The 55,995-nt window shown below is 67.0% G+C and carries 52 protein-coding genes, 2 tRNA genes and 1 pseudogene; 42 read left to right on the forward strand and 13 right to left on the reverse strand.

Annotation, left to right across the window (positions count from 1 at the left end; translation table 11 throughout):
* A pseudogene (locus tag AC3A6G_RS09410) lies at window positions 1–125 on the forward strand (PLP-dependent aminotransferase family protein); the annotation flags it as partial.
* 15 nt (window positions 126–140) lie between these two features.
* On the opposite strand, the gene AC3A6G_RS09415 reads toward AC3A6G_RS09410, so the two are convergent.
* Complete coding sequence (locus tag AC3A6G_RS09415) at window positions 141–368, reverse strand: hypothetical protein (RefSeq protein WP_487862620.1); 228 nt, start codon at window positions 366–368, stop codon at window positions 141–143.
* Between the two features lie 56 nt (window positions 369–424).
* On the opposite strand from AC3A6G_RS09415, the gene AC3A6G_RS09420 reads away from it, so the two are divergent.
* Complete coding sequence (locus tag AC3A6G_RS09420; protein ID WP_487862621.1) at window positions 425–751, forward strand: DUF6172 family protein; 327 nt, start codon at window positions 425–427, stop codon at window positions 749–751.
* A 7-nt stretch (window positions 752–758) separates the two neighbouring features.
* Here the strand turns inward: AC3A6G_RS09420 and AC3A6G_RS09425 are convergent, their stop codons facing one another.
* From AC3A6G_RS09425 to mfd, 3 genes are read right to left on the reverse strand one after another with little or no spacing between them, the layout of a single operon-like run.
* Complete coding sequence (locus tag AC3A6G_RS09425; protein WP_487862622.1) at window positions 759–1,853, reverse strand: Ldh family oxidoreductase; 1,095 nt, start codon at window positions 1,851–1,853, stop codon at window positions 759–761.
* A complete protein-coding gene (gene serB / locus AC3A6G_RS09430) occupies window positions 1,850–2,560 on the reverse strand; it encodes a phosphoserine phosphatase SerB (protein WP_487862623.1) in 711 nt (236 codons plus the stop codon). The genes AC3A6G_RS09425 and serB overlap by 4 nt, the downstream gene beginning before the upstream one ends.
* Window positions 2,557–6,039, reverse strand: coding sequence for a transcription-repair coupling factor (gene mfd, locus AC3A6G_RS09435; protein WP_487862624.1), 3,483 nt, complete (start codon window positions 6,037–6,039; stop codon window positions 2,557–2,559). Before mfd ends, serB begins: the two co-directional genes overlap by 4 nt.
* A 70-nt stretch (window positions 6,040–6,109) precedes the next feature.
* Between mfd and ispD the strand changes: the two genes are divergently transcribed.
* A complete protein-coding gene (ispD, locus tag AC3A6G_RS09440; protein ID WP_487864407.1) occupies window positions 6,110–6,874 on the forward strand; it encodes a 2-C-methyl-D-erythritol 4-phosphate cytidylyltransferase in 765 nt (254 codons plus the stop codon).
* Complete coding sequence (ispF, locus tag AC3A6G_RS09445; RefSeq protein ID WP_487862626.1) at window positions 6,871–7,365, forward strand: 2-C-methyl-D-erythritol 2,4-cyclodiphosphate synthase; 495 nt, start codon at window positions 6,871–6,873, stop codon at window positions 7,363–7,365. Before ispD ends, ispF begins: the two co-directional genes overlap by 4 nt.
* A 19-nt stretch (window positions 7,366–7,384) precedes the next feature.
* Here ispF and AC3A6G_RS09450 read toward each other — a convergent pair whose 3' ends face one another.
* Together AC3A6G_RS09450 and ompR are read right to left on the reverse strand one after the other, a co-directional pair.
* The gene (locus AC3A6G_RS09450; RefSeq protein ID WP_487862662.1) at window positions 7,385–8,764 is read right to left on the reverse strand and encodes a sensor histidine kinase; all 1,380 of its coding nucleotides are present in this window, start codon (window positions 8,762–8,764) and stop codon (window positions 7,385–7,387) included.
* A 76-nt stretch (window positions 8,765–8,840) separates the two neighbouring features.
* Window positions 8,841–9,572, reverse strand: a complete 732-nt coding sequence (gene ompR / locus AC3A6G_RS09455) for an osmolarity response regulator transcription factor OmpR (RefSeq protein WP_487862627.1) — start codon at window positions 9,570–9,572, stop codon at window positions 8,841–8,843.
* A 262-nt stretch (window positions 9,573–9,834) separates the two neighbouring features.
* On the opposite strand from ompR, the gene AC3A6G_RS09460 reads away from it, so the two are divergent.
* The gene (locus AC3A6G_RS09460) at window positions 9,835–10,110 is read left to right on the forward strand and encodes a hypothetical protein (protein ID WP_487864408.1); all 276 of its coding nucleotides are present in this window, start codon (window positions 9,835–9,837) and stop codon (window positions 10,108–10,110) included.
* A 57-nt stretch (window positions 10,111–10,167) separates the two neighbouring features.
* On the forward strand, window positions 10,168–10,872 hold the full coding sequence (locus AC3A6G_RS09465) for an SIMPL domain-containing protein (RefSeq protein ID WP_487862629.1): 705 nt from the start codon (window positions 10,168–10,170) through the stop codon (window positions 10,870–10,872).
* 29 nt (window positions 10,873–10,901) lie between these two features.
* Here AC3A6G_RS09465 and AC3A6G_RS09470 read toward each other — a convergent pair whose 3' ends face one another.
* Entirely contained in the window at window positions 10,902–11,672 is a 771-nt protein-coding gene (locus tag AC3A6G_RS09470) for a 3-hydroxybutyrate dehydrogenase (protein WP_487862630.1), read from the reverse strand.
* Window positions 11,673–11,740: 68 nt separating this feature from the next.
* Between AC3A6G_RS09470 and AC3A6G_RS09475 the strand changes: the two genes are divergently transcribed.
* From AC3A6G_RS09475 to rimO, 6 genes are all read left to right on the forward strand, one after another.
* A complete protein-coding gene (locus AC3A6G_RS09475) occupies window positions 11,741–12,697 on the forward strand; it encodes an alpha/beta fold hydrolase (protein ID WP_487864409.1) in 957 nt (318 codons plus the stop codon).
* A gap of 106 nt (window positions 12,698–12,803) precedes the next feature.
* A complete protein-coding gene (locus AC3A6G_RS09480) occupies window positions 12,804–14,948 on the forward strand; it encodes a RelA/SpoT family protein (RefSeq protein WP_487862663.1) in 2,145 nt (714 codons plus the stop codon).
* Between the two features lie 49 nt (window positions 14,949–14,997).
* Window positions 14,998–15,074: transfer RNA gene (locus AC3A6G_RS09485), tRNA-Val, on the forward strand.
* A gap of 173 nt (window positions 15,075–15,247) precedes the next feature.
* A complete protein-coding gene (locus tag AC3A6G_RS09490) occupies window positions 15,248–15,610 on the forward strand; it encodes a hypothetical protein (protein WP_487859327.1) in 363 nt (120 codons plus the stop codon).
* 73 nt (window positions 15,611–15,683) lie between these two features.
* Window positions 15,684–16,244 carry a polyhydroxyalkanoate synthesis repressor PhaR gene (gene phaR, locus AC3A6G_RS09495; RefSeq protein ID WP_487859326.1) on the forward strand — a complete coding sequence of 187 codons (561 nt, stop codon included), beginning with the start codon at window positions 15,684–15,686 and terminating at the stop codon, window positions 16,242–16,244.
* A gap of 39 nt (window positions 16,245–16,283) precedes the next feature.
* The gene (rimO, locus tag AC3A6G_RS09500; RefSeq protein ID WP_487859325.1) at window positions 16,284–17,690 is read left to right on the forward strand and encodes a 30S ribosomal protein S12 methylthiotransferase RimO; all 1,407 of its coding nucleotides are present in this window, start codon (window positions 16,284–16,286) and stop codon (window positions 17,688–17,690) included.
* Window positions 17,691–18,551: 861 nt separating this feature from the next.
* On the opposite strand, the gene AC3A6G_RS09505 is transcribed toward rimO, so the two are convergent.
* Window positions 18,552–18,636: transfer RNA gene (locus tag AC3A6G_RS09505), tRNA-Leu, on the reverse strand.
* 80 nt (window positions 18,637–18,716) lie between these two features.
* On the opposite strand from AC3A6G_RS09505, the gene rnr reads away from it, so the two are divergent.
* Window positions 18,717–20,990, forward strand: a complete 2,274-nt coding sequence (rnr, locus tag AC3A6G_RS09510; protein WP_487859359.1) for a ribonuclease R — start codon at window positions 18,717–18,719, stop codon at window positions 20,988–20,990.
* 50 nt (window positions 20,991–21,040) lie between these two features.
* The gene (locus AC3A6G_RS09515; protein WP_487859324.1) at window positions 21,041–21,805 is read left to right on the forward strand and encodes an SDR family oxidoreductase; all 765 of its coding nucleotides are present in this window, start codon (window positions 21,041–21,043) and stop codon (window positions 21,803–21,805) included.
* Here AC3A6G_RS09515 and AC3A6G_RS09520 read toward each other — a convergent pair.
* The 3 genes from AC3A6G_RS09520 to AC3A6G_RS09530 are packed head-to-tail and all read right to left on the reverse strand — an operon-like array spanning window position 21,802 to window position 25,942.
* Window positions 21,802–23,265, reverse strand: coding sequence for an NAD(P)H-hydrate dehydratase (locus AC3A6G_RS09520; protein WP_487859323.1), 1,464 nt, complete (start codon window positions 23,263–23,265; stop codon window positions 21,802–21,804). The two genes, AC3A6G_RS09515 and AC3A6G_RS09520, sit on opposite strands and share 4 nt — an antisense overlap.
* Before the next feature lie 36 nt (window positions 23,266–23,301).
* Window positions 23,302–24,561 carry a D-amino acid dehydrogenase gene (locus tag AC3A6G_RS09525; protein ID WP_487859322.1) on the reverse strand — a complete coding sequence of 420 codons (1,260 nt, stop codon included), beginning with the start codon at window positions 24,559–24,561 and terminating at the stop codon, window positions 23,302–23,304.
* Window positions 24,562–24,616: 55 nt separating this feature from the next.
* Window positions 24,617–25,942, reverse strand: coding sequence for an amidase (locus AC3A6G_RS09530; RefSeq protein WP_487859321.1), 1,326 nt, complete (start codon window positions 25,940–25,942; stop codon window positions 24,617–24,619).
* A gap of 212 nt (window positions 25,943–26,154) precedes the next feature.
* On the opposite strand from AC3A6G_RS09530, the gene rpsB reads away from it, so the two are divergent.
* From rpsB to AC3A6G_RS09640, 22 genes are all read left to right on the forward strand, one after another.
* A complete protein-coding gene (gene rpsB, locus AC3A6G_RS09535; protein ID WP_487859320.1) occupies window positions 26,155–26,907 on the forward strand; it encodes a 30S ribosomal protein S2 in 753 nt (250 codons plus the stop codon).
* 80 nt (window positions 26,908–26,987) lie between these two features.
* Complete coding sequence (gene tsf, locus AC3A6G_RS09540; protein WP_487859319.1) at window positions 26,988–27,911, forward strand: translation elongation factor Ts; 924 nt, start codon at window positions 26,988–26,990, stop codon at window positions 27,909–27,911.
* A 101-nt stretch (window positions 27,912–28,012) separates the two neighbouring features.
* Window positions 28,013–28,735 (forward strand): UMP kinase, encoded by a 723-nt coding sequence (gene pyrH / locus AC3A6G_RS09545; RefSeq protein WP_487859318.1) that lies wholly within the window; start codon window positions 28,013–28,015, stop codon window positions 28,733–28,735.
* A gap of 13 nt (window positions 28,736–28,748) precedes the next feature.
* Window positions 28,749–29,318, forward strand: coding sequence for a ribosome recycling factor (gene frr, locus AC3A6G_RS09550; RefSeq protein ID WP_487859317.1), 570 nt, complete (start codon window positions 28,749–28,751; stop codon window positions 29,316–29,318).
* 8 nt (window positions 29,319–29,326) lie between these two features.
* A complete protein-coding gene (gene uppS / locus AC3A6G_RS09555) occupies window positions 29,327–30,070 on the forward strand; it encodes a polyprenyl diphosphate synthase (protein WP_487859316.1) in 744 nt (247 codons plus the stop codon).
* Between the two features lie 30 nt (window positions 30,071–30,100).
* Window positions 30,101–30,946, forward strand: a complete 846-nt coding sequence (locus AC3A6G_RS09560; RefSeq protein ID WP_487859315.1) for a phosphatidate cytidylyltransferase — start codon at window positions 30,101–30,103, stop codon at window positions 30,944–30,946.
* Window positions 30,947–30,948: 2 nt separating this feature from the next.
* Window positions 30,949–32,130, forward strand: a complete 1,182-nt coding sequence (gene ispC / locus AC3A6G_RS09565; RefSeq protein ID WP_487859314.1) for a 1-deoxy-D-xylulose-5-phosphate reductoisomerase — start codon at window positions 30,949–30,951, stop codon at window positions 32,128–32,130.
* 30 nt (window positions 32,131–32,160) lie between these two features.
* Window positions 32,161–33,531: an RIP metalloprotease RseP gene (gene rseP, locus AC3A6G_RS09570; protein WP_487859313.1), complete on the forward strand. Its 1,371-nt coding sequence runs from the start codon at window positions 32,161–32,163 to the stop codon at window positions 33,529–33,531.
* 38 nt (window positions 33,532–33,569) lie between these two features.
* The gene (gene bamA / locus AC3A6G_RS09575) at window positions 33,570–36,005 is read left to right on the forward strand and encodes an outer membrane protein assembly factor BamA (RefSeq protein WP_487859312.1); all 2,436 of its coding nucleotides are present in this window, start codon (window positions 33,570–33,572) and stop codon (window positions 36,003–36,005) included.
* On the forward strand, window positions 36,006–36,551 hold the full coding sequence (locus AC3A6G_RS09580) for an OmpH/Skp family outer membrane protein (protein ID WP_487859311.1): 546 nt from the start codon (window positions 36,006–36,008) through the stop codon (window positions 36,549–36,551).
* A gap of 13 nt (window positions 36,552–36,564) precedes the next feature.
* A complete protein-coding gene (gene lpxD, locus AC3A6G_RS09585; protein ID WP_487859310.1) occupies window positions 36,565–37,542 on the forward strand; it encodes a UDP-3-O-(3-hydroxymyristoyl)glucosamine N-acyltransferase in 978 nt (325 codons plus the stop codon).
* Between the two features lie 22 nt (window positions 37,543–37,564).
* Complete coding sequence (fabZ, locus tag AC3A6G_RS09590; RefSeq protein ID WP_280816786.1) at window positions 37,565–38,014, forward strand: 3-hydroxyacyl-ACP dehydratase FabZ; 450 nt, start codon at window positions 37,565–37,567, stop codon at window positions 38,012–38,014.
* A gap of 22 nt (window positions 38,015–38,036) precedes the next feature.
* Window positions 38,037–38,825 (forward strand): acyl-ACP--UDP-N-acetylglucosamine O-acyltransferase, encoded by a 789-nt coding sequence (lpxA, locus tag AC3A6G_RS09595; RefSeq protein WP_487859309.1) that lies wholly within the window; start codon window positions 38,037–38,039, stop codon window positions 38,823–38,825.
* Window positions 38,826–38,839: 14 nt separating this feature from the next.
* Window positions 38,840–39,988, forward strand: coding sequence for a lipid-A-disaccharide synthase (gene lpxB / locus AC3A6G_RS09600; RefSeq protein ID WP_487859308.1), 1,149 nt, complete (start codon window positions 38,840–38,842; stop codon window positions 39,986–39,988).
* Window positions 39,960–40,688: a ribonuclease HII gene (gene rnhB, locus AC3A6G_RS09605; protein WP_487859307.1), complete on the forward strand. Its 729-nt coding sequence runs from the start codon at window positions 39,960–39,962 to the stop codon at window positions 40,686–40,688. Before lpxB ends, rnhB begins: the two co-directional genes overlap by 29 nt.
* Before the next feature lie 7 nt (window positions 40,689–40,695).
* Window positions 40,696–41,478, forward strand: a complete 783-nt coding sequence (locus AC3A6G_RS09610; RefSeq protein ID WP_487859306.1) for a TrmH family RNA methyltransferase — start codon at window positions 40,696–40,698, stop codon at window positions 41,476–41,478.
* Window positions 41,479–41,620: 142 nt separating this feature from the next.
* A complete protein-coding gene (carA, locus tag AC3A6G_RS09615) occupies window positions 41,621–42,808 on the forward strand; it encodes a glutamine-hydrolyzing carbamoyl-phosphate synthase small subunit (protein WP_487859305.1) in 1,188 nt (395 codons plus the stop codon).
* Entirely contained in the window at window positions 42,801–43,361 is a 561-nt protein-coding gene (locus AC3A6G_RS09620) for an ORF6N domain-containing protein (protein ID WP_487873603.1), read from the forward strand. The genes carA and AC3A6G_RS09620 overlap by 8 nt, the downstream gene beginning before the upstream one ends.
* A gap of 2 nt (window positions 43,362–43,363) precedes the next feature.
* Entirely contained in the window at window positions 43,364–46,615 is a 3,252-nt protein-coding gene (gene carB / locus AC3A6G_RS09625) for a carbamoyl-phosphate synthase large subunit (RefSeq protein WP_487859303.1), read from the forward strand.
* Between the two features lie 8 nt (window positions 46,616–46,623).
* A complete protein-coding gene (gene kdoO, locus AC3A6G_RS09630; RefSeq protein WP_487859302.1) occupies window positions 46,624–47,493 on the forward strand; it encodes a Kdo hydroxylase KdoO in 870 nt (289 codons plus the stop codon).
* Window positions 47,494–47,556: 63 nt separating this feature from the next.
* Entirely contained in the window at window positions 47,557–48,033 is a 477-nt protein-coding gene (gene greA / locus AC3A6G_RS09635; RefSeq protein WP_487859301.1) for a transcription elongation factor GreA, read from the forward strand.
* An 8-nt stretch (window positions 48,034–48,041) separates the two neighbouring features.
* The gene (locus AC3A6G_RS09640; RefSeq protein WP_487859300.1) at window positions 48,042–48,461 is read left to right on the forward strand and encodes a DUF4149 domain-containing protein; all 420 of its coding nucleotides are present in this window, start codon (window positions 48,042–48,044) and stop codon (window positions 48,459–48,461) included.
* A gap of 19 nt (window positions 48,462–48,480) precedes the next feature.
* Here the strand turns inward: AC3A6G_RS09640 and AC3A6G_RS09645 are convergent, their stop codons facing one another.
* On the reverse strand, window positions 48,481–49,239 hold the full coding sequence (locus tag AC3A6G_RS09645) for a glycosyltransferase (RefSeq protein WP_487859299.1): 759 nt from the start codon (window positions 49,237–49,239) through the stop codon (window positions 48,481–48,483).
* Window positions 49,240–49,241: 2 nt separating this feature from the next.
* On the reverse strand, window positions 49,242–49,721 hold the full coding sequence (locus AC3A6G_RS09650; RefSeq protein ID WP_487859298.1) for a YhbY family RNA-binding protein: 480 nt from the start codon (window positions 49,719–49,721) through the stop codon (window positions 49,242–49,244).
* An 87-nt stretch (window positions 49,722–49,808) separates the two neighbouring features.
* Here AC3A6G_RS09650 and AC3A6G_RS09655 point away from each other — a divergent pair, with 87 nt between their 5' ends.
* From AC3A6G_RS09655 to AC3A6G_RS09680, 6 genes are all read left to right on the forward strand, one after another.
* Window positions 49,809–50,477, forward strand: coding sequence for an RlmE family RNA methyltransferase (locus AC3A6G_RS09655; RefSeq protein WP_487859297.1), 669 nt, complete (start codon window positions 49,809–49,811; stop codon window positions 50,475–50,477).
* Between the two features lie 189 nt (window positions 50,478–50,666).
* Entirely contained in the window at window positions 50,667–52,583 is a 1,917-nt protein-coding gene (gene ftsH, locus AC3A6G_RS09660; protein ID WP_487873604.1) for an ATP-dependent zinc metalloprotease FtsH, read from the forward strand.
* 72 nt (window positions 52,584–52,655) lie between these two features.
* The gene (gene folP, locus AC3A6G_RS09665; protein WP_487859295.1) at window positions 52,656–53,528 is read left to right on the forward strand and encodes a dihydropteroate synthase; all 873 of its coding nucleotides are present in this window, start codon (window positions 52,656–52,658) and stop codon (window positions 53,526–53,528) included.
* Between the two features lie 36 nt (window positions 53,529–53,564).
* Window positions 53,565–54,902 (forward strand): phosphoglucosamine mutase, encoded by a 1,338-nt coding sequence (glmM, locus tag AC3A6G_RS09670; protein WP_487859294.1) that lies wholly within the window; start codon window positions 53,565–53,567, stop codon window positions 54,900–54,902.
* Window positions 54,899–55,453 (forward strand): MOSC domain-containing protein, encoded by a 555-nt coding sequence (locus AC3A6G_RS09675; RefSeq protein ID WP_487859293.1) that lies wholly within the window; start codon window positions 54,899–54,901, stop codon window positions 55,451–55,453. Before glmM ends, AC3A6G_RS09675 begins: the two co-directional genes overlap by 4 nt.
* A complete protein-coding gene (locus tag AC3A6G_RS09680; protein WP_487859292.1) occupies window positions 55,450–55,929 on the forward strand; it encodes a GNAT family N-acetyltransferase in 480 nt (159 codons plus the stop codon). The genes AC3A6G_RS09675 and AC3A6G_RS09680 overlap by 4 nt, the downstream gene beginning before the upstream one ends.
* Window positions 55,930–55,995: the final 66 nt, after the last annotated feature.

The following is a 55,995-nucleotide window of genomic DNA, read 5'->3' on the forward strand; positions in this document are numbered from 1 at the left end:
CCTTCGTGCCCGGCGCGCCGTTCTTTGCCGAGAAGCCCGACGTGGCGACGCTGCGGCTGAGCTTCGCGACGGCCGACTTGGCGAAGATCGAAGAGGGCGTGAAGCGCCTGGGCCAGGCCCTGTAGGAAGGCCCTCGTCCGTCAGGGCGAGCGGTGGAGGCGGGGCGCGGCCAGCAGCGCGAGGTTGTCGGCAATGGCCGCATCCACGTTCGGATAGCGGCCTTTCATTTTCGATAGCGTCATGATGGTCTGCAGCGCCTTCAGGTCCTTGACCGAGGGCGCGACCTTGATCTGCGCGATGGCCGCAGGTGCGTTGCCGCCGTTCACCAATGCCATCACCTTGCTTGCCCAGTCGTTCGCGCGCGCCATGTCTTCACCTGCTTTCCGTTGAATCGCCGACTGTACACAGCGGGTTAGGATCGACCATGAGAAAAACCTTTCAGCTTCAGGTCGAGGGCAAGCACCCCGACCGGCTCCTCGAAGCCATCAAACACGAGATCCGCAAGTACATCAAGCGCGAGCGCCGGCGCGACTTGCCCGAAGGCTCGGACTTCTGGGACTTCGACTGCCGGTTCGGCGCGGCGCAGGAATCCGCGGAACCCGTCCATCTGTCGGCCATCACGGGGCTCATCGACGGCATCGTGAAGGAGGGCGGCACGCAGTTCTACGTCGAGATCCTGGCCAAGGCGGGGAAGCGGCAGCCGCGCGCGGCGGGGGACGATGCGGCCGAGCCGCCGGCCGAAGAGGACTGATACCCGCTCAGAGCAGCGCCTGTGCCAGCTGCAGCCCGTGCCGCTGCTCGGCCTCCTGCAGCGAACGCGCGATCGACGGATGCAGCCGCACACCGTTTTCGGCTTGCGCCTCGCGCCGCTTCAGCCCGCCTTCACCCGGCAGCCGCACGGGCTTCGCGGGATCAATCGGCACATTGCCGCGGCACTGCGCCGCCACGTGGTCCATCTGGCGCAGGAACGCTTCCTTGCCGCCGAAGGCCTGCAGATCGTGCAGCGTGATGTGGACTGTCGCACCCCAGCCCTCGGGCGGATCGGCGCGACCATGGCCTGCGAGACCGGCCGTCAGCGTCTCGACCAGCAGTGCCATGCCGTAGCCCTTGTGGCCGTGGCTCAGGCCGCCGACCGGCAGCAGCGTGCCGGGTGGCTGGTCGAACAGCACCTGCGGATCGTTCGTCGGCCGGCCCGTGGCGTCGATCAGCCAGTCTTCCGCGAAGGTCTCGCCGGCCGCGCGCTTGCGGTTGCTCATGCCGTTGGTGGTGATCGAAGCCGAGATGTCGACCATCACGCCACCTTGCGAGAGCGGGAATCCCATCGCCAGCGGATTCGGCGTGAACACCGCCTGCGTGCCGCCGAAGGGCGCGACGCTGGCGGTGTTGGGGTCGGAGCAGGCGAGCAGCATCAGCATGTCTTCCTGCAGCGCGCGCAGCATGTACACCGCGAGGCAGGCGATGTGATGGCTGCGGCGGATCACGAGCGAGGCGGTGCCGAGCTCGCGCGCGCGCGGAATCAACAGGTCCATGCCCTGGTCCATGAGCCAGGGGCCGGGCAGGCGCTTGCCGTCCCAGAGCACAGCGGCGGGTCGATCGGACAACACCTCGGGGGCGCCGTCGGGCGTCATGCCGCCCGATTCGACCTCCTTCACATAGCCCGCCAGCAGCGCGAGGCCGTGTGTGTCGTGGCCCAGCAGGTCGCCTTCGACCAGCGTGCGCGCGATGCTGTCGGCCATCGACGCGGCGAGGCCGGCCTTTTGCAGCAGGGCGCTGGCGTAGTCGCGCAGCGCATCGGCGCGGTAGAGCGGGGCGGGCGGGGTGGGCGGGGTGGTTGGGTTGGCGGTGCCGCTCATTGCAGGATCTCCAGCAGGCGGTCGAGGCCGCCCTCGTTGATGGCCACCATGGCCTGTTCGCGGACCTTGGGCTTTGCGCGGTACGCCACCGACAGCCCGGCTTCGCCCATCATCGGCAGGTCGTTCGCGCCGTCGCCGACGGCAATGGTCTCTTGCGGCGAAATGCCCAGGAGCGATGCCACTTCGAGCAGCGTGCGGCGCTTCTCGGCGCCGTCGCAGATGTCGCCCCAGCTCTGCTGCACCACGCGGCCGGTGAGCTTGCCATCGGCTTCGTCGAGCAGGTTCGAGCGCGCGAAGTCGATGCCGAGACGGTCTTTCACGCGGTTGGCAAAAAAGGTGAAACCGCCCGACACCAGCAGCACCTTGAGCCCGGCCTTCTTGCAGGCCGCGACCAGCTCGGCCGCGCCGGGGTTGAGTTGGAGCCGCTCGTCGTAGACCTGCTGCAGCGCCGCGACCGGCACGCCCTCGAGCAGTGCCACGCGCCGGCGCAAGCTCTCCTTGAAGTCCTTGATCTCGCCGCGCATGGTGGCCTCGGTGATGGCCGCGACCTCGGCCTTCTTGCCCACGGCGTCGGCGATCTCGTCGATGCACTCGATGTTGATCAGCGTCGAATCCATGTCGAAGGCGATCAGCTTGAAATCGGCGAGAGCCAGCGGCGGCTTCACGCGCTGGAGGACGAGGCCGGGCGAAATTTCTGTAGCGCTCATGCGGGGGCGGTTTCCTTGACGAGGGGTTGTCCGAGGCTGCGCAGCACATCGCGCACCATCTGCGCACGGTCCTTCGGCTCTTTCAGTTCGCGCTCGATGCGCAGCTTCTCGTTGCCGGCGAGCTTGATGTGCTTGTTCTTCTGGATCAGCTGGATGATCGCCATCGAGTCGACCGGCGGATCCTTCTTGAACGTGATGTGGATGATGCCCGGCGCCGCATCGACCTTGACCACGCCATAGGGTCGGGCCAGCACGCGCAGCCGGTGCGTGTCGATCAGCGTCTGCGCCTGCGGCGGCAGCTTGCCGAAGCGGTCGACGATCTCCTCGAGCAGCGTGTCGATCTGGTCGGGCGTCTTGGCGGTGGCGAGCTTCTTGTAGAACGACAGCCGCAGGTGCACGTCGCCGCAGTAGTCGTCGGGCAGCAGGGCGGGGGCGTGCAGGTTGATCTCGGTCGTGACCGACAGCGGCGAGAGCAGGTCGGGCTCCTGGCCGGCCTTGAGCGAGCGAACCGCTTCGCTGAGCATCTCGTTGTAGAGCTGGAAGCCGATCTCCATCATGTTGCCGCTCTGGTTCTCGCCCAGCACCTCGCCGGTGCCGCGGATCTCGAGGTCGTGCATCGCGAGGTAGAAGCCCGAGCCCAGCTCCTCCATCTGCTGGATCGCATCGAGCCGCTGCGCCGCCTGCTTGGTAAGGCCCTCGGTGTCGGGCACCATCAGGTAGGCATAGGCCTGATGGTGCGAACGCCCGACGCGGCCGCGCAGCTGGTGCAGCTGCGCCAGGCCGAACTTGTCGGCGCGGCTCATCACGATGGTGTTGGCCGTGGGCACGTCGATGCCGGTTTCGATAATGGTCGAGCACAGCAGCAGGTTGTAGCGCTGCGCCACGAAGTCGCGCATCACGCGCTCGAGCTCGCGTTCGGGCATCTGGCCATGGGCCACGGCGATGCGCGCTTCGGGAAGAATCTCTTCGAGCTTCTGGCGCCGGTTCTGAATGGTCTCGACCTCGTTGTGCAGGAAATAGACCTGTCCGCCGCGCTTGAGTTCGCGCAGCACCGCCTCGCGGATCACGCCCGTGCCCTCGTTGCGCACGAAGGTCTTGATGGCCAGCCGGCGCTGCGGCGCGGTGGCGATCACGCTGAGGTCGCGCAGGCCTTCGAGCGCCATGCCCAGGGTGCGCGGGATCGGCGTGGCCGTGAGCGTGAGCACGTCGACCTCGGCGCGCATCGCCTTCATGGCCTCCTTGTGGCGCACGCCGAAGCGGTGTTCCTCGTCGATGATGAGCAGCCCCAGGTTCTTGAACTTGACCGACTGCGAGAGCAGCTTGTGCGTGCCGACCACGATGTCGACCGTGCCTTCGGCCAGGCCCTTGGCGGCAGTGGTGATCTCCTTGGCCGAGCGGAAGCGGCTCATCTCGGCCACCTTGACCGGCCACTTGGCGAAGCGGTCGACCAGGGTCTGGTAGTGCTGCTCGGCCAGCAGCGTGGTGGGCGCCAGGAATGCAACCTGCTTGCCGCCGGTGACCGCGATGAAGGCGGCACGCAGTGCCACCTCGGTCTTGCCGAAGCCGACGTCGCCGCAGACCAGCCGGTCCATCGGCTGGGGCGAAATCATGTCCTGCACCACGGCGTGGATGGCGGCCTTCTGGTCGGCGGTTTCCTGGAAGCCGAAGTCGTTGGAGAACACCTCGTAGTCGGCGGCCGAAAAGCGGAACGCATGGCCCTCGCGCGCCGCACGGCGTGCGTAGATGTTGAGCAGCTCGGCGGCGGAGTCGCGCACCTGCTCGGCGGCCTTGCGCTTGGCCTTGTCCCACTGGCCGGAACCCAGCTTGTGCAGCGGCGCCTCGTCGGCGCTGACGCCGGTATAGCGGCTCACCAGGTGCAGCTGTGACACGGGCACGTAGAGCGTGGCCTTGTCGGCATATTCGAGGTGCAGCATTTCCTGCAGCAGCGGCTTGCCCTGGGCATCGACGCCCTGGCCGAGGTCCATGTGGATCAGCCCGCGGTAGCGGCCGATGCCGTGCGCCGAGTGGACCACCGGGTCGCCGACGTTGAGTTCGGACAGGTCCTTGATCAGCGCCTCGACGTCGCTGACCTGCTCCTGCTTCTTGTTGCGCCGGCGCGTGGTCGGCGCGGTGGCGAAGAGCTCGGTCTCGGTGACGAAGTCGATGCCCTGTTCGCGCCAGGCAAAGCCGGCGGCCACCGCGGCGGTCGCGATGCCGATCTTCTCGTCGCCCGAGGCCTCGAACTCGGCCAGCGTGTCGAAGGCCGGTGGGCTCACGCCGCTCGCGCGCAGGAAGTCGAGCAGGCTCTCGCGCCGCCCGTCGCTCTCGGCGATCACCAGCACGCGGTGCGCCGTGGCCGCGATGTGGGCCTTCAGCCCGACCAGCGGATCCTCGGCGCCGCGGACCACCGCGAAAGGCGGGAGCCGGTCGAACTCGGCATAGGGCGTCTCGGTGGGCACGTCGCCGCGGATGGCGAGTTGCGCATGCGGCTTGGCGCGCTGGTAGAACTGCTCGGCGCTCAGGAACAGCGCCTCGGGCGGCAGGGCCGGGCGTTCGGGGTCGCCCTGCACGAGCCGGTAGCGCTCGTTCGTGTCCTGCCAGAAATGCTGGAACGCGGGTTCGAGCTCGCCATGCAGCACCACGGTGGCGTCGGGCCCGAGGTAGTCGAACACCGTGGCCGTCTCGTCGAAAAAGAGCGGCAGGTAGTACTCGATGCCCGCGGTCGCCACGCCGTTGCCCATGTCCTTGTAGATGCGGCTCTTGGTCGGGTCGCCTTCGAGCAGCTCGCGCCAGCGGCTGCGAAAGCGCGCGCGGGCATCGTCGTCCATCGGGAACTCGCGGCCCGGCAGCAGGCGCACCTCGGGCACGGGGTAGAGGCTGCGCTGGGTGTCGGGGTCGAAGGTGCGGATCGAGTCGATCTCGTCGTCGAACAGGTCGACGCGGAACGGCACCAGCGAGCCCATCGGGAACAGGTCGATCAGGCCGCCGCGCACCGCGTACTCGCCCGGGCTCACCACCTGTGTCACATGGCTGTAGCCGGCCAGCGTGAGCTGGGCCTTGAGCTTCGATTCCTCGAGCTTCTGCCGCGCCTTGAAATGGAAGGTGTAGCCGGCCAGAAAGGCGGGCGGCGCCAGCCGGTATAGGGCGGTGGTGGCGGGCACCAGCACCACGTCGGCTTCCTTCTGGCTGATGCGCCAGAGCGTGGCGAGCCGCTCGCTGATCAGGTCCTGGTGCGGCGAGAAGCTGTCGTACGGCAGCGTTTCCCAGTCGGGAAAGAGCGCGCAGCGCAGATCGGGCGCGAAGAAGGCGATCTCGTCGATGAGCCGCTGCGCGTCGTTGGCGTCGGCGGTGAACATCGCGGTGGCGCGACCGGCGGCCTTCTCGCGCATGCCGAGCTGCGCGAGCAGCAGCGCATCGGCCGACATCGGGGGACGCGGCAGCGTGAAACGCTTGCCCGCCGTGAGGTGGGGGAGGTCCATGGATGGCTTACTGGAATGCACAACACCCCGCGCCGGGTGGCGAGGGGTGTGTGAAGCCGCCAATTCTAGAATGGCGGCCCCTTGTCCGCTTGCCGGCACCCGCTGGCGTTCCGCCCCCATGTCTTCGTCGTCCCGATTTTTCGTGTTGATTCCCTGCGCCGGCACCGGCCACCGCGCGGGCGGCGCCGAGCCCAAGCAATACCAGCGGATTGCGGGGGCATCGATGGTGGCCCATACCGTGGCGGCCTTTCGCGCGCTCGCGGGCCGCTTCGCGGGACTGGCGGTGGTCGTGTCGCCGGACGACCGCGACCTGCAGGCAGCGCTGCCGCGCTTTCCGGCCGAAGGCGAATACCTGTTGCAGGTCGGGGGCGTGACGCGCGCGGCCACGGTGCGCAACGGCCTGGTGGCGTTGCGGCAGAAGGGCGCCGGCGCGCACGACTGGGTGCTGGTGCATGACGCGGCGCGCTGCCTCGTCACGTCGAGCCAGGTCGAGGCGCTGATCGCCGCCTGCGAGCACGACGCGGTGGGCGGGCTGCTGGCGCAGCGGCTGGCCGACACGCTGAAGGTGTCGTCGCCCGACAGCCGGGTGTCGCAGACCCTGCCGCGGGCCGACAAATGGCTGGCCCAGACGCCGCAGATGTTTCGCATCGGCATGCTGCTCGATGCGCTCGAGCGTGCCGGCGACGCGGTGACCGACGAAGCCGGCGCGATCGAGGCGCTCGGGCTCGCGCCGCTGCTGGTGCCGGGCAGCGCGCAGAACTTCAAGGTCACCTTTCCGGAAGACTTCGCGCTCGCCGAAGCGGTGCTGCTCGGGCGCAAGAAGGGCGTGGCATGACGGCACCGTTCGACATCCGCGTGGGCGAGGGCTGGGACGTGCACCAGCTCGTGTCCGGGCGCAAGCTGATCCTGGGCGGCATCGAGGTGCCGCACACCACCGGGCTCCTGGGCCATTCGGACGCCGACGTGCTGCTGCACGCGATCACCGATGCGCTGCTCGGCGCGGCGGGCCTGGGCGACATCGGGCGGCATTTTCCCGACACCGACGCGCAGTTCCGCGGCGCGGATTCGGCCGTGCTGCTCGCCGAGGCGGCGCGCCGGGTGCGGGCCGAGGGCTGGGAGATCGGCAACGTCGACAGTACCGTGATCGCGCAGGCCCCCAAGCTCGCGCCGCATATCGGCGCCATGTGCCAGCGCATTGCCCAGGTGCTGGGGCTCGTGCCCGGCCAGGTCAACGTGAAGGCCAAGACGGCCGAGAAGCTGGGGCCCGTCGGCGAGGGCCGCGCGATGGAGGCGCGCGCGGTGGTGCTGTTGCACCGCGCCCGCTGAGCATCGGGGCCGCCGACGCCTACGCGTCCGGCATCGCGCGCGGCATGCGGATGTGCGCCGCCAGGCCGCGGCCCGGCGTGCTAGTGAGCGCGAAGGTGCCGCCCATGCGCTCGATGTTCTTTGCCACGATGGACAGCCCGAGACCGGCGCCCGCGGCCGATGTGCGTGCCACATCGCCACGGAAGAAGGGCTTGGTCAGTTGGGTCAGCAGCACCGGATCGACGCCGGCCCCATGGTCGCGCACCTTGATCAGCACCGCATCGTTGTTGGCCTGCGCCTGGATGACCACGTCGGCCACGCCGGTGGAGGGCGTCTTGCCGTAGCGCCGCGCGTTCTCCACCAGGTTGGAGATCACCCGCGTGAGCTCGACCTCGTCGCCGAGCACGCGCAGATCGGGCGCCACGTCGACGCGGATGTTCATCTCCTCGTAGTCCTGCACGGCGTAGGTGCAGGCGTCGACCACGTCGCGCAGCAGCACCGGTCGCGGCACCACGTGGTCGGGGCGCGCGTAGTCGAGGAACTTGTCGATGATCGCGTCGAGCTGCGCGATGTCGGCGGCCATGTGGTCGCGCGCGTCCTCGTCCTGCACGCTCATCTCGGTCTCGAGACGCAGCCGCGCGAGCGGCGTGCGCAGGTCGTGCGAGATGCCGGCCAGCATGATGGCGCGGTCCTGCTCGATCTTGGCGAGCTGGTCGGCCATGCGGTTGAAGCCGATGTTGACCGCGCGGATCTCGTTGGTGCGCGCGCTCTCGTCGAGGCGATGGGCTTCGTATTCGCCCTCGCGCACCTGCAGGGTGGCGCGCGACAGCTGCTTGAGCGGCAGGTTGATCAGGCGCGTGATCAGCGCCGCGCCGGCCAGCGACAGCGCCATGGCCGTGCTGAGCCACACCAGCCAGGTGCGGCCGCCCACGCGGCTGAAGCGCGTCGGGTCGAGCAGCAGCCAATAGGCATCGCTCTCGATCGTGAAGCCGATCCACAGGCCGGCCTCGTCGTTGACGCGGCTCGCCACGGTGGTGCCGTCGCCGAGCCGCTCCATGAGCTCTTCGGTCACGCGCTGGTCGAGCGCGCCGCTGGTGTAGGGCTGGAAGCGGTCGTTGGGTTCGCGCGGCAGGATGCGCACGCCTTCCTGGTCGGCCAGCGTCTTGATCAGCGACACGCGCGTGATCGCGTCCGAGTACACCAGCGCCGCGCGCGTGAGGTTCACGAGCGAAGCGATCTGGTGCGCGGTCTGGATGGCGCGCGGTTCGTATTCGAGGGAACGGAAAGTCTGCAGCCAGGCCACGGTGCAGCCGATCAGCAGCAGCGCGAGCAGGAAGAAGGTGCGCCAGAAAAGGCTGAAGCCGAGCTTCAGCCCCCGGCGGCGCCCACGCTGCCCGCTGCCCTCGAGCGGGCTCGGCATCGTGACCTGGGCGCCGTCTTCCTGGGCTGGGTCGTGTCTTTCCGATTGCAGGCCGATGGCCACCACCTCGTTTTGGTCAGGCGGTGCCGTCCGGCACGAACACGTAGCCCACGCCCCACACGGTCTGGATGTAGCGCGGTGCCGCGGCATCGGCCTCGACCAGCTTGCGCAGGCGCGAGATCTGCACGTCGAGGCTGCGGTCGAAGGGCTCGAACTCGCGGCCGCGCGCGAGCTGGGCCAGCTTCTCGCGCGACAGCGGCTGGCGCGGATGGCGCACCAGTGCCTTCAGCATCGCAAACTCGCCGGTGGTCAGCGAGAGTTCCTCGCCGTCCTTCTTGAGCGTGCGCGAGCCGAGGTCGAAGGTGAAGGGCCCGAAGGTCACGGTCTCGTTCTCGGTCGACGGGGCTCCGGGCGCCTCGAGCGGCGGACGGCGGCGCAGCACCGCATGCACGCGCGCCAGCAGCTCGCGCGGGTTGAACGGCTTGCCCAGGTAGTCGTCGGCGCCGACCTCGAGGCCGACGATGCGGTCGACGTCTTCGCCCTTGGCGGTGAGCATGATGATCGGCGTGCGATCGTTGGCGGCGCGCAGGCGGCGGCAGACGGACAGGCCGTCCTCGCCGGGCATCATCAGGTCAAGCACGATCAGGTCGACCGTGTCGCGCAACAGGATGCGGTTGAGCGCCTTGCCGTCCTCGGCCACGATCACTTCGAAGCCTTCCTGGGTCAGGTAGCGGCGGAGCAGATCACGGATGCGGGCGTCGTCGTCGACGATCACGATCTTGTCGGTGCGAGCGGGAACTTGAGTCATTTCTACAACGATGAATTTGTAACAGCGCCGATTCTGAAGGCGTTGGGGACCGGTTGAGCCGGTTTTACTTATGGTTTGACACTAAGTTACAAAACTTGCGGACGCTCGCTGTCTAGTCATCCGACGTTAGCTCAGCAGTGGCAAAGTCGGTCTGTCTGCTGATCTTTGCTCAATGAGAACCTTTATTCCCGCGCTGCCGATCGTCGTTGCATGTACTTGCTGTCCTGCCTGGGCCGTTGCCGGCGGGGGTGAGTTTCTCCGGGTGGGCGATTCGCGTCGCAGCGAGGTGCGCGAGGCAGTGGCCGCCCACCGCGCCGCGCAGCGCGACGAGATCCGGCGTGAGGAAGCCGCGGCCGGCAGGCGGCTGACGGCGGCCGAGCTCCAGGAGTTGCGCCAGCAGGTGCGGGCACAATGGATCCCGCCGGGCACCCCGGCGCCCATGCATTCGGCCGAATCGCAGGCGGCCGAGCGGCTCGCACCGGAACCGCCGATGTCCGCCGCCCGCGCCTTGACCTTGCCCCGCAGCCAGCGCCGCTGAAGCGGCGCGGCCGCCGGTGATCTTCATCCAACAACCTATCGCAGGGAGCATCTTGCCTTGAACAAACTCACATCCGTCGTGGCCGTCATTGCACTGGTCGCAGCCGCCGGAAGCGCCACGGCACAGAACCTGGCCGCGCCGCCGCAGAACGTGCTGCAGCTCACGGCCACGGGTACCGTCGAAGTGCAGCAGGATCTGCTGAGCATGACGCTCACCACCACGCGAGACGCCGCCGATGCCGCAACGGTCCAGTCGCAGCTCAAGACGGCCGTCGATGCCGCGCTGGCGGAAGCGAAGAAGAACGTCCAGCCCGGCCAGCTCGACGTGCGCACCGGCAACTTCAGCCTCTCGCCGCGCTACACGCGCGAGGGCAAGATCAATGGCTGGCAGGGCACGGCCGAAATGGTGCTCGAGGGCCGCGATTTCCCGCGCATCACGCAGACGGCGGGCCGAATCACGACGCTCAACGTCGGCAATGTGGGCTTCGCGCTGAGCCGGGAGCAGCGCGCCAAGAGCGAGACCGAGGCCCAGACGATCGCGATCGACAACTTCAAGCAGAAGGCGACCGAGCTCGCCAAGGGTTTTGGCTTCAGTGGCTATACGCTGCGCGAGGTATCGGTGAACGCGAACGACAGCGGCCCGATTCGCCCGCGCATGATGGCCGCCGCCGCTGCCAAGTCCTACGCCGATGCGCCGGTGCCGGTCGAAGCGGGCAAGACCAGCGTGATCGTGAACGTCTCGGGCTCGGTGCAACTCAAGTAGCCTGCGACCGGTCGCCCGTTGGTCGCCCGCTATTGGGCGGTCCAGCCGCCGTCCATCTGCCAGGCGACGCCGCGCACCTGGTCGGCCGCCGGCGAGCACAGGAACGCCGCGAGGCCGCCGAGCTGCTCGACGGTGGTGAACTGCAGCGAAGGTTGCTTCTCGCCGAGCAGTTCGTTCTTGGCCTGTTCCACCGTCATGCCTTCGCGTTCCGCGCGATCGTCGATCTGCTTTTGCACCAACGCGGTCAGCACCCAGCCGGGACAGATGGCATTGCAGGTGATGCCGGTGGTGGCGGTCTCGAGCGCCACCGACTTGGTGAGCCCCACGATGCCGTGCTTGGCCGCGACGTAGGCCGACTTCTGGGCCGAGGCGACGAGCCCATGGGCCGACGCGACATTGATGATGCGTCCCCAATTGGCTTCACGCATCGCAGGCACCGCGAGCCGCGTCGTGTGGAACGCGCTGGTGAGATTGATCGCGATGATCGCGTCCCAGCGCTCGGGCGGGAAGTCTTCCACTTTCGCGACATGCTGGATGCCGGCGTTGTTGACGAGGATGTCGATACGCCCGAATGCCGAGGCGGCGAACTTCATCATGTCCTCGATCTCGGCGGGCTTGCTCATGTCGGCGCCGTGGTATTCGGCGCGCACGCCGAGCGCTTCGACCTGGGCCTTCGGCGCCAGGAAATCGCCGAAGCCGTTGAGCACGATCTGGGCGCCTTGCTGGGCCAGCGTCTTCGCGATGGCGAGGCCGATCCCGCTGGTGGACCCCGTGACAAGCGCGGTTTTGCCTTTAAGCATAAAGATGGATCTCCGGATGAATTAGGATGCGACGAGACCATTATCCGCACCAGAACGATTTCGTTTTCATGACCGACCCGACGCTTCGTGACGTGGCGTGCGATGACGCCCAGGGCGGCCATCGCATGGCTTATTGGCAGTGGGGCGACGCGCGCAGTCCGCGCGTGGTGGTCTGCGTGCATGGCCTGACGCGGCAGGGGCGCGACTTCGACGTGCTGGCCCGGGCCATCGTGGCGCAGGCCGGCGGCGATGTGCGCGTGGTCTGCCCCGACGTTGCTGGCCGCGGCCGCAGCGACTGGCTGCGCGATCCCGCGCTCTACCAGGTGCCGGTGTATGCGGCCGACATGCTCGCGCTGGTCGCGCAGCTGCACCGCGAACAGCCGGTCGAGACGCTCGACTACGTCGGCACCAGCATGGGTGGGCTGATCGGCTTCGTGCTCGCAGGCCATCGCGAGCTGCCGCTCGTGCGGCCGATACGCCGCTTCGTGGTGAACGACGTCGGCCCGACGATCGAAGCCGCCGCACTCCAGCGCATCGCGGCCTACGTGGGGCAGGGCGGCCGTTATGACAGCCTCGAGGCCGCCGCCGATGCGATGTGGGCAATCTCTACCAGCTTCGGTCCGCACACGCGTGAAGAGTGGCTGGCGCTCTCGCGGCACATGGTGGTGCCGGCGTCCCGGCGTACGGCCGATGGCAAGGCGAAGCTCGATGGTGCGGGCGACGACGGCGAGGCCGGCCCCCGCGTGCTTCACTACGACCCGGCCATCGCCATCGCACTGCGTGCCATCACGCCGGAGGCTGCGGCGCATGGTGGCGCCGTGATGTGGAGCCTCTACGACGCCATCGAGGCACGCACGCTCGTGACGCGCGGCGCCGACTCCGATCTGCTGTCGCGCGCCACGGCGCAGGCCATGACGCAGCGCGGACCGCGCGCGGCGCTGGTCGAGTTCGAGGGCGTGGGCCATGCGCCCACCTTTGTCGATGCCGCGCAGGTGTCCGCCGTTATTTCCTTTCTGTTCGAGTGAGTCCCAGGTGAAGCGAGAGTCCTCGAGCCTCCAAACGGCCACCACGCCCGAGCTGGCCGTGGTCGACTATCCGTTGTCCGCCGCCACGGCCGACCGCACGCCGGTGATGGCGAACATGCTGGCGCGCGCGCGCGCATTTGCCGAGCCGCTGATCGCCGACGAAACCCTCGACACCGGCGAGAACACGCTCTCCCATGCCGACGCGGTGGCGGCGATCGTCGCGAAGATGGGCGGCTCCGAGGCCATGCAGGCAGCGAGCTACCTGGTGTATGCCTGCCCGCACCTCAACCGCCCGCAGGAAGTGATCGCCAAGGTGTTCGGCGAAAACTTCGCGGCGCTGGCCGTCGAGACCACCAAGCTGGTGCGGGTGCAGGAGCAGGCGCGCTCGGCTTCGCAGGGGCAGCACCTGGGCGAAGGCGCCGGTGCCGCGCAGACCGAGAACGTGCGCAAGATGCTGCTGGCGTTCTCGCGCGACCTGCGGGTGGTGATGCTGCGCCTGGCGTCGCGGCTGCAGACGCTGCGGCATGCGGCGGCCAGCAAGCGGCCGGCGCCCGAGAGCGTGGCGCGCGAGTCGCTGCAGGTGTTCGCGCCGCTCGCCAACCGCCTCGGCATCTGGCAGGTCAAGTGGGAGCTCGAAGACCTCTCGTTCCGCTTTCTCGAGCCCGAGACCTACAAGCTGATCGCGCGCCTGCTCGACGAGAAGCGCGTCGAGCGCGAGGGCCACGTCGAGCAGCTGCGCTCGCAGCTCGAAAACGAACTGCAGGCCGAAGGTGTGCGCGCCGCCGTGCAGGGCCGGCCGAAGAACATCTACAGCATCGTCAAGAAGATGCGCGGCAAGTCGCTCGACTTTGGGCAGGTGTTCGACATCCTCGCGCTGCGCGTGGTGGTGCCCGACGTCAAGGACTGCTACGCCGCGCTGGCCTGGGTGCATTCGCATTTCGAGCCGATCGACGAGGAGTTCGACGACTACATCGCGCGGCCCAAGCCCAACGGCTACCAGTCGCTGCACACCGTGGTGCGCGAACTCGTCGACGGCAAGCCCGGCAAGCCGATCGAGATCCAGATCCGCACCGAGGAAATGCACGACCATGCCGAGCACGGCGTCGCCGCGCACTGGGCCTACAAGGAAGCGGGCCACAAGGGCTATGCGGGCGTGTGGGCCAGCGGCGAGTACGACGCGAAGATCGCCGTGCTGCGGCAGTTGCTGGCCTGGGAGCGCGATCTCTCGGGCGGGCTGCAGGGGCAGGGGCTTTTCGACGACCGGATCTACGTGCTCACGCCCGATGCGGCCATCGTCGAGTTGCCGCAGGGCGCTACGGCGGTCGACTTTGCCTACACCGTGCACACCTCGCTCGGGCACCGGTGCCGCGGTGCGCGCGTGGACGGCGCGATGGTGCCGCTCAACACGCCGCTGTCGAACGGCCAGACGGTCGAGATCATCGCGGCCAAGGAAGGCGGCCCTTCGCGCGACTGGCTGAATGCCGAATTGGGCTATCTCGCCAGCCACCGAGCGCGCGCCAAGGTGCGCGCCTGGTTCAATGCGCAGATCACGCACGAGACCGTGGCGCGCGGACGCGAGGCGGTCGAGAAGCTGCTGCAGCGCGAAGGCAAGACCGCGACGCGGCTCGAAGACCTCGCGTCGCAGCTCGGATTCAAGTCGGCGGACCAGCTGTTCGAAGTGGTGGGCAAGGACGAGTTCTCGCTGCGCAACATCGAGATGCTGCTGCGTCCGCCCGAGCCTGCGCCCAACCCCGACGACGGCGTGCACTTCAAGAAGCCGCGCGCCAGCGAAAAGTCGGGCAAGGGCGGTGTGCTGGTGGTCGGTGTTTCGTCGCTGATGACGCAGCTTGCAAAGTGCTGCAAGCCGGCACCCCCCGATGCCATCAGCGGCTTCGTGACGCGTGGCCACGGCGTGAGCGTGCACCGCAGCGACTGCAGCAACTTTCGCATGATGGCCTCGCGCGACATCGGGCGCGTGATCGACGTCGAGTGGGGCGCCACGAAGGGCGGCGAGTCCCCGATGTATGCCGTCGACGTGGCGGTGGAAGCGTCGGACCGGCAGGGCCTGCTGCGCGACATCTCCGATGTGTTCGCGCGCGAGAAGATGAATGTGATCGGCGTGCAGACGCAATCGGTCAAGGGCACGGCATGGATGACGTTCACCGTCGAGATCACCGACGCGGCCCGGCTTGCACAGGTGCTCGGGGCAGTGACGGCAGTGGCCGGCGTGCGATCTGCACGCCGCCGCTGAAAAACAGTGTTTTCTCCTGCTACAATAGCGGCTTCTCGGACACATCCTTAGGCGCGTAGCTCAGCTGGTTAGAGCACCACCTTGACATGGTGGGGGTCGTTGGTTCGAGTCCAATCGCGCCTACCAAGTTTCCCCTCTGAAGAAGACCAGTCTTCAGGCTCTCGGGGAAATTCAGGGAAGAATTCCTTCCCTCCAGCATTCCACCCGCTGAAGCAGACAAAGACCATGGCCATGTTGTTGTGCTACCTTGGCCGTTCTGCCATTTCTTTTCGATTTTCTTGACAAGCGATCTGATGAAAATGCGATCGACATACGTCGATCGGGCCGCTGACGAGCGACGTCTGGCCGCATTGCTCAAACAGGCCCCGGTGGAATTTGCGCGTGCGGTCTACGGTATCAACGACCATGCGAGCGGCCGCACCGAGACCATGGCCGCACGCGAGATCGCAAGGGCACTTCGCCAGGGCGTGCCGGTGACGCAGGAGCGTGCCGAACAGCGCGCTCGCGCCTACCTGCCGACGGCCGGCCACGAGCACTGCCCGCGTTGCTGGGTGGTCTACGGCCACAAGAATCCACTGCGGTTCCGGCAAGCCAGCGATGAACGTCCCGAGACCGCCGCCTGCAACGCATGCGGCGCCGAGTACGCGACCACCGTCGATTGAGCCACTCCGCGCGCGGTCAGGGTAAACCTTGTCGCGATGCAGCAAAACCGCTACCTAGAATCGTTCGCATGACATGGACTTCCATGTAGAGGAGTGCGCAGTGCAGAGCAAGAAGTCCGGGGTCAAGCCGGTGCAACGTGTCATCAAGAAGTACCCCAACCGAAGGCTCTACGACACCGAGACGTCCACCTACATCACGCTCACCGAGGTGAAACAGTTGGTGGTACAGAATGCACAGTTCGTGGTGCGCGACGCCAAGTCCGGCGACGACCTCACGCGCAGCATCCTGCTGCAGATCATTCTCGAAGAGGAAGCGGGGGGCGCGCCGATGTTCACCGAGCAGGTGCTGGCCAACATCATCCGGTTCTATGGGCAGGCGATGCAGGGCTACATGGGCCCTTATCTCGAGAAGAACATCCAGGCCATGACCGAAGTCCAGGCGCAACTCGCCGAGAAGGCCGAAGGCCTGACGCCGGAGATGTGGTCGCGCTTCATGAGCATGCAGTCGCCAATGCTGCAGGGGCTCATGGGCAACTACGTCGAGCAGTCCAAGAACGTCTTCCTGCAGATGCAGGAGCAGATGCAGAAGAACACCGAGCAGGTGCTGGGCGCCTTCGGCATCAAACGCCCCTGAATCCCCGCCCCGGCCGATAGCTGGGACAATACGGGCAATATGAGCGAAGTTGCCTCCCACGAACGAACTGCCACGAAAGCCGCCCCCAAGGTCGGCTTCGTGAGCCTTGGCTGCCCCAAAGCCCTTACCGACTCCGAACTGATCCTGACCCGGCTGAGCGCCGAGGGCTACCAGACCGCCAAGAGCTTCGAGGGCGCCGATCTGGTGATCGTCAACACCTGCGGCTTCATCGACGACGCGGTCCGGGAGAGCCTCGACACGATCGGCGAGGCCCTGGCCGAGAACGGCCGCGTGATCGTCACCGGCTGCCTCGGCGCCAAGACGGGCGACCAAGGCGGCAACCTGGTGCGGCAGATGCATCCCAGCGTGCTCGCCGTGACCGGCCCGCATGCCACGCAGGAAGTGATGGACGCCGTCCACGCCAACCTGCCGAAGCCCCACGATCCGTTCATCGACCTGGTGCCCAACAGCTTCGGCGTGGCGGGCCTCAAGCTCACGCCGCGGCACTACGCCTACCTGAAGATCAGCGAGGGCTGCAATCACCGCTGCACCTTCTGCATCATTCCTTCGATGCGCGGCGACCTGGTGTCGCGGCCCGTCGGCGACGTGCTCAGCGAAGCGAAGGCGCTGTTCGAGGGCGGCGTGAAGGAGCTGCTGGTGATCAGTCAGGACACCTCGGCCTACGGTGTCGACGTCAAGTACCGCACCGGCTTCTGGGACGGCAAACCGGTCAAGACACGCATGCTCGAACTGGTGCGCACGCTCGGCGAAATTGCCGAGCCGTACGGCGCCTGGGTGCGGCTGCACTACGTCTATCCGTACCCGAGCGTCGACGAGATCATTCCGCTGATGGCCAGCGGACAGGTGTTGCCGTACCTCGACGTGCCGCTGCAGCACAGCCATCCCGATGTGCTCAGGCGCATGAAGCGGCCGGCAAGCGGCGAAAAGAACCTCGAGCGCATCGCGCGCTGGCGGGAGGTCTGCCCCCAGCTGGTGATCCGCAGTACCTTCATCGCGGGATTTCCCGGCGAAACCGAACAGGAGTTCGAACACCTGCTCGATTTCATTCGCGAGGCACAGATCGACCGGGCGGGCTGCTTTGCCTACAGCCCGGTCCAGGGTGCCACCGCCAACGACATTCCGGGCATGTTGCCGACCGAGGAGCGCGAGGCGCGCCGCGCGCGCTTCATGGAAGTGGCCGAGGCAGTCTCGATCGCCAAGCTGCGCCAGCGCGTGGGCGCCACCATGCAGGTGCTCGTGGACTCGGCACCGGCCATGGGCCGCAAGGGCGGGGTTGGCCGCAGCTACGCCGACGCGCCGGAGATCGACGGCACGGTGCGGCTGCTGCCGCCGGAGAAGATCAGCAAGACGCTCAAGGTCGGTGAATTCACCCGGGCACGCATCGTCGGTGTCGAAGGGCACGACCTGGTCGCGCTGCCGATCTGACGCGTGCGGGGCCCTCAAAGAGAAAAGCCCGCGCGAGCGGGCTTTTCAATTGGCGGGGTGCAGGCTGCCAGGGCCGGGCAAGTGCTCAGTCATCCGAGCGCGAGATGACCAGAAGGCTCATGAACAACGCGCCGAGGAACATGCCGATCAACAAGGTGAATGCTGCGATCACGATAGTTTCCGTTTGGTTTGATGGCTAGATTTTCGAACCAAACGTAACCTTATGTGTAGTTTTGACGTTACTTTTTGACGCATTTTTAGCCGAAAGTGTGACTTTCGCCACACCTTGGGCCATGCGCCGTCACCGCACGGCAGCGAATCAGAGCCGCAACCCGGCGCAAAGGGCGGCCCAGGCCGCCACCAACAGCACCGCGCCGACGACGCTTCGCGGTCTCGCACCGCGTTCTTTCATCCACCACGACGAAAGCGGCAATCAGCTTTGCGAACCAGGGGGTGCCAGGGTGGCGGCAAGCGAACCAGAGCGTGACGGCGTCGCGCTTGATCGTCACGCCCATTGGCGGATGCTTTGGACGATGGACATAGTTGACAGTCGTCTACGCGTGGTAAGGTGCGTCTCGGCTTCAAGGCCAACACGCAGATCCGTCCGTGATCCCTGCCGCGGGTTGAACGCCGCACTCTTACCAGCCCATTTGTTCGAATCCGTGTCGTCGACAAGCGTTTCGCAGGATGGCCCTTTCGAAGGGCGCGATGGGCTGCGCGAGTGCACAAGCCTGACGTCGTTCGGCCCGGCATCGGCGCTGATCGGCATTCGTGAGGGAAACCATCCCTCGATCATGTTCCCAGGGCAAAGAAAAAACCCCTGCGAATCTACGATTCACAGGGGTTTCAGCTTGGTAGGGGTGGTGCCCAGAAGAGGACTCGAACCTCCACGATGTTACTCGCTAGTACCTGAAACTAGTGCGTCTACCAATTCCGCCATCTGGGCCCACATAACTGCCGAAGCAGTTATGTTTTGAATTTCAGGAAAGAGAGAATCATATCAAAAATAATGGCCACTCCAGCGGTCTGCTGGACGAATTTGAAGGAACCGTTCAAGGGCATCGCGACGGTCACGGTTTCGTGCAGCGCGACGACGGCGAAGCCGATATCTATCTACCCCCCAACGAGATGCGCGCGGTGCTGCACAAGGACCGCGTCAAGGCGCGCGTGGTGCGCCAGGACCGCCGCGGCCGCCCCGAGGGGCGCGTGGTTGAGATCGTCGAGCGTCCCGAGCAGCCGATCATCGGCCGCCTGCTGCATGAAGGCGGCGTCTGGCTCGTCGCGCCCGAAGACAAGCGCTATGGCCAGGACGTCCTGATCCCCAAGGGAGCGACCGGGCCTGCCAAGGTCGGGCAGGTGGTGGTGGTGCAGCTCACCGAGCCGCCCGCCCTGTTCGGGCAGCCCGTGGGCCGCGTGAAGGAGGTGCTCGGCGAGATCGACGATCCCGGCATGGAGATCGAGATCGCGGTGCGCAAGTACGGCGTGCCGCACGAGTTCTCCGAAGCCTGTCTGGCCGACGCCAAGGCGCTGCCCGAGAAAGTGCGGCCTGCGGACAAGAAGGGCCGCGTCGACCTGACCGACGTGCCGCTCGTCACCATCGACGGCGAAGACGCACGCGACTTCGACGATGCGGTGTACTGCGAGCCCGCCAAGGTCGGTCGCGGCAAGGGCTGGCGGCTGCTGGTCGCCATCGCCGATGTCAGTGCGTATGTGCAAACCGGCTCGGCGATCGACATCGACGCCTACGACCGCGCGACCAGCGTGTACTTTCCGCGCCGCGTCATTCCGATGCTGCCCGAGAAGCTCTCGAACGGCCTCTGCTCGCTGAACCCCGAAGTCGAGCGCCTGTGCATGGTGTGCGACATGCTCGTGGCGGCGGATGGCGAGATCTACGCCTACCAGTTCTATCCGGCGGTGATGTTCAGCCACGCGCGCTTCACATACACGGAGGTGGCGGCGATCCTCGGCAATACGCGCGGCCCCGAGGCGGCCAAGCGCAAGGACCGCGTGAAGGACCTGCTGAACCTGGCCGACGTCTACAAGGCCCTGCTGAAGCAGCGCAGCAAGCGCGGTGCGGTCGACTTCGAGACCACCGAGACGCAGATCATCTGCGACGACGCAGGCCGCATCGAGAAGATCGTGCCACGCACACGCAACGAGGCACACCGCCTGATCGAAGAGGCCATGCTCGCTGCCAATGTGTGCAGCGCCGACTTCATCGCCCAGGGCAAGCACCCGGGCCTGTACCGCGTGCACGAAGGGCCGACGACCGAGAAGAAGGAGATCCTGCGCGGCTACCTGAAGGCCATGGGCGTCGGCCTCAGCATCACCGACGACCCGAGACCGGGCGAATTCCAGGCGATCGCCCAGGCCACGAAGGACCGGCCCGACGCGCAGCAGATCCACACCATGCTGCTGCGCTCGATGCAGCAGGCCATCTACACACCGTTCAACAGCGGCCACTTCGGGTTGGCCTACGAGGCCTACACGCACTTCACCAGCCCGATCCGGCGCTATCCCGACCTGCTCGTGCACCGCGTGATCAAGGCCATCCTCGGCAACGCGCGCTACCAGTTGCCGATGCTGCCGACACCCGGCGAAGCGCACGCCAAGCTGGCCAAGCGCCTCGCGTCACGCGTCAAGGCGCCCACGACCAAGCCGCAGAAGGCCACGATCGCACCGACCAAGGAAGTGCTCGCGTGGGAAGCCGCGGGCCTGCATTGCAGCGCCAACGAGCGCCGCGCCGACGAAGCGAGCCGCGACGTCGAAGCCTGGCTCAAGTGCAAGTACATGCGCGAGCACCTGGGCGAGGAGTACGGCGGCGTGGTCACGTCGGCCACGACCTTCGGCATCTTCGTGACGCTCGATGCGATGTATGTCGAGGGGCTGGTGCACATCACCGAGCTCGGCGGCGAGTACTTCAAGTTCGACGAGATGCGCCAGGAACTGCGCGGCGAGCGCACCGGCATCCGCTACGCCATCGGCACCCGCGTGCGCGTGCAGGTGAGCCGTGTCGATCTCGATGGACGCAAGATCGACTTCCGCCTCGTGCGCGAGGGCGAGGACCTCACGGCGCGCGCGATGAAGGACAAGGGTGTGGGTTCAGCGGGCGTGCCGGTCAAGGCATCGTCCAAGCGCAGTTCGCGCCACAAGGCCGAAGCCGCCGCGGTCGAGCCGCGCGCCGAGCGGGTCGCCGTCTCTGCGGCGGCGGTGGAGCCGCAGTCGGCCATGCAGGCGTTCAAGTCCGCGGTCAAGAAGGCCGCGAACAAGATGAAAGGGCGCAAGCCGCGCCGCCCCTGACGATATCAACGAGCTACCGAACAGACAAAGCTGAAAAGGAGACACAGAGCATGAGCGTCGAGAACAACAAGGGCCGCATCGCGATCGTCACGGGTGCCGGCACGGGCATCGGCCGCGCGGCGGCGCTGGCACTGCTGGGCGACGGCTGGAGCGTGGCGCTCGCGGGGCGCCGCCTTGAGCCGCTCGAGCAGGTGGCCGAGGAATCGGGTGCGGGCGCGCGCGCCTTCGCGGTGCCGACCGACGTGGCCAACGCCGATTCGGTGCAGGCGCTGTTCGCCGCGACGGTGGAGCGCTTCGGCCGCGTGGACCTGCTCTTCAACAATGCGGGCGTGGGCAACCCGCCCGGCGCCTTCGAGGACTGGACGCCCGAGCAGTGGCGTGGCGTGGTCGACATCAACCTGAGCGGCATGTTCTTCTGCATCCAGCAGGCGTTCCGCACCATGAAGGCGCAGACGCCGCGCGGTGGCCGCGTCATCAACAACGGGTCGATCTCGGCCACCGCGCCCCGCCCGAACTCGGCCGCCTACACGGCGACCAAGCATGGCGTCGAGGGCCTCACCAAGACGGCCTCGCTCGACGGGCGGAAGTACGACATCGCGGTCGGCCAGATCGATGTGGGTAACGCGATGACGGAGCTGGCCGCGCGCATGGCCAAGGGCGTGCCGCAGGCCAACGGCGAACTCGCGGTCGAGCCGCTGATGGACGTGAAGATCGTGGGGCAGTCGGTGCTCTACATGGCGAACCTGCCGCTGGAAGCCAACGTGCTGTTCCACACCGTCATGGCGACAAAGATGCCCTTTGTCGGACGCGGCTAGACGCTTTGGCGCGCCAGTGTGCCCGCCGTCAAGGCGGGTGCGCCGGCGGGCCAGGTGTCGGCCGCATGGCCGTGGTGCCATACCGACGCGCAGGCCGCCTCGAACGCAGGCCGGCCCGAGGCCAGCGCTGCACCGATCATTCCCGCGAGCACGTCGCCGGTACCGGCAGTGGCCAGGCGCGCATTGCCGGTCGGATTGACGACCGGCGCTGGGCCGTCTTCGGCAATGATCGTGCCGGAGCCCTTGAGTACCAGCACAACGCCGAATCGCGCAGCGAGTTCACGCGCCGCCGCGAGTCGGTCGCGCTGGACTTCGCCCGCCGTGCATCCGAGCAGCCGCGCTGCCTCGAGCGGATGGGGCGTCAGCACCGTGGGGCGGCCACGGTGGCGCCGCCTCGACAGTTGCACCTGCAGGTTGCGGTCGGTCGCCAGCGCATTGAGCGCGTCCGCGTCGAGCACCAGCGTGGCCGCGGTGGCCAGCACGCGCGGCAGCAGGGCGCGCACCGCGGTGCCGCCGCCGCAGCCACAGACGACCGCCATGGCTGAAAGATCGAGCGAGGCGGCGTCGCGCAGCATCAGTTCGGGCTGCAGCGCGGCGACGGGCGCGGCATCCGGGTCGAGCAAGCCGGCGTAGACGCGGCCGGCCCCGGCATGCAAGGCGGCGGTGGCGGCCAGCAGTGCCGCGCCCGCCATGCCGGGCGCGCCGCCGACCACGGCGACGTCGCCCTGGCTGCCCTTGTGCGAGGCATGCAGGCGCGGAGGGATCCGGGGCGCACCCGCGAGCCGGGCTGCCGGCGGCTCGTCGACGCTGTCGCAGCCCAGGTCATCGAACCAGATGCTGCCGCAGGCGTCGCGGCCCTGCGCTGTGAAGAGGCCGGGCTTGAGCGTCAAGAGGCTCAGGCAGTGGCGCGGCGAGGCAGCGCTGTCCGGCGCCTGTCGGGCCGCGCGATGCAGCACGCCGGTGTCCGCGTCCAGGCCGGACGGCACATCGATGCTCAAGGTAGGCGCCGCCGCTCGATGCATGCGCTGCAGCCACTCGGCCACGTGGCCTTCGGGCGGGCGCGTCGAGCCGATGCCGAGCAGGGCGTCGATCGCGAGATCGTGCGCAGGCGGCGGTGCCGGGGTGATCTCGACGCCGGCCTCGCGCGCACGTCGAAGCGAGACCCTGGCGTCCGACGGTAGGCGGGTCTCGTCGCCCTCGAAGGTGACGACCGGCGAGAAGCCGCGCTCGCGCAGCCGCATCGCGGCTTCGAAGCCGTCGCCACCGTTGTTGCCCGGACCGCAGGCGATCCAGATGGTCCGCGCATGCGGCGCGATCGCCATGGCCAGCCGGGCCGCGGCCAGTCCGGCGCGCTGCATCAGCGTGTGGGCGGGTAGCGCCTTGGCCCAGCGCTGTTCGATCCGGCGTGTCGACGCGCGGTCGAAGAGGTCTGCGACAGTGTCTGGCGTGATGCGCTGCATGGGCCGATTCTGCGCGACCGCCGCGCGTCCAGTCGTTCAGGCGTGCAGATGCAGCCGCTCGATCCCGAGGCCTTCGAGATCGACGCCGGCATCGCGCCCGCCGATCAGGTCGGCCACCACGCGGGCGCTGCCGCACGAAAGTGCCCAGCCGCTCGAACCGTGTCCCAGGTTGAGCCAAACGCCCGGGATGCCGCTCGCGCCGAGCACCGGCGGACCGTCGGGCAGCATCGGGCGGGCGCCTTTCCATTGCTGCACGCCCGACTGCAGTGTGGCCGCGCCGGGGAACCAGTCGTGCAGCACCTTGTAGAGCGTCTGCACCGCTGCGGGGTTGATGCGGCTCAGCGAGCCGCCGATCTCGGCGCTGCCGGCCACGCGCACCCGCTGCCCGAGGCGCGAGATTGCGACCTTGTAGCGTTCGTCCATCACCGCGCTGCGCGGCGCGTTGAGTGATTCGCGGATCGGCGCGCTGATGGAGTGGCCGTACACCGGCGCCAGCGGAATGCGCAGGCCGAGCGGGCGCAGCAGCGTGGCCGAGGCGAGGCCGGCGCAGACCACCACGGCATCGAAGTGCAGCGGCGGCGAGCCGCTCGCGAGTGCGACGGCGGTGGGCGCGGCGCGGCTCAACGGTGCGATGTCGCAGTTGAAGTGGAACTGGGCGCCGAGCGCCTCGGCCTCCCACTTGAGCAGCAGCGCGAACTGCCGGCAGTTGGCCACCTCGTCGTCGGGCAGGTGGATGGCGCCGGCCAGCGCGGTGTCGGCGTTGAGCGCGGGCTCGATGCGGCGGGCTTCGTCGGCGTCGACTTCGCGAAACACGCTGCCGGCCGAGCGCAGCACCTCGAGGCCTGGCTGGATGAGTTTCTTCTCGCGCTTGGAGCGCAGCAGCACCAGGTAGCCGTCGCTGCGTTCGTAGCTCAGTTCGCGCGCCTCGGTCACCTCGTGCAGCCGGGTCCGGCTGTAGAACGCCAGGCGCTGCATGCGGGCGCGGTTGGCGAGATAGGTCTCGAGCTTGCACGCCCTCTGCCAGCGCGACATCCAGCCGAGGTCTTGCGTGCCGAGCGGCCAGCGCAGCTTGATGGCGCCATGCGACGAAAGCAGCGAGCGCAGCACCTTGGCGCGCATGCCCGGCGCAGCCCAGGGTGTGACGTACCCTGGCGCGACCACGCCGGCATTCGCGAAGCTGCCTTCTTCGGCGGCGGCGCCGCGGCGTTCGAACACGGCCACTTCGTGGCCGTCCGAGGCCAGTTCCCAGGCGCTGGTGACGCCGATGATGCCGGCGCCCACGATCGCGATTTTCATTGAGTGATGGAGTAAGAAAAGATGGCGCGCCGGGTGTCGGCCCGACTGGGCGAGCCTACCGTGCCTGCAGCGCCTTTTCCGCCTGAAGGGCAATCGCCAGCACGGCGTCGTCGTGCATCGCCGCATGCCAGAGCATCAGCCCGGCCGGCAGTTCGCCCGCGGCCTGGCAGGGCAGCGAGATCGCGCATCCGTCGAGCATGTTGACGATCGACGGATTGCGCAGCAGCAGCGCATTGACGCGGAAGAACGCATCGTCGCGCTCGGCGCCAGGCGCCACGCTTGCGATGCTCGGCGCGGTGATCGGTACCGTGGGCGACAGCAAGGCGTCGAAGCCCGAAAGCGACGCTTCGACGCGCGCGATCCAGGTCCGCCGCGCATTCAGCAGGTCGATGTACTCGTGCGCCTTCATGCCGGCGCCCCTGAGGATGCGCTGGGCGACCCGCGGATCGTAGCCGGCGCCGCTGCGCTCGAGCAGCAAGCGGTGCCAGGCATACGATTCGGCGGCCGAGAAACCGCCGGTGGCATTGATTCCCTGCAGGTCGGCGAGTTCGGGCAGCGTGATTTCCTCGATGCGGGCGCCGGCGCCGCGCAACACGTGCAACGCACGGTCGAAGGCGCGGGCGACCGACGGTTCGATGTCGTCGAAGAACACGTTCTTCACGACCGCAAGCCGGTACGCACCCACGGGCGCGGCACCGCGCGTCACGCGCCGTGCCGAAAGGATTTCGTGCGCGAGGATCGCGTCACGCACAGAGCGCGTCATGGCGCAGACGGTGTCGAGGGTGGTCGACAGCGGGAGCGCGCCATCGGCCGGAACAAGGCGCGCGGTGCTCTTGAAGCCCACGATGCCATTGAGTGCAGCGGGGATGCGGATCGAGCCGCCGGTGTCCGAGCCCAGGCCGATGAAGGCGGCGCCCGCGGCCACCGAGACCGCCGCGCCCGAAGATGAACCGCCGGGAATGCGCGGCATGGCCGCTTCCGCCGCATTGGCGGGCGTGCCGTGGTGAGGATTGACCCCGACCCCCGAGAACGCAAACTCCGTCATGTTGGTGCGGCCCGTGAGCACCCCGCCGGCGGCCCGCAGGCGCGCCACCGCGACCGCGTCGGTCTGGGCCGCCGGCGCGTGCGCAAGCACCATCGAACCGGCCGGTGTGGGCTGTCCCTCGACGTCGAACAGGTCCTTTGCGGTGAAGGCGAGGCCGGCAAGGCGGCTCGCCGGCGCTGCGCCGGCGATTTCCCGGCGGGCTTCGTCGAACATGGTGCGGGTGAAGACGTGGCGGCAGGCCGGCGATTCGGAGATGCCGATGGCACGCTCCAATTCGGTGCGTGCATCGGTGCCGCCGGCCAGGAGTTCCAGGCGGGTGGCGTGAAGGTCGTTCATGGGGGCTGGAGGGGGGTGGGTCGGCGTTGCGGGGAAGGCGGCAAGGGGCGCGTGCTATACTCTTTGGGTTTCGCTGATCGCGTGGCGGACTTTCGCTACAGCAGCCAGACGCATTCGCAAACCGGCCCATTCAAGGTGTTGCGGCTCCGCCCAAAGAGGGCTGGAGAAGCAAAGCGGGCTGGATTTTAGACCCAACCTTTGGAGTAATTTCAATGTCGACCACCATGCGCGAAATGCTGGAAGCCGGTGTCCACTTCGGCCACCAGACCCGCTTCTGGAACCCCAAGATGGCACCGTTCATCTTCGGCCATCGCAACAAGATCCACATCATCAACCTGGAAAAGTCGCTCCCGATGTTCCAGGACGCGATGAAGTACGCCAAGCAGCTCACCGCCAACCGCGGCACTATCCTGATGGTCGGCACCAAGCGCCAGGCCCGTGAGATCGTGGCGGCCGAAGCCCGCCGTGCCGGCGTGCCCTTCGTCGACACCCGCTGGCTCGGCGGCATGCTGACCAACTTCAAGACGGTCAAGACCTCGATCAAGCGCCTGAAGGACATGAAGGCCCAGCAGGAAGCCGGTCTGGACAGTCTGAGCAAGAAAGAGCAGCTCACCTTCTCGCGTGAAATCGAGAAGCTCGAGAAGGACATCGGCGGCATCCAGGACATGACCGCGCTGCCCGACGCCATCTTCGTGATCGACGTGGGCTTCCACAAGATCGCCGTGGCCGAAGCCAAGAAGCTCGGCATCCCGCTGATCGGCGTGGTCGACTCGAACCACTCGCCCGAAGGCATCGACTACGTGATTCCCGGCAACGACGACTCGTCCAAGGCCGTGGTGCTTTACGCCCGCGGCATTGCCGACGCGATCATCGAAGGCCGCAACAGCGCTACCGGCGACGTGGTCAAGGCCATCGCCGAGGGCAGCGACGAATTCGTTGAAGTCGAAGAGGGCGCCTCGGCCTGATCGAGGCCCTCGCGCGCCTGAAGAAGGGGCTTTGGTGCCCCTTTTTTTTAATCTGATTTTTTGGACACGGAGATAGAACAATGGCTGCAATCACCGCAAGCATGGTCGGCGAACTTCGCGCAAAGACCGATGCGCCCATGATGGAATGCAAGAAGGCCCTGACGGAGGCCGACGGCAACATGGAAAAGGCCGAGGAACTGCTGCGCATCAAGCTCGGCAACAAGGCCGGCAAGGCGTCGGGCCGCATCACGGCCGAAGGCGTGGTCACCGCATTCGTCGAGGGCGACAAGGGCGGCATGATCGAGATCAACTGCGAGACCGATTTCGTCACCAAGAACGACAGCTTCCTGGCCATGGCCAATGCCGCTGCGATGCTGGTCGCGAAGAACAATCCGGCAGATCTCGCGGCGCTCGGCGCGCTCCCCTATGAGCAGGACGGCTTCGGCCCGACGCTCGAAGACGTGCGCAAGGGCCTGATCGGCAAGATTGGCGAGAACATGAGCTTCCGCCGCTTCAAGCACTTCTCGGGCAACGGCAAGCTGGCTTCGTACCTGCACGGCACGCGCATCGGCGTGATGGTCGAGTTCGAAGGCGACGACGCCTCGGCCAAGGACGTGGCCATGCACATCGCTGCCATGAAGCCGGTCGCCATCTCGGCCGCAGACGTGCCCGCCGAGCTGATCGAGAAAGAGCGCGCAGTGGCTGCAGGCAAGGCCGAGGAAGACCGCAAGACGGCCGAAGCCGAAGGCAAGAAGCCGCAGCCTGCCGACATCGTCGCGAAGCGCGTCGAAGGCGGCGTGCAGAAGTACCTCAAGGAAGTCTCGCTGCATAACCAGGCTTTCGTGAAGAACGACAAGCAGACCGTCGAACAGATGCTCAAGGCCGCCAACACCTCGATCAAGGGCTTCACGCTCTACGTGGTCGGCGAAGGCATCGAAAAGAAGGTCGACGACTTCGCGGCCGAAGTGGCTGCGCAGGTCGCTGCCGCCAAAGCTGGCGCGTAAAACTGTTACGCCCCGAAGCGACGGCCTGCGCCTGTGCGCCGTCGCTTTTTCACCGCCTCGTTCTACACTCGTCCCGCCAAATCAACCCAAGGAAAATGCCCATGTCCGATGCCCGCCCAGCCCACAAGCGAATCTTGTTGAAGCTGTCGGGAGAGGCATTGATGGGAGATGATGCCTTTGGTATTAACCGTGCCACCATCGTGCGCATGGTCGAGGAGGTGGCCGAGGTCGTGAACATGGGCGTCGAGGTCGCGGTCGTGATCGGCGGCGGCAACATCTTCCGCGGCGTCGCGGGAGGCTCCGTGGGCATGGACCGCGCCACGGCCGATTACATGGGCATGCTGGCCACGGTGATGAACTCGCTGGCGCTGGCCGATGCCATGAACAAGCAGGGCCTGGTGGCGCGCGTGATGTCGGCCATCGCCATCGAGCAGGTGGTCGAGCCGTATGTCCGGCCCAAGGCGCTGCAGTACCTCGAAGAGGGCAAGGTCGTGATCTTTGCCGCCGGCACGGGCAATCCGTTCTTCACCACCGACACGGCCGCTGCGCTGCGCGGCGCCGAGATCGGTGCCGAACTGGTGCTCAAGGCGACCAAGGTCGACGGCGTCTACAGCGCCGACCCCAAGACCCACCCGGACGCGACGCGCTATTCGACGCTGACTTTCGACCAGGCGATCGCGCAAAATCTGGGCATCATGGACGCCACGGCCTTTGCGCTGTGCCGCGACCAGAAACTGCCAATCAAGGTGTTCTCGATCTTCAAGAACGGCGCGCTCAAGCGTGTCGTCATGGGCGAGGACGAGGGCACGCTGGTGCATGCCTGAGGAGTAAATTGAGATGACCACCCCGACCATTGCTGAAATCCGCAGTGCGACCGACGCCAAGATGAATCAGTCGCTCGCAGCGTTCCAGAACAACCTCACGAAGATCCGCACCGGCCGCGCGAATTCGGCGCTGCTCGACTCGATCCAGGTCGAGTACTACGGTTCCCAGGTGCCCCTGAGCCAGGTGGCCAACGTCTCGGTGCTCGATTCGCGCACGATCAGCGTCCAGCCCTGGGAAAAGGGCATGGGCGCCAAGATCGAGAAGGCCATCCGCGAAAGCGACCTGGGGCTGAACCCCGCCTCGATGGGTGACCTGATCCGTGTGCCGCTGCCCGCAATGAGCGAGGAGCGCCGCCGCGAGATGACCAAACTGGTCCGCAACGAAGGCGAGAGCGCCAAGGTCGCGACGCGCAACCTGCGCCGCGACGCGAACGAGTCGGTCAAGAAGCTGGTGAAGGAAAAGCTCGCCTCCGAGGACGAGCAGAAGCGCGCCGAAGCCGAGATCCAGAAGGTCACCGACCGCCACATCGCGGAAATCGACCGCCTGATCGCGGCCAAGGAAGCGGAGATCATGGCCGTTTGAGGCTGCGCATGGCTTCCCCCTCGCTGCAGATTCCTCACCATATTGCCATCGTCATGGATGGCAACGGTCGGTGGGCCACGCGGCGATTTCTGCCCCGCGTGGCAGGCCACAAGCAGGGCGTTGAATCGCTGCGCCGCTGCGTGAGGGCGTGCGTCGACCGCGGCGTGGGCATTCTCACTGTGTTCGCGTTCTCGTCGGAGAACTGGAACCGGCCGCCCGAGGAGGTCTCGGGGCTGATGGAAATCATGGTCGGTGCGCTCGCGCGCGAGGTGCCCAAGCTCGGGCGCGATGGCGTGCGCCTGCATTTCGTCGGCGAACGCGCGGGTCTCTCGAAGAAGATGGTGCAGGGCCTGGTCGACGCGGAGGCCAACACCGCGCAGAACGCCAAGCTGATCCTCAACATCTGCTTCAACTATGGCGGCCGCTGGGACATTGCCCGCGCCGCTGCGCGCCTGGCCGAGCAGGGCGAGGCGCTCACCGAGGCCAACCTCGACCGTGCCATGGCCCTCGCGCACGTGCCCGACCCGGATCTGCTGATCCGCACCGGCGGCGAGCAGCGGCTGTCGAACTTTTTGCTGTGGCAGAGCGCCTACGCCGAGTTGTTCTTCAGCAGCAAGCTCTGGCCTGAATTCGACGAGGCCGAGCTCGATGCAGGCATTGCTGCGTACCAGGTGCGCGAGCGCCGCTTCGGCAAGACTTCGGCGCAGGTCACGGCCGGCAGCCAGTCCCCGCAAGATCGCCAACTGGCCTGAGGCTGCGGCCGGCCTCCACCTTTCAGCCGAATGCTCAAACAACGCATCATCACGGCGGTCGTCCTGTTGGCGATCCTGCTGCCGGCGCTCTTCTATCCGTCGCACATCCCCTTTGCCGGCGTGATGCTGGTGCTGATCGGCGCGGCCGGCTGGGAATGGGGCCGCTTGAACGGCCACGGCCAGCGGCTGTCGGTGTTCCTCGGCCTGGAAGTCGTGGCGCTGTGCGCGCTGTCGTGGTGGCTCGGCCTGCTCGAACGTTCCCTGCTGCCGATCTGGCTGGTGGCCAGTGCGGCCTGGGTGCTGGGCGGCGCCGCCTTGCTGCGCGTCGCGGTGCCGGGTTGGCCGCGCATTCCGCGCGGCCTGCGTCTGGTCGGCGGATTGCTCGCACTCTGGGTGGCCTGGCTGGCGGCTGTGCAGGCGCGCATGGTCGGCATCAATTTCCTGCTGTCGATCTTCGTGCTGGTCTGGGTGGCGGACGTTTTTGCCTACTTCGCCGGCCGGGCGTTCGGCCTAAAGTTCACGCGCAGCAAGCTCGCGCCGGCGATCAGCCCCGGCAAGAGCTGGGAGGGCGTCTGGGGCGGCATGGTCGGTGTGGCCGTGCTGGCCTTCGCCTGGGTCTGGGCCGACCGCGCCGTGGGCGCGACGGTGGCCAGCCTGTACTCCCGGCTGCACGAGCGCGGCTGGTGGCTGCTGCTTCTTGGCGTGGTCTTTCTCGCGGCGATGAGCGTCGTCGGCGACCTCGTCGAATCGCTCATCAAGCGCAGCGCCGGTGCCAAGGACAGCAGCAGCCTGCTGCCAGGGCACGGCGGCGTGCTCGACCGCGTGGATGCCCTCTTGCCGGCGCTTCCCATTGCCATGATGCTGGCTTCCTTGTGAACATGTCCAAACAACGGGTCACGGTGCTCGGCTCGACCGGCTCGGTCGGTGTCAGCACGCTCGACGTGATTGCACGCCATCCAGACCGTTTCGAGGTCTTCGCGCTCTCCGCCTCGACCAAGGTCGACGAGATGCTGGCGCAGTGCGCACGCTTTTTGCCTCGCTTCGCCGTCATGGCGAGTGCGCCGCATGCCGCGCTGCTGGCCGAAAAGATCGACCAGAACGGCCTGCCGACGCAGGTGCTGAGCGGCGCGCGCGCGATCGAGGAGATCGCGTCCCACGAAGAAGTCGATGCCGTGATGGCTGCGATCGTCGGTGCCGCCGGGCTGGGGCCGTGCCTCGCTGCGGCGCGAGCCGGCAAGCGGCTGCTGCTGGCCAACAAGGAAGCGCTGGTGGTCGGGGGCGAGCTGTTCATGCGCACCGTGCGCGAAGGCGGCGCCACGCTGCTGCCGATCGACAGCGAGCATTCGGCGATCTTCCAGTCGCTGCCTGAAGATCCATCGACCTGGGCGCGGCGGATCGACAAGATCATTCTCACGGCCTCGGGCGGCCCTTTCCGCACCCGCGCGCCCGCGACGCTGGGCTCGGTCACGCCGGAGCAGGCGTGCGCGCATCCGAACTGGGTCATGGGCCGCAAGATCTCGGTCGATTCGGCCACCATGATGAACAAGGCGCTCGAGGTCATCGAGGCGCGTCACTTGTTCGGCGTCGAACCCGAGCAGATCGAGGTGGTCATCCATCCGCAGAGCGTGGTCCATTCGATGGTGCAGTTCACCGACGCATCCGTCATTGCCCAGCTTGGAACCCCCGACATGCGGGTGCCGATCGCGGTCGGCCTGGCCTGGCCCGAACGCATCGAGAGCGGGGCAGGGCGCCTCGACTTCCGGCAGATGGCCGCGCTGAGCTTCGACGCGCCCGACGCGGCGCTGTTTCCAGGACTGGGCCTCGCCTGGCATGCGCTGCGCGCCGCGCCCGGAACCACGGCGGTGCTCAATGCCGCCAACGAGGTCGCCGTCGAGGCCTTTCTCGACCGGCGCCTGCGGTTCGACCGGATTCATGCGGTGAACATGGAAACTTTGGAGGCCGTCATCCCCTCCAAGCCCGGATCGCTGACCGACCTGCTGGCGCTCGATGCCAGCGCCCGGGCGGCGGCCAATGCGGCGGCGCTTCGCTTCGCCGCCTGATCGCGCCCCTGCCGACCGACAAGGATCAGGATGCTCACTGTCATTGCTTTTGTGGTTGCGCTCGGCCTCTTGATTGCCGTGCACGAATACGGCCACTACCGCGTCGCCGTGGCCTGCGGCGTGAAGGTGCAGCGCTTCTCGGTCGGCTTCGGCAAGACCCTTTTCCGCTGGCGGCCGAAGCGCCAACACCCGGGGCAGGAAACCGAATTCGTCATCGGCGCCTTCCCGTTGGGCGGCTACGTCAAGATGCTCGACGAGCGCGAAGGCCCGGTGCCGCCCGAAGAGCGCCATCGCGCCTTCAACACGCAGCCGCTGCGCTCCCGCGCGGCTATCGTGGCCGCCGGGCCGATCGCCAACCTGCTGCTCGCGGTGGTGCTCTACACGGCCGTCAACTGGATCGGCGTGGACGAGCCGGTCGCCAGGCTCGCGCCCCCCGTGGCCGCTTCGCTCGCCGAGGCGGCGGGGCTGCGTGGCGGCGAGCATGTCACGCGCGCCGGCTTCGAAGGCGAACTGGAGCCGGTGGACTCTTTCGAGGACCTGCGCTGGCGCATGACGCGCGGCGCGCTCGACAGCCGCGACCTCACGCTCGAGATCGCGGGCGAAGCCGGCCGGCCCGCGCGCGAAATCGTGCTGCCCCTGAGCCAATTGGAGGCCAAGGACGCCGATCCGCAGATGTTCCGCAAGATCGGCCTGCTGGCGCCCCTGACCGTTCCCGAGATCGGGCAGGTCATGGAAGACAGTGCTGCCGAGCGCGCCGGCCTGCGCAGCGGCGACGTGGTGCGTGTCGTCGGGGACACGCCCATCGTCGACGGCCAGCAGTTGCGCGAGGTGATCCGCAGTTCGATCGACGGCGACCAGCCGCGTGCACAGACCTGGCAGTTGATCCGCGCCGGACAGGCGCTCCGGCTCGAAGTGGCACCCGAAGTGCGCGACGAAGGCGGCACGAAGGTGGGACGGATCGGTGCCTATGTGGGTGCCCCGCCCGAGATGATCATGGTGCGGCAGGGTCCGGTCGAGGGCTTCTGGCGCGGCATCGTCCGCACCTGGGAGGTGTCGGCCCTCACGGTGCGCATGATGGGCAAGATGGTGATCGGCGAGGCGTCGCTCAAGAATCTCAGCGGGCCGCTCACGATTGCCGACTATGCCGGCAAGTCCGCAAGCCTCGGACTCACGCAGTACCTCGTGTTCCTGGCCCTGATCAGCGTGAGCCTGGGCGTGCTCAATCTCATGCCGCTGCCGGTCCTCGATGGAGGACACCTGATGTATTATCTTTGGGAGGGCCTGACCGGCAAGGGTGTCTCCGACGCCTGGATGGAACGGCTTCAGCGCGGCGGTGTCGCTTTGCTGCTGGTCATGATGTCGGTCGCACTCTTCAACGACGTCACGCGGCTCTTTGGTTAACTTTCTGCCGGCCCTTTGCGCGCCGGCCCAATTCTCAGATGAACAAAAACTTCAGTCGCTTTCGCCTGCGTAGCGTCGCCGCGGTGGTGGCCAGCGCCCTGGCGGCCACGGCAGCCTGGGCCGTCGAGCCCTTCACGGTGCGCGACATCCGTGTCGAAGGCCTGCAGCGCGTCGAGCCCGGCACGATCTTCGCATCCCTGCCGCTGCGCGTGGGCGATACCTACAGCGACGAACGTGGATCGGCCGCGATCCGCGCGCTGTTCGACCTGGGATTGTTCAAGGACGTGCGCATCGACGTCAACGGCAATGTGCTGGTGGTGATCGTCGAGGAGCGGCCCACGATCGCCGACGTCGACTTCGTCGGCACCAAGGAGTTCGACAAGGCCGCGCTCCAGAAGGCGCTGCGCGAAGTCGGCCTGGCCGACGGACGCCCGTACGACAAGGCGCTGGCCGACCGCGCCGAGCAGGAGCTCAAGCGCCAGTACGTGAGCCGCAGCCTCTACAACGCGCAGGTCGTGACCACCGTCACGCCGATCGAGCGCAACCGCGTCAACCTGACCTTCACCGTCACCGAAGGCGATTCGGCGCGCATCCGCGAAGTGCGTGTCATCGGCAACAAGGCATTCAGCGAATCGACGCTGCTGAGCCTGTTCGACCAGGACAGCGGCGGCTTCATGAGCTGGTACACCAAGTCGAACCACTATTCGCGCACCAAGCTCAACGCCGACCTCGAAACGCTGCGCTCCTACTACATCACGCGCGGCTACCTCGAGTTCCGCATCGATTCGACGCAGGTCGCGATCTCGCCCGATCGCCAGGACCTGACGGTCACGGTCAACGTCACCGAAGGCGAGAAGTTCGTCGTGGCGGGGGTCAAGCTCGACGGCAACTACCTCGGCCGCGACGAAGAATTCAAGTCACTCGTCACGATCAGGCCGGGCGAGCCCTACAACGGCGAGGAGGTCACCGAGACCACCAAGGCGTTCACCGACTATTTCGGCACCTTCGGCTATGCGTTCGCACGGGTGCAGGCGCGCCCCGAGATCGACCGCGTCAACAACCGGGTGACGCTCACGCTGCAGTCCGAGCCGTCGCGGCGCGTCTATGTGCGGCGCGTGATCGTCGGCGGCAACACCAAGACCCGCGACGAGGTCATCCGCCGCGAGTTCCGCCAGTTCGAGGCCTCTTGGTACGACGGCGACAAGATCAAGCTGTCGCGCGACCGCGTGGACCGCCTCGGCTTCTTCACCGAAGTCAACGTCGAGACGCAGGAAATCCCCGGCACGCCCGACCAGGTCGACCTGACGATCAACGTGGCCGAAAAGCCCACCGGCAGCCTGCAGCTGGGCGCCGGCTACTCGAGCGCAGAAAAGGTCGCGCTGACCTTCGGCATCTCGCAGGAGAACGTGTTCGGCTCGGGCAACTTCCTGGGCGTGCAGGTCAATACCAGCAAGTACAACCGCACCCTGTCGGTGACCACCACGGACCCGTACTTCACGAAGGACGGCATCTCGCGCACGGTCAGCCTCTATCACACCACGACGCGTCCGTACTCGACGACCATCGACGGCGACTACAAGCTCGTGAACCAGGGCGGCTCCATCCGCTTCGGCGTGCCGTTCAGCGAGGTCGACACGGTCTTCTTCGGCATCGGCCTCGAGCGCTATGCCTTCGACCCGAACTCGACGACCTCGTTCTCGGGCCTGTTCACCCCTTCGTCGTACCTGCGCTACTTTCAGTGTTCCAAGGATGCCACCGGCTTCTTCGTGACCAACTGCGACCAGAAGAGTGTCTGGGGTGTGCCGCTGACCATCGGCTGGGGCCGTGACAGCCGCGACAGTGCATTGGTCCCGACCACCGGACGTCTGCAGCGCGCCAACCTCGAGCTCGGGGTGGCGGGCGACATGAAGTACTTCAAGACGAACTACCAGTACCAGCAGTTCTTCGCAATCAACAAGCAGTACACCTTCGCGATCAACGCCGACCTCGGCTATGCCAAGCCGTTGGGCGGCGCGGTCTACCCGATCTTCAAGAACTTCTATGCCGGCGGCCTGGGCTCGGTGCGCGGCTTCGAGCAGAACTCGCTCGGTCCGCGCGACGTGCCGCTGGTCTTCCAGACCGAAGGCGCCGCGCTCGGCGGCACCAAGAAGGCCGTGTTCAATGCCGAACTCAGCACCCCGTTCCCCGGCGCCGGCAATGACCGCACGCTGCGCCTGTACGGCTTCTTCGACGTCGGCAACGTTTTCGGGTCGCGCGCTCCCGGCCTGTCTGAAGAGCAGTACAAGGCGCAGAAGAAGCTGCGCGCCTCGGTGGGTCTGGGCATCAGCTGGATCTCGCCGCTGGGCCCGCTGCGCCTCGCCTACGCCTTCCCCGTCAAATCCCAGAAGGAAGTGCTGGATCCGGCCACCGGCTTCGTTGTGATCCCGAAGGATAGAATCCAGCGCTTGCAATTCCAGATCGGAACGTCTTTCTAAATGAAGCATTTGATTCGCGCCGCCGCTGGCGCGTTGTTGATCCCCGCTTTTGCGCTGGTTGCCGCGCCTGCCCAGGCGCAGGAGACCTTTCGCATCGGCTTCGTGAACCCGGACCGCGTGCTGCGCGAGGCCCAGCCGTCGAAGAATGCGCAAGCCAAGCTCGAGGCCGAGTTCCTCAAGCGCGAAAAGGATCTCGCAGCATTGGGCGAGGCACTGAAGAGCGCTTCCGAACGGTTCGAGCGCGAGGCGCCCACGCTGTCCGAAAGCCAGCGCACGTCGCGCCAGCGCGCGCTCGTCGATCAAGACCGCGACTTCCAGCGCCGCCGCCGCGAATTCCAGGAAGACCTCAACGCACGCAAGAACGAAGAGCTGCAGCAGGTCTACGAGCGCGCCAACCGCGTGGTCAAGCAGGTGGCCGAGGCCGAGAAGTACGACGCGATCCTGCAGGAAGCGATCTACATCAATCCGAAGCACGACATCACGGACAAGGTGATCAAGGCGCTGAACGCCACGACCGCTTCTTCCGCGCCAGCGGGCGGCAAGTAACGCCGCAGACGGCGTGTCGTTGCAGCTCGGAGCCATCGTCAGCGCCCTTGGGGGTGAGCTTCACGGCGACCCGGCGCTCTCGATCGAGCGGCTTGCGCCGCTTCAGAACGCTCAGCCGGACGCGCTCAGTTTCCTGAGCCATCCCAAGTACCAGCAGGAACTCGCGGTCTCCAAGGCCGCCTGCGTCATCGTGGCGCCCGCCATGCGCGAGGCCGCTGCGGCGCGCGGCGCGTACATCGTCGCGGCCGATCCCTACCTGTATTTCGCACGGCTCACCCAGTTGTGGAAGGCCCGTCATGCGCGGCCCGAAGCCGAGCGCATCCACCCGTCGGCGGTGGTCCATCCTGAAGCCGTGGTCGACGCCACGGCGCGCATCGGCGCGCTGTGCGTGGTGGAGCGGGGTGCGCGCATCGGCGCGGGCACGGTGCTCAAGTCGCGCGTCACGGTCAGCGAGGATTGCGTGATCGGCGAACGCTGCCTGCTGCATCCGGGCGTGGTGATCGGTGCCGACGGCTTCGGCCTCGCGCCGCACGAAGGTGCATGGGTCAAGATCGAGCAACTGGGCGCGGTGCGCATCGGCAACGACGTCGAGATCGGCGCCAACACCTGCATCGACCGCGGTGCGCTCGACGACACTGTCATCGAGGACGGCGTCAAGCTCGACAACCTGATCCAGATCGGTCACAACGTGCACGTGGGCAGGCACACGGCCATGGCCGGTTGCGTCGGCGTGGCGGGCAGCGCGACCATTGGCGCGCATTGCACCTTTGGCGGCGGCGCAATTGTGCTGGGCCATCTCACGGTGACGGACGGGGTGCATGTGTCGGCCGCGACCGTGGTCACGCGCTCGATCCGCAAGCCCGGCCAGTACACCGGCATGTTCCCCATCGACGACAATGCCAGCTGGGAAAAGAATGCTGCAACGCTGAAGCAGTTGCACGGCCTGCGCGAACGACTCAAGGCGCTGGAGAAGGCTCCCGAGAAAAAGTGAAGAGATGCAGGAACAGACAATCATGACGACGACGCTCGATATCCATCAAATCCTCAAGCTGCTGCCCCACCGCTACCCGTTCCTGCTGGTGGATCGCGTGCTGGACATGGAAAAGGGCAAGCGCATCACGGCGCTCAAGAACGTGACGATGAACGAGCCGTTCTTCAACGGCCATTTCCCCCATCGCCCCGTCATGCCTGGCGTGCTGATGCTCGAGGCCATGGCGCAGGCGGCCGCGCTGCTGTCGTTCCGTTCGCTCGACATCGTGCCCGACGACAACACGGTCTACTACTTCGCGGCCATCGACGGCGCGCGCTTCAAGCGTCCGGTGGAACCCGGCGACCAGCTCACGCTCGAGGTCGAGATCGAACGCATGAAGGCCGGCATTTCGAAGTTCAAGGGCCGTGCGCTGGTCGGCAGCGAACTGGCTTGCGAGGCTTCGCTGATGTGCGCGATGCGCCAGATCAACTGAGCCTGCGCAGCAACGAAAAGGCATGACGCAGGTTCATCCCACAGCGCTCGTCGACCCGAAGGCAGAACTCGACGCCTCCGTTTCCGTCGGGCCCTACACCGTCATCGGTCCGCACGTGCGCGTGGGTGCGGGCACGACCATCGGCGCGCATTGCGTGATCGAAGGCCGCACCAACATCGGCCGCGACAACCGGATCTTTCAGTTCTCGTCGCTCGGAGCGATACCGCAGGACAAGAAATACGCCGGCGAGCCGACCGAACTGGTGATCGGTAACCGCAACGTGATCCGCGAGTTCTGCACCTTCAACCTCGGCGTGCCGGGGGCGGGAGGCGTCACGCGCGTGGGCAGCGACAACTGGATCATGGCCTACACGCACATCGCGCACGATTGCCAGGTCGACGACCACACCACGCTCGCCAACAACACCACACTCGCCGGGCATGTGCACCTGGCCGACTGGGTCACGATCGGCGGGCTCACGGGCATCCACCAGTTCGTCTCGGTCGGCGCGCACGCGATGGTTGGTTTCGCCAGTGCGGTGTCGCAGGACGTGCCGCCCTTCATGCTGGTCGACGGCAATCCGCTCGCGGTGCGCGGCTTCAATGTGGTGGGCCTGCGGCGGCGCGACTTCTCCGCGGCGCGCATTGCAGCCGTCAAGCAGATGCACCGCCTGCTGTACCGCCAGGGCAAGACGCTCGAAGAGGCGCGCGCCGGCATTGCCGCGCTGGCTGCCGAGTCGCCCGAGGCGGGCGAGGACGTGGCGCTGATGGAGCGCTTCCTGGCCAGCTCGACGCGCGGCATCGCGCGTTGAGGCCGGCGGCACCCATGGTCAAGGACGCGCAGCGGCGGTTCGCGCTGGTCGCAGGCGAAGCCTCCGGCGACCTGCTGGCCGGCCTGTTGCTCGACGGCCTGCAGGCGCGCTGGCCTTCGCTCGAGACGGTGGGCATCGGGGGTCCGCGCATGCTCGCGCATGGCCTCCAGAGCTGGTGGCCGCAAGAAAAGCTCGCGGTCCGCGGCTACATCGAGGTGCTGCGCCACTATGCCGAGATCGCCGGCATCCGGCGCCAGCTCAAGGCGCGGCTGCTGCGCGAATGGCCCGAGCTCTTCATCGGTGTCGATGCGCCGGATTTCAATCTCGACCTCGAGGCCGGCCTGCGCAGCCGCGGCATGAAGACCGTGCATTTCGTCTGTCCCTCGATCTGGGCCTGGCGGGCCGACCGCATCGAGAAGATCCGTGCCGCGGCCGACCATGTGCTGTGCATCTTCCCGTTCGAGCCGGCGCTGCTGGAAGCGCAGGGTGTCGAGGGCAGCTATGTCGGGCATCCGCTCGCCAACGTGATTCCCATGGTGCCCGACCGCGGCGCGGCTCGCGCGGCGCTCGGCCTGCCGCCTGATGCGCAGGTCGTGGCCCTGTTACCAGGCAGCCGCCGCTCGGAGGTGCGCTACCTTGCCACACGCTTCTTCGCTGCCGCCGCGCTGATGCTGAAGGCCAGGCCCGGGCTGCGCTTCGTCGCGCCGATCCTGCCGGGGCTGCGCGTCGAGGTCGAGGCGCTGCTGCAGGCCAGCGGTGCGGCGGGGCGGGTGACGCTGCTCGACGGCCAGTCGCATGCCGCGCTGGCTGCCTGCGACGCGACCCTGATCGCGAGCGGCACCGCCACGCTCGAGGCGGCGCTGTTCAAGCGGCCGATGGTCATCGCGTACAACATGAATTCGCTGTCCTGGCGGCTGATGCAGCGCAAGCAGCTCCAGCCCTGGGTCGGCCTGCCCAACATCCTGTCGGGGGAGTTCGTGGTGCCCGAACTGCTGCAGGAGGCCGCGACGCCCGAAGCGCTGGCGCAGGCCACGCTCGAATGGCTCGATGCGCCCGAGAAGACCGAGGCGCTGCAACAAAGATTTTCAGCGCTGCACGTGCAACTGCAGCGCGATACGCCGACACTTTGCGCCGATGCGATCCAGAAAGTTCTTGAAGGCTGAGCAGGCGCCGCTCGTATGGGACGCGCCGGGCCTGGTGGCCGGCGTCGACGAGGCGGGCCGCGGTCCTCTGGCGGGGCCGGTGGTGGCCGCGGCCGTCATCCTCGACGACCTTCGGCCGATCCGGGGCCTGGCCGACTCCAAGACGCTCACGGCGCTGCAGCGCGAGCGCCTGCACGACCAGATCCTCGCGAAGGCGCTGTGCTGCTCGGTAGCGCAGGCCAGCGTCGAGGAGATAGACACCCACAACATCCTGCAGGCCACGATGCTCGCGATGCGCCGCGCGGTCGAGGGGCTGCGGCTCAAGCCCGCCAAGGTGCTGGTCGACGGCAACCGCCTGCCGACGCTCGATGTGCTTGCCGAGGCCATCATCAAGGGTGATGCGCGCGTCAAGGCGATCTCGGCCGCGTCGATCCTCGCCAAGGTGCACCGCGACCGGCTGTGCGAACAACTGGACCTGGAATTTCCGCATTACGGTTTCGCGGGCCACAAGGGCTACGGCACGCCCGAGCACCTCGAGGCGCTGCTGCGCCACGGCGCCTGCGTGCATCACCGCCGCACGTTCAGTCCGGTGGCTGCGGCGCTGGCGCGCACCGCGACCACGGCGGGTTCGACCATGGCGTTCGAGATTGCGGTGGGACCGGCTGCAGTGCCGATCGGCGCCGCCGAGACCGCGCACCCCGAACTGCGCACTGCGCCGTGATCTGCCCATGACCGAACCCGCTGGCCCGACCCACATCAGCTCGCGAGACAACCCGCTGCTCAAGGACCTGCGCAAGCTGGCGCAGGACCCGGGCGCCTACCGCAAGCTCGGGCGCGTGTGGCTCGAAGGCGACCACCTGTGCCGGGCAGCGCTGGCGCGCGGGGTGCAGCCAGCCCTGGCGGTGTTTTCCGAATCGTTCTGGGCGGCAGCGCCGGCCGAATGGCGCAGCAGTGCCATCAAGACGGTGGTCGTCGGCGACGACCTGCTGCGCGGCGTGAGCGGGCTCGAATCGCCCGCGCCGATGGGCTTCGTGCTGGATCTGCCGGTGCGCCCCGAATTGGTGCCCGGTGCGCCGAGCGTGGTGCTCGACCGGCTCCAGGATGCCGGCAATGCCGGCTCGATCCTGCGCAGCGCGGCCGCCTTCGGGTTCACCCAGGTGATCGCGCTCAGGGGCACCGCAGCCTTGTGGGCGCCGAAGGTGCTGCGCGCCGGCATGGGCGCGCATTTCGGCCTGCGATTGATCGAAGGGGTAGAGCCTGAAGCGCTCGAGGCCTTGACGATTCCGATGGTGGCCACCAGCTCGCACCGCGGCGAATGGCTTCACCAGGCCCGGCTGCCGCATCCGTGTGCGTGGCTCATGGGGCACGAAGGGCAGGGCGTCTCGCTCGCGCTCGAGGCCCGCGCGGCCCGGCACATTCGCATCGCCCAGCCGGGCGGCGAGGAATCGCTGAACGTGGCCGCCGCCGCCGCCATCTGCCTGCACGCCAGCAGTGCCCTTCAGGCGGGCTAGAAGCGCAGTCCGGGCTACAATCGGGGGCTTACTCGCAAATCAGCGTCGCCCGGCCGCCTTCAACGCCATCTTCCCCTTAAGCAGCAGTCCGCAGGCAACGCGCCTGGGGCTTCCGGGCGACCGTAACCATCCGGAGAACCCAGTGCTTTTGTCTCTCAAGGGAAGTTTCCCGCCCGCCATCCTGGCGCTCGCAGACGGCACGGTCTTTCAAGGCAATTCGATCGGAGCCACGGGCTCTACGACCGGTGAAGTGGTGTTCAACACCGCGATGACCGGTTACCAGGAAATCCTCACCGACCCGAGCTACTGCCAGCAGATCGTGACGCTCACGTATCCGCACATCGGCAACTACGGCGTCAACGAGGAAGACATCGAAGCCGACAAGATCCATGCCGCGGGCCTGATCATCAAGGACCTGCCCCTCGTCGCCTCCAACTTCCGCAAGACGGCCACGCTGAACGAGTACCTGGTGGCCGGCAAGACGGTCGCCATTGCCAACATCGACACCCGCAAGCTGACGCGCCACCTGCGCACCCACGGCGCCCAGAACGGCTGCATCCTGGGCCTGGCTGAAGGCGAGGCGGTCACGCAGGCGCTGATCGACAAGGCCATCGCGGCCGCCAAGGCCGCGCCGAGCATGGCCGGCCTCGACCTGGCCAAGGTGGTGTCGGTCCAGCAGACCTACGAATGGACCGAAACCGAGTGGAAGCTCGCGAACGCGAACGGCAAGCCGGGCTATGGGGTGCAGATCACGCCGCGTTTCCACGTGGTGGCCTTCGACTACGGCGTCAAGAAGAACATCCTGCGCATGATCGCCCAGCGCGGCGCACGCATCACGGTGGTGCCGGCGCAGACGCCCGCGGCCGACGTGCTCAAGCTCAAGCCCGACGGCATCTTCCTGGCCAACGGCCCCGGCGACCCGGAGCCCTGCGACTACGCCATCGAGGCCACCCGCGAGCTGATCGAGACCGGCATCCCCACCTTCGGCATCTGCCTGGGCCACCAGATCATGGCGCTGGCCTCGGGCGCGAAGACCTTCAAGATGAAGTTCGGCCACCACGGCGCGAACCATCCGGTGAAGGACCTCGACAACGGGCGCGTGAGCATCACGAGCCAGAACCACGGTTTCGCGGTCGACGAGAAGTCGCTGCCGGCCAACCTGCGCGCCACCCACATCAGCCTGTTCGACAATACGCTGCAGGGCCTTGCGCGCACCGACAAGCCGGCGTTCTGCTTCCAGGGCCACCCCGAGGCCTCGCCCGGCCCGCACGACATCGGCTACCTGTTCGACCGCTTCACCGCGCTCATGGAGGAGCAGGCACGTGGCTGATGCGTCCGCGGTGCTCGACGTCTCGGTGCTCGCGGCATTGCGCGAAGCCGAGAACAAGATCTATGTGCTGCGTGGCCTGAAGGTCATGCTCGCGCAGGATCTGGCCGAGCTCTACGGCGTCGAGACCCGGGTGCTGTTGCAGGCGATGCGCCGCAACCTCGACCGCTTTCCCGCGGATTTTGCTTTTTCCCTTGAGAATCAAGACCTTGCGAGTTTGAGATCACAAATCGTGATCTCAAACAAGGCCGACAGGCCGGGTTCGGGTGGTGCGCGCTACCGCAGCGTCGCCTTCACCGAGCAGGGCGTGGCGATGCTCTCGAGCGTGCTGCGCAGCCAACGCGCCGTGGCGGTCAACATCGAGATCATGCGCACCTTCGTCAAGCTGCGCAGCATGCTGTCGGAGCATGCCGACCTGAAGCGCAGGCTGACAGCGCTGGAACAGAAATACGACCAGAACTTTCGCGATGTCTTCACCGCGATCCACCAACTGATGGATGAGCCGAAGCCCGGCGCCTACGGCGGCCGCGGCATCGGATTCACCAAGGACAATTAAAGATGCCCAAGCGCTCAGACCTCCAATCCATTCTCATCATCGGCGCCGGCCCGATCATCATCGGCCAGGCGTGCGAGTTCGACTATTCCGGCGTCCAGGCCTGCAAGGCGCTGCGCGAGGAGGGCTACAAGGTCATCCTGATCAACAGCAACCCCGCGACGATCATGACCGACCCGGCCACGGCCGACGTCACCTACATCGAGCCGATCACCTGGCAGACGGTCGAGAAGATCATCGCCAAGGAGCGTCCCGACGCGATCCTGCCGACCATGGGCGGCCAGACCGCGCTCAACTGTGCGCTCGACCTCTGGCGCCACGGCGTGCTCGACAAGTACACCGGGGCGGCCACCAACAAGCCCGTCGAACTGATCGGCGCGACCCCCGAGGCCATCGACAAGGCCGAGGACCGCCTGAAGTTCAAGGACGCGATGACCAAGATCGGTCTCGGTTCGGCGCGCTCGGGCATTGCGCACACGATGGAAGAGGCCTGGGCGGTGCAGAAGACGCTCGGCTTCCCGACCGTGATTCGTCCCAGCTTCACGCTCGGCGGCACCGGCGGCGGCATCGCCTACAACCCCGACGAGTTCGAGACCATCTGCAAGCGCGGCATCGAAGCCTCGCCCACCAACGAGCTGCTGATCGAGGAGTCGTTGCTCGGCTGGAAGGAGTACGAGATGGAGGTCGTGCGGGACAAGGCCGACAACTGCATCATCGTCTGTTCGATCGAGAACCTCGACCCGATGGGCGTGCACACCGGCGACTCGATCACGGTGGCACCCGCGCAAACGCTGTCCGACAAGGAATACCAGATCCTGCGCAACGCCTCGCTGGCAGTGCTGCGCGAGATCGGCGTCGACACTGGCGGCTCCAACGTGCAGTTCTCCATCAACCCGAAGGACGGCCGCATGGTCGTCATCGAGATGAACCCCCGCGTGTCGCGCTCCTCGGCGCTGGCCTCCAAGGCCACAGGTTTCCCGATTGCCAAGGTCGCGGCCAAGCTGGCTGTGGGCTACACGCTCGACGAGCTGCGCAACGAGATCACCGGCGGCGCCACGCCGGCGTCGTTCGAACCGTCGATCGACTACGTGGTCACCAAGATCCCGCGCTTCGCCTTCGAGAAGTTCCCGCAGGCCGATTCGCGGCTCACCACGCAGATGAAGTCGGTCGGCGAGGTGATGGCCATGGGCCGCACCTTCCAGGAGTCGTTCCAGAAGGCGCTGCGCGGCCTCGAAGTGGGCGTCGACGGCCTGAACGAGAAGACGCAGGACCGCGAAGTGCTCGAGAAGGAACTCGGCGAGCCGGGCCCCGAGCGCATCTGGTACGTGGGCGACGCCTTCGCCATGGGCCTGTCGGTCGACGAAGTGTTCGCGCTGACCAAGATCGATCCGTGGTTCCTGGTGCAGATCGAGGAGATCGTGAAGATCGAACTCGAGCTCGAGACCAAGTCGCTCGACGACATCGACCGCGACACGCTGCTCGCGCTCAAGAAGAAGGGCTTCTCCGACCGCCGCCTCGCCAGGCAGCTCAAGACCACCGACACGGCCGTGCGCGAGAAGCGCCGCGCCCTGGGCGTGCGCCCGGTCTACAAGCGCGTGGACACCTGCGCGGCCGAGTTCGCAACCAACACGGCCTACATGTACTCGACCTACGAGGACGAGTGCGAGGCCGAGCCGACCGACCGGAAGAAGATCATGGTGCTCGGCGGCGGCCCGAACCGCATCGGCCAGGGCATCGAGTTCGACTACTGCTGCGTGCATGCCGCGCTCGCGATGCGCGAGGACGGCTACGAGACCATCATGGTCAACTGCAATCCCGAGACCGTGTCGACCGACTACGACACGAGCGACCGCCTGTACTTCGAGCCGCTCACCCTCGAAGATGTGCTCGAGATCGTCGACAAGGAGAAGCCGCTCGGCGTGATCGTGCAGTACGGCGGCCAGACGCCGCTCAAGCTCGCGCTCGACCTCGAAGCGAATGGCGTGCCGATCATCGGCACCTCGCCCGACATGATCGACGCGGCCGAGGACCGCGAGCGCTTCCAGAAGCTGCTGCACGAGCTCAAGCTGCTGCAGCCGCCGAACGCCACCGCCCGCACCGAGGCCGAAGCCCTCGAGAAGGCGGCCGAACTGGGCTACCCGCTGGTGGTGCGTCCGAGCTACGTGCTTGGCGGCCGCGCAATGGAGATCGTGCACGAACAGCGCGACCTCGAGCGCTACATGCGCGAGGCGGTCAAGGTCAGCAACGATTCGCCCGTGTTGCTCGACCGCTTCCTCAACGATGCCGTCGAATGCGACGTCGACTGCCTGCGCGATGCCGAGGGCCAGACCCTCATCGGCGGCGTGATGGAGCACATCGAGCAGGCCGGCGTGCATTCGGGCGACTCGGCCTGTTCGCTGCCGCCCTACAGCCTGAGCGCCGAGACCATCGCCGAACTGAAACGCCAGAGCGCTGCCATGGCGGCCGCGCTCAACGTGGTCGGGCTGATGAACGTGCAGTTCGCGATCCAGCAGAAGGACGGCAAGGACGTCATCTACGTGCTCGAAGTGAACCCGCGCGCGTCGCGCACGGTGCCCTACGTGAGCAAGGCCACGGGCATCCAGCTTGCCAAGGTCGCGGCGCGCTGCATGGCCGGGCAATCGCTCAAGTCGCAGGGGGTCACGAAGGAAGTGACGCCGCCGTACTTCAGCGTCAAGGAAGCCGTGTTCCCGTTCGTCAAATTCCCGGGCGTGGACACGATCCTCGGACCCGAGATGAAGTCGACCGGCGAGGTGATGGGCGTGGGCAAGACCTTCGGCGAAGCCTTCGTGAAATCGCAGATCGGCGCCGGCACGCACCTGCCGAAGTCGGGCAAGGTCTTCATCTCGGTGAAGAACAACGACAAGGCGCGCGCGGTCGAAGTGGCACGCGGCCTTGCCAAGCTCGGCTTCGAGCTGATCGCCACCAAGGGCACGGCCGCGGCGATCGCCGCCGCGGGCATCGCCTGCGACACGGTGAACAAGGTGACCGAAGGCCGTCCGCACATCGTGGACATGATCAAGAACAACGAGATCGCGCTGGTCATCAACACGGTCGAGGAGCGCCGCAATGCGATAACCGACTCGCGCCAGATCCGCACCTCGGCACTGCTCGCGCGCGTGACCACGTTCACCACGATCTTCGGCGCCGAAGCGGCCGTCGAGGGAATGGGCTTCATGGACGAACTCGGCGTGATTTCGGTGCAGGAGATGCACGCGCAGCTCGCCGCGGCCGCCTGAGCCTGGCCATGCAGACGCAGCTCGTCGAACTCGACCTCGCGCTCTGGGATGCGGCCACGCCCAACGAGGCGTGGATCGCGGAACTGGAGGCGGGCAAGGTCCTGTACTTTCCGCGGCTGGGCTTCGAGCTGCTGCCCGAAGAGCGGGCGTTGCTGACGCCGGGGCTGCTCGCGCCCGGCGTGCGCAACATCAGCCTCGATGCCGAGGGCCAGCTCAAGGGCGCCGTCGGCGACGCGCCGGTACAGCGCGCCACCGCGACGATGGTGGGGCGGTTCCGCGCACAGGCCACGCAACTCATCCATGGGCTGCTGCCGCACTACACACCGGCGCTGCGCCTCGCGCCCACGAGCTACCGGCCCGCGCAGGTCGAGACGCGCGTGCAATCGTGGCGCGCCGACGACCGGCGGCTGCATGTAGACGCGTTTCCCTCGCGGCCCAACTACGGCGAGCGCATCCTGCGCGTGTTCACCAACGTCAATCCCGAAGGCGCGCCGCGCGTGTGGCGCGTCGGCGAGCCGTTCGAGGATGTCGCGAAGCGCTTCCTGCCGCGCGCCAAGCCCTACGCGCGCTGGCAAGCCAGGCTGCTGCAGGCGCTGCATGTGACCAAGTCCTTTCGCAGCGAATACGACCATTTGATGCTGCAGCTGCACGACGGCATGAAGTCGGACATGGCCTACCAGGCGGATTCGCCGCAGGAAACCGCGAAGTTTCCGCCCGGTTCGGTCTGGGTCTGCTTTTCGGACCAGACCTCGCACGCGGTCATGGCGGGGCAGTACATGCTCGAGCAGACCCTTCATCTGCCCGCGTCAAAGCAATACAATCCCGATTCGAGCCCGCTCGCCATCCTGAGCCGGCTGACCGGACGTCCGCTCGTTTGAGAGACGTCCCCATCGACCGCCGAACGGCAGCGTTCGGCGGTTTCGCTTTATGGAGAACTAGATATGGCGACCATCCCCATCACCAAGCGCGGCGCGGAGAAGCTGCGTGAAGAGCTGCGCAGGCTCAAGTCGCAGGACCGTCCCGCGATCATCGGCGCCATCGCCGAGGCGCGGGCCCAGGGCGACATCAGCGAGAACGCCGAGTACGAAGCCGCCAAGGACCGCCAGGGCTTTATCGAGGGCCGCATCATCGAGATCGAAGGCAAGCTCTCGGCCGCGCAGGTCATCGATCCGTCCGAACTCGATGCCGGCGGCAAGGTCGTGTTCGGCTCGACCGTCGACCTCGAGGAAGAGGACAGCGGCGACGCCGTCCAGTACCAGATCGTCGGCGAGGACGAGGCCGACCTGAAGCAGGGCCTGATCAATGTGTCGAGCCCGATCGCCCGCGCGCTGATCGGCAAGGAAGAGGGCGACACGGCCGAGGTGCAGACGCCCGGCGGCCTCAAGCGCTACGAGATCGTGGCGGTGCGCTACCTCTGATCGCACGCATGAAGGCGCGTCTTGCCCTGCTGCTGGCCGCTTTCTGGTGGGGCAGCCTCACGACCATCGGCTTTCTCGTGGTGCCGATGCTCTTTGCGAAGCTCGGCAACCCGGCCGTGGCCGGCAACTTCGCAGGCCAGCTGTTCGAGGCCCAGAGCTGGATCGCGATCGGCTGCGGGCTGTTGCTGCTGGTTCATTTCAGGACCCAGATGGACGACCGCATCGATGCGGCCTCGATGGGCGCGATCTTCCTGATCCTTGCGGCGCTCCTGCTTGCGCTGCTGCAGCAGTACGCCGTGGCGCCGCGGATCCTGGCGCGCGACAACCTGAAGCTGTGGCATGCCGTGGGAAGCGGCATGTACCTCGTGCAGTGGCTGTGCGCGGGAGCGCTGCTGTGGCGCATGAGCGCCCGTCCGGCCGCGGCCTGAGCCGCCGCCGACCCGTCAGTCACTCTTTCCAGAACTTCGCGACCCAGGTCGCGGGCCGGATGTAGCGGAAGGCCCGGTTGCGCCGGCCGGCAAGCGCATCGGGAGGATTGCATTCGCCGTGGAACACCATGATCCGTGCGCCTTCGGGCACGAAGGGCGCTTCCCAGTAATTGGTCGGCCAGGTCGGGATGCCGTGGTACTTGAAGCTCGGGCACCAGGCCGCGGGCCAGTAGGCCAACTTGCCCCGCTTGTGCATCATGGCCGAAAGATAGGTCTGCTCGTTGCGGTACTCGGCCTGAACCTGGTCCATGTTGTCGCGAAAATGCGCCAGCACGTCGGCATGGGCACCGAGCTCGAAGCGGTAGACCGACGAATTGCCGGTGATGCGCTGGCGCCGCCAGGGCCGAGCGTAGTCGTGGATGATGAGGAATTCGCCCGGCTGCTCGAAGAAGGCGTCGAGGCTGCCCACGACGACCACGTCGAGGTCGAGGAAGAGGGCGGTGCCGCGCAGCCCGTGCAGATCGCGCTCGAAGGTCGTGAGCTTCTTCCAGGCGCCGTCGCGCTGGCCGGGCGCCAGGTGCAGGTTGAGCGGCGGGATCGGCAGGCAGGCGACCTCGGGCCGGACGCCGGCGCCATCGTCGGTCAGGCACACGAACTTGAAATCGCCGCTGAGGTGGCGGCGCACCATCGCGTAGAGCCGGTTGACGTACTCGGGGCCGTACTTCGTGCCCCACTTCATGCAGAGGATATGGCGCTCGGCGCCTTTCGCCGGCGCCAAGCTCAGTCTGCCTGGTTGCGCTTCTTGGCCGACAACGGGCGCTTCGCCTTGGCACGCTTGATGGTGCCGCCGGGGGTGAGACGCTGGTTGCCGAGCACCCGCAGGGTCTTGATCTCGGGACGCTGGCCGGCGCGCTTGCTGTACTTGACGATCTTCACATCACGCGGGCCGGGCATGCGGTCTTCGTCGACCACGCGCTCTTTCTCGGGCTTCGGGCGCCACAGCACCAGCAGCTTGCCGATGTGCTGGATCGGCGCGGCGTTGAGCTCTTCGGCCAGCTCTTGCAGCATCGCATCGCGCGCGAGGCGGTCGTCGGAGAACACGCGGATCTTGATCAGGCCGTGCGCCTTGAGCGCCGCGTCGGCCTCTTTCTTCACGGCAGGGGTCAGCCCGTCTCCACCGACCATGACGATCGGATCCAGGTGGTGAGCTTCGGCGCGGTGCACCTTGCGCTCGGCAGGGGTAAGTTGAATGGCGGGCATCCCCGTATTATCGGACGTTCTCGAATGCATTCATGAGCCGCCGGGCCGCCCCAAGGCGAATACCGCAGCGAATGCGAAGGCTATCCAATGAGCACCAAGCCCAAAAGCAAAAAAGTCAACAAGGCGTGGCTGCACGACCATATCAACGACCCCTACGTGAAGCTCGCCACGCGGGAGGGCTACCGAGCGCGCGCCGCCTACAAGCTCAAGGAGATCGACGAGGCGTTCGGCCTCGTGAAGCCGGGGCACTTGGTGGTCGACCTCGGCTCCACGCCCGGCGCCTGGAGCCAGTACCTGCGCCGCCGCATGTCGCCCGGGGGCGCCGCCGCGGGCGAGCTCAACGGCACCATCATCTCGTTGGACATGCTGCCGATGGATCCGATCGAGGGTGTGACCTTCCTGCAGGGCGACTTCCGCGAGGCCGACCTGCTGGCGCAGGTGCAGACGGTGCTGGCGGGCCGCAAGGCCGATCTGGTGGTCTCGGACATGGCGCCCAACCTCTCGGGCATCCACTCGGCGGACGCGGCGCGCGTGGCGCACCTGATCGAGCTGGCCATCGACTTCGCCCAGCACCACCTGAGGCCCGAGGGAGCCCTGGTCGCCAAGCTGTTCCACGGCAGCGGCTACGACGAACTCGTGAAGCTGTTCAAGGCCAATTTCCGGACTGTGAAGCCGTTCAAGCCGAAGGCCTCGCGCGACAAATCTGCCGAAACCTTTCTGGTCGGCATGGGTCTCAAGGGGCAGGAAACGCTTTGATACCTTGAGGCTGCGGGCCCGATTTCGGTGCAATACGGGCAATTCCTACCGGTCAACCCTTGCGGGGCTATGGCTGCTTTAGGGAAATGCCGCTTTTTCGCAGCTTGAAAAGCCTAAAATGGAGCGCAATTGCGTATCCGTAGCGCGTCCTTTCACAATCTTGTCACGCGCTTTTGACTGGAGCTTCGTTTGAACAATCAGTGGTTTTCCAAAGTTGCCGTCTGGCTCGTCATTGCCATGGTGTTGTTCACTGTGTTCAAGCAGTTCGACACCCGTGGCGGCGTCGGCTCGGGAATGGTGAGCTATTCGGAGTTCCTGGACCAGGTCCGGAACAATCAGATCAAGAGCGCCGTTATCCCTGAGGGCGCGAGCGGCGGCGAAATCGTCGCCGTCACCAACGACGACCGCAAGATCCGCACCGTCGCTACGGTCCTCGACCGCGGCCTGGTCGGCGACCTGATCGACCACAACGTCAAGTTCGACGTCAAGCCGCGCGAAGAAGGGTCGCTGCTCATGACGCTGCTCGTGAGCTGGGGCCCGATGCTGCTCTTGATCGGCGTCTGGATCTACTTCATGCGGCAGATGCAGGGCGGCGGCAAGGGCGGGGCATTCAGCTTCGGCAAGAGCAAGGCCCGCATGATGGACGAGAACAACAACACGGTCACCTTCGCCGATGTCGCAGGCTGCGACGAGGCCAAGGAAGAGGTCCGTGAGGTCGTCGACTTCCTGAAGGACCCGCAGCGCTTCCAGAAGCTCGGCGGTCGCATTCCGCGTGGCTTGCTGCTGGTCGGCCCCCCGGGCACCGGCAAGACCCTGCTGGCCAAGTCGATCGCTGGCGAAGCCAAGGTGCCGTTCTTCTCGATCTCGGGTTCCGACTTCGTCGAGATGTTCGTCGGCGTCGGCGCGGCCCGCGTGCGCGACATGTTCGAGAACGCCAAGAAGAACGCACCCTGCATCATCTTCATCGACGAAATCGATGCAGTGGGCCGCCAGCGCGGCGCCGGCCTCGGTGGCGGCAACGACGAGCGCGAGCAGACGCTGAACCAGATGCTGGTCGAGATGGACGGTTTCGAGACCAACCTCGGCGTGATCGTGGTCGCGGCCACCAACCGCCCCGACATCCTGGACGCCGCACTGCTGCGCCCCGGCCGCTTCGACCGCCAGGTGTACGTTACGCTGCCCGACATCCGCGGCCGCGAGCAGATCCTCGGCGTGCACATGCGCAAGGTGCCGCTGGGTCAGGACGTGAACCCGAGCGTGATCGCGCGCGGCACGCCGGGCATGTCGGGCGCCGACCTGGCCAACCTCTGCAACGAAGCGGCGCTCATGGCTGCGCGCCGCAATGCGCGCGTCGTCGAGATGCAGGACTTCGAGAAGGCCAAGGACAAGATCTTCATGGGCCCCGAGCGCAAGAGCATGGTCATGCCCGAGGAAGAGCGCCGCAATACGGCCTACCACGAGTCGGGCCACGCGCTCATCGGCAAGCTGCTGCCCAAGTGCGATCCGGTGCACAAGGTCACCATCATTCCGCGCGGCCGGGCGCTCGGCGTGACCATGAGCCTGCCGGCGCAAGACCGCTACAGCTACGACCGCGAATACATGCTGAACCAGATCAGCATGCTGTTCGGCGGCCGCATCGCCGAAGAAGTGTTCATGCACCAGATGACCACGGGCGCCAGCAACGACTTCGAGCGCGCGACCTCCATCGCCCGCGACATGGTCACGCGCTACGGCATGTCCGACGCGTTGGGCCCGATGGTCTACGCCGAGAACGAAGGCGAAGTGTTCCTCGGCCGCTCGGTGACCAAGACCACCAACATGAGCGAGCAGACCATGGAAAAGGTCGACGGCGAAGTGCGTCGCATCATCGACGAGCAGTACGCCCTGGCGCGCGCCCTCATCGAAGAGAACAGCGACAAGATGCACGCCATGGCCAAGGCGCTGCTCGAGTGGGAAACCATCGACACCGAGCAGCTCGACGACATCATGGCCGGCCGCGCACCGCGCCCGCCCAAGGACTGGACGCCACGCGTTCCGCCCTCGGGCAGCGACGGCAGCGGCGGAACGCCAGCGGTCAACCCGGATCCCGCGCCGAGCGCCGCCTGAGGTGCCTCCGGAATCCGACAGCAACGGGGCCGTGGGCCCCGTTTTCGATGATCCGGATGAAGAAGGCGCCGCATGACAACCCCGATGGCGCCGACGGCCTGGCAGACCAGCCGCTTCTCGATCGATCTCGCGCAGCCGCGCGTGATGGGCATCGTCAACGTCACGCCTGATTCCTTTTCCGACGGTGGCGCCCACGCCTCCACCGAAGCCGCGCTGCGGCATTGCGAGCAGCTGCTGAAGGAAGGGGCCGACATCCTCGACATCGGCGGCGAATCCACCCGTCCCGGCAGCCCGGCCGTGCCGCTCGAGGCCGAACTGGCGCGGGTGCTGCCAGTCGTGCGCGAGGCCGTGCGGCTCCAGGTGCCGCTTTCCGTCGACACCTACAAGCCCGAGGTCATGCGCGCCGTGCTCGACCTGGGCGCCGACATCGTCAACGACGTGTGGGCGCTGCGGCAGCCCGGTGCGCGCGAAGCGGTCGCTGCGCATCCTTCGTGCGGCATCTGCCTGATGCACATGCACCGCGATCCGCAGACGATGCAGGCCGCGCCCATGCAGGGCGACGTCGTTCCCGAGGTGCTGTCGTTCTGGCGGGCGCAGCTGGCGTTGCTGCGGGTGCTCGGTATCGCGCCTGCGCGCATCACGCTCGACCCGGGCATCGGCTTCGGCAAGACCGTGGCCCAGAACTTCTCGTTGCTGGCGCGGCAGCGCGAACTCCAGGCAGCGGGGCATCCGCTGCTGCTAGGCTGGTCGCGCAAGTCGTCGATCGGCTCCGTCAGCGGCATTCCTGTCGCGGCCGAGCGCCTTGTGCCGAGCGTGGCGGCGGCCGTGCTCGCGGTCGACCGCGGTGCCGCCGTCGTGCGCGTGCACGACGTGCGCGATACCGTGACGGCGCTCGCCGTGTGGCGCGCCATGAAGGCCGAAACACCGGCCCCGCTAGTTAGGTAGTCTTCGATCAACAAATTCCACAACAAGAAGCGTTCCATGACCCGCAAATATTTCGGCACCGACGGCATCCGCGGCACGGTCGGCCAATCGCCCATCACGCCCGATTTCGTGCTGCGCCTCGCACATGCCGTGGGCCGCGTGCTCAAGAAGACCGAGGCGCGCCCCACGGTGCTGATCGGCAAGGACACGCGCATCTCGGGCTACATGCTCGAATCCGCGCTCGAATCGGGCTTCAACTCGGCGGGCGTCGACGTGGTGCTGCTCGGGCCGCTTCCCACGCCCGGCGTCGCCTACCTCACGCGTACGCAGCGCGCGAGCCTCGGCGTGGTGATCAGCGCGAGCCACAACGCGTTTCCCGACAACGGCATCAAGTTCTTCAGCGCGCAGGGCACCAAGCTCGACGACGCGTGGGAACTGGCCGTGGAAGCGGCGCTCGAGGAAGCACCGACATGGGTCACTTCCGCCGATCTCGGCAAGGCGCGCCGCCTCGACGATGCGGCCGGGCGCTACATCGAGTTCTGCAAGAGCACCTTCGCGAGCGACCTCACGCTGCGCGGCATGAAGCTCGTGGTCGATGCCGCGCATGGCGCGGCCTACCAGGTGGCGCCGAACGTGTTCCACGAACTCGGCGCCGAGGTCGCGAGCATCGGCTGCGCGCCCGATGGCCTCAACATCAACGAAGGTGTGGGTGCGACGCATCCCGCCGCGCTCGTGGCGGCGGTGACGGCGCAGCAGGCCGACTACGGCATCGCGCTCGACGGCGACGCCGACCGGCTGCAACTCGTCGATGCAAGCGGGCGCCTGTTCAACGGCGACGAACTGCTCTACCTCATGGTTGCCGAGCGCATTGCACGCGGCGACAAGCCGGTGGGCGTGGTGGGCACCCTCATGACCAACAAGGCCGTTGAAGTCGCGCTGCGCGGGCAGGGCGTCGAGTTCGTGCGTGCCAAGGTGGGCGACCGCTATGTGCTCGAGGAACTCGAGCAGCGCGGCTGGCTGCTCGGTGGCGAGGGCTCGGGCCATCTGCTGGCGCTCGACCGCCACACCACGGGCGACGGCATCGTGAGCGCGCTGCAGGTATTGCAGGCCTGCGTGCGCAGCGGCAAAACGGTGGCCCAGTTGCTTGAGGGCGTCACGCTGTTCCCGCAGACGCTGATCAACGTCCGCTTGGCGCCGGGGCAGGACTGGACGAACAACGCGGCCTTGCGCAGCGAGACCGTGCGCATCGAAGCCGAGCTCGGCGACAGCGGCCGTGTGCTGATCCGCGCGAGCGGCACTGAACCGCTGGTGCGTGTGATGGTCGAGGCGCGCGATGCGAAGCAGGCCGAATCGTGCGCGAAACAGCTCGCCGCCACGCTGGAGCCGGCGGCTTGAGTGCGCCAGCGACGCCACAGGTGCTGGCGGTGCACGCCAGCGACGTGCACGGCTTCTCGAAATTCGCCGAACCGTCGGTGCGGCTGCTCGCCGGCCTCGGCGTGGGGGGCGACACCCACGCGGGCCGCACCGTGCAGCATCGCTCGCGCGTCGCGCGCGACGCCAGTGCGCCCAACCTTCGCCAGGTGCATTTGCTGCATGCCGAACTCTTCGACGAGTTGGTCGACGCGGGCTTCGCGGTGTTCCCCGGCGACCTGGGCGAGAACATCACGACACGTGGCATCGATCTGCTGGCACTGCCCACGGGCACGCGCTTGCGCCTCGGCGCCGAAGCGATCGTCGAACTCACCGGCCTGCGCAATCCCTGCAGCCAGATCGACCGCTTTCAGAAAGGTCTGATGGCGGCCACGCTGGCGCGCGACGCAGACGGCACGCTGGTGCGCAAGGCCGGCGTGATGTCCATCGTCGTCTCGGGCGGAGAGGTACGAGCCGCAGACGCCATCCGCATCGAACTGCCGGCGGGCGAACCGCGGCGGCTGGAGCCCGTGTGATCGAGATTCTTCTGGCGGACTACCGCACGAGCGCGCACGCCAGCGCGCTGGTCGACTTGCTGGATGCCTATGCACGCGATGCGGCAGGTGGCGGCACGCCGCTGACAGAAGAGGTGAAGCAGGGCTTGCCGGCCGCCCTGGCTGCGCGCCCACAGGCTTTCAGCGTGCTGGCCTTCGACGGCGCCACGCCGGTCGGGCTCGTCAACTGCATCGAAGGTTTCTCGACCTTCGCGTGCCGGCCGCTGGTCAATGTGCATGACGTGGTCGTGCTGGCGAGCCACCGCGGCCGGCGCGTCGCGCAGCAGATGTTCGCGAGGGTCGAGGATGAGGCGCGCAAGCGCGGCGCCTGCAAGCTCACGCTCGAAGTGCTGTCGGGCAATGCGCCGGCTCTGCGCGCGTACGCGCGCGAGGAGTTCGCCGGCTATCAGCTCGACCCGGCGTTCGGCCAAGCGGTCTTCCTGCAGAAGAAACTCTGAACAAAGAAAAGGGCCGGGGCGAATGGATCGCCGTCGGCCCTCGGCCACCCGCTCCCGGAAGGAGCG

This window comes from Variovorax sp. Soil_C_26 (genome assembly GCF_057657075.1).

Excerpts from the sequence above, each read along its gene's own strand:
- serB (WP_487862623.1), bottom strand. The coding sequence starts at position 2,560 with ATGAGCGCTACAGAAATTTCGCCCGGCCTCGTCCTCCAGCGCGTGAAG.
- AC3A6G_RS09480 (WP_487862663.1), top strand. The coding sequence starts at position 12,804 with ATGGCGAACATGCTGGCGCGCGCGCGCGCATTTGCCGAGCCGCTGATC.
- tsf (WP_487859319.1), top strand. The coding sequence starts at position 26,988 with ATGGCTGCAATCACCGCAAGCATGGTCGGCGAACTTCGCGCAAAGACC.
- AC3A6G_RS09420 (WP_487862621.1), top strand. The coding sequence starts at position 425 with ATGAGAAAAACCTTTCAGCTTCAGGTCGAGGGCAAGCACCCCGACCGG.
- bamA (WP_487859312.1), top strand. The coding sequence starts at position 33,570 with ATGAACAAAAACTTCAGTCGCTTTCGCCTGCGTAGCGTCGCCGCGGTG.
- AC3A6G_RS09640 (WP_487859300.1), top strand. The coding sequence starts at position 48,042 with ATGAAGGCGCGTCTTGCCCTGCTGCTGGCCGCTTTCTGGTGGGGCAGC.
- AC3A6G_RS09475 (WP_487864409.1), top strand. The coding sequence starts at position 11,741 with ATGACCGACCCGACGCTTCGTGACGTGGCGTGCGATGACGCCCAGGGC.
- lpxB (WP_487859308.1), top strand. The coding sequence starts at position 38,840 with ATGGTCAAGGACGCGCAGCGGCGGTTCGCGCTGGTCGCAGGCGAAGCC.
- AC3A6G_RS09560 (WP_487859315.1), top strand. The coding sequence starts at position 30,101 with ATGCTCAAACAACGCATCATCACGGCGGTCGTCCTGTTGGCGATCCTG.
- AC3A6G_RS09530 (WP_487859321.1), bottom strand. The coding sequence starts at position 25,942 with ATGAACGACCTTCACGCCACCCGCCTGGAACTCCTGGCCGGCGGCACC.
- rnhB (WP_487859307.1), top strand. The coding sequence starts at position 39,960 with ATGCGATCCAGAAAGTTCTTGAAGGCTGAGCAGGCGCCGCTCGTATGG.
- AC3A6G_RS09450 (WP_487862662.1), bottom strand. The coding sequence starts at position 8,764 with ATGCCGAGCCCGCTCGAGGGCAGCGGGCAGCGTGGGCGCCGCCGGGGG.
- mfd (WP_487862624.1), bottom strand. The coding sequence starts at position 6,039 with ATGGACCTCCCCCACCTCACGGCGGGCAAGCGTTTCACGCTGCCGCGT.
- ispF (WP_487862626.1), top strand. The coding sequence starts at position 6,871 with ATGACGGCACCGTTCGACATCCGCGTGGGCGAGGGCTGGGACGTGCAC.
- lpxA (WP_487859309.1), top strand. The coding sequence starts at position 38,037 with ATGACGCAGGTTCATCCCACAGCGCTCGTCGACCCGAAGGCAGAACTC.
- AC3A6G_RS09490 (WP_487859327.1), top strand. The coding sequence starts at position 15,248 with ATGCGATCGACATACGTCGATCGGGCCGCTGACGAGCGACGTCTGGCC.
- rseP (WP_487859313.1), top strand. The coding sequence starts at position 32,161 with ATGCTCACTGTCATTGCTTTTGTGGTTGCGCTCGGCCTCTTGATTGCC.
- AC3A6G_RS09650 (WP_487859298.1), bottom strand. The coding sequence starts at position 49,721 with ATGCCCGCCATTCAACTTACCCCTGCCGAGCGCAAGGTGCACCGCGCC.
- AC3A6G_RS09415 (WP_487862620.1), bottom strand. The coding sequence starts at position 368 with ATGGCGCGCGCGAACGACTGGGCAAGCAAGGTGATGGCATTGGTGAAC.
- rpsB (WP_487859320.1), top strand. The coding sequence starts at position 26,155 with ATGTCGACCACCATGCGCGAAATGCTGGAAGCCGGTGTCCACTTCGGC.
- AC3A6G_RS09655 (WP_487859297.1), top strand. The coding sequence starts at position 49,809 with ATGAGCACCAAGCCCAAAAGCAAAAAAGTCAACAAGGCGTGGCTGCAC.
- carB (WP_487859303.1), top strand. The coding sequence starts at position 43,364 with ATGCCCAAGCGCTCAGACCTCCAATCCATTCTCATCATCGGCGCCGGC.
- pyrH (WP_487859318.1), top strand. The coding sequence starts at position 28,013 with ATGTCCGATGCCCGCCCAGCCCACAAGCGAATCTTGTTGAAGCTGTCG.
- AC3A6G_RS09470 (WP_487862630.1), bottom strand. The coding sequence starts at position 11,672 with ATGCTTAAAGGCAAAACCGCGCTTGTCACGGGGTCCACCAGCGGGATC.
- AC3A6G_RS09520 (WP_487859323.1), bottom strand. The coding sequence starts at position 23,265 with ATGCAGCGCATCACGCCAGACACTGTCGCAGACCTCTTCGACCGCGCG.
- frr (WP_487859317.1), top strand. The coding sequence starts at position 28,749 with ATGACCACCCCGACCATTGCTGAAATCCGCAGTGCGACCGACGCCAAG.
- folP (WP_487859295.1), top strand. The coding sequence starts at position 52,656 with ATGACAACCCCGATGGCGCCGACGGCCTGGCAGACCAGCCGCTTCTCG.
- AC3A6G_RS09515 (WP_487859324.1), top strand. The coding sequence starts at position 21,041 with ATGAGCGTCGAGAACAACAAGGGCCGCATCGCGATCGTCACGGGTGCC.
- greA (WP_487859301.1), top strand. The coding sequence starts at position 47,557 with ATGGCGACCATCCCCATCACCAAGCGCGGCGCGGAGAAGCTGCGTGAA.
- uppS (WP_487859316.1), top strand. The coding sequence starts at position 29,327 with ATGGCTTCCCCCTCGCTGCAGATTCCTCACCATATTGCCATCGTCATG.
- phaR (WP_487859326.1), top strand. The coding sequence starts at position 15,684 with ATGGACTTCCATGTAGAGGAGTGCGCAGTGCAGAGCAAGAAGTCCGGG.
- AC3A6G_RS09425 (WP_487862622.1), bottom strand. The coding sequence starts at position 1,853 with ATGAGCGGCACCGCCAACCCAACCACCCCGCCCACCCCGCCCGCCCCG.
- rimO (WP_487859325.1), top strand. The coding sequence starts at position 16,284 with ATGAGCGAAGTTGCCTCCCACGAACGAACTGCCACGAAAGCCGCCCCC.
- ispD (WP_487864407.1), top strand. The coding sequence starts at position 6,110 with ATGGCGGCCCCTTGTCCGCTTGCCGGCACCCGCTGGCGTTCCGCCCCC.
- AC3A6G_RS09580 (WP_487859311.1), top strand. The coding sequence starts at position 36,006 with ATGAAGCATTTGATTCGCGCCGCCGCTGGCGCGTTGTTGATCCCCGCT.
- glmM (WP_487859294.1), top strand. The coding sequence starts at position 53,565 with ATGACCCGCAAATATTTCGGCACCGACGGCATCCGCGGCACGGTCGGC.
- kdoO (WP_487859302.1), top strand. The coding sequence starts at position 46,624 with ATGCAGACGCAGCTCGTCGAACTCGACCTCGCGCTCTGGGATGCGGCC.
- AC3A6G_RS09525 (WP_487859322.1), bottom strand. The coding sequence starts at position 24,561 with ATGAAAATCGCGATCGTGGGCGCCGGCATCATCGGCGTCACCAGCGCC.
- ompR (WP_487862627.1), bottom strand. The coding sequence starts at position 9,572 with ATGACTCAAGTTCCCGCTCGCACCGACAAGATCGTGATCGTCGACGAC.
- ispC (WP_487859314.1), top strand. The coding sequence starts at position 30,949 with ATGTCCAAACAACGGGTCACGGTGCTCGGCTCGACCGGCTCGGTCGGT.
- AC3A6G_RS09610 (WP_487859306.1), top strand. The coding sequence starts at position 40,696 with ATGACCGAACCCGCTGGCCCGACCCACATCAGCTCGCGAGACAACCCG.
- fabZ (WP_280816786.1), top strand. The coding sequence starts at position 37,565 with ATGACGACGACGCTCGATATCCATCAAATCCTCAAGCTGCTGCCCCAC.